A 56,836-nucleotide genomic window follows, 5' to 3' on the forward strand; every position below is an offset into this window, starting at 1 on the left:
GCCAGTTCTCTCAGACGAACATTGGTAGCGCTGAACATGTACTCTTCTGCCGCCGCGGCAACATCACCTTTACCTGAGATGAAGTTGTAGTAGGTTTCAGCAGGGATCTGTTTGCCGTTCACCATCACGCCACCAGCGTCGCGGGCATCGCCTGATCTCTTGGATATACCTTTGAAATCCAGCCACTGCTCGGTCATCGAAGCTATTTTACCTCCGAAACGTCCGTCAACCAGGAACGAAAGGGTTGCATTTTTGTATTTGAACTGGTTCGTGAAACCCATCAGAAATTTAGGGTTAGCATTGCCCAGGTACTGGTCGGTTCCGGCGGAAAGCAATGGCAGGCCAGTGGTTTCATTGTACTTAATGTTGCCGTTATCGTCTCGCTGGTAGGTTTTACCAAACATATCACCATAAGAACCATACTCGCGGCCGCCCAGATTAGGAATGCCTGGTTTGGTCAAAAACAGTTGCAGCATTCTGGTACTTCCACTCGCTTGTAAAACGAACCAGTTCGCAGTCAGTAAGTTGCTGAGTTCTCTGATCTGATTGATGTTTCTTGAAAAGTTAACTCCCGGTGTCCAGCTGAGACCTCCGCCCAAATCAGCATTGTAGCTGATCGTTGACTCAAATCCTTTGTTGCGGATCGTACCACCATTGATATAGAAGTTGGTTGCGCCTGAACCGGGAGGGGCAAGGATCTGGAAAACCTGGTCGTAAGTAGTTGCATTGTAATAAGTGAAATTCACATTCAGCCTATTTTTGAACAATTTCAACTCAGTACCGATCTCGTAGGAACGGGTCCTTTCCGGTTTCAGATTCAATGTATCATTTCCATTGAAGAAAGGCAGGTTGCTGCGTCCGTTCACATTTTCATCATTGGAAAGTGAATAGGGTGGGGTCCAGTTGGCAAAACCAAATGGTAACGCATTACCTACCTCTGCATACGAAGCCCTTATTTTGGCAAATGACAGGATGTCGCTGGGTTTCAGATTTTCAGTCAAAACGTAAGACACGCCGACGGATGGATAGAAGAACGACTGGTTCACCGTGGAAGACCATTCTTTTCTGGCAGTCACATCCAGGAACACCGTTTCTTTGTAGCCAACCGTTGCAGTTCCGAAAAATGCTTGCGATAGTCTCTTTTGAAGACTTTCAGTTGCATTGAAAAATCCCTGACCAGTCTGGCTTTGCAAAGCGTACACCGAGAAATAATTAGGATAGGACAATGTGTTGGTAGCGCCATTGTTTCCCAGATTCAGATCGTAAAAAGTGTTTTGCGTGTTGCTGAAACCGAGGGTAGCAGACAAAAACAGGTCTTTACCAAATGTTTTGGTCCCGCTCAGCAAAATGTCAGAATACAACTGATCCGTATTGGTCAGATTTTTGCGGTAACCACCATTACTACCCACCAATGTAGCATCGGAGGAAGCATACTGGCGAAGTTCAAAGCTGTCCTGAACCTTGTCGTAAGTTGCCCGTCCCTGTACATTCAGCCAATCAGTGATTGCCCATTTGGCTGACATTGCATAGATTGTCCTGCTTCTGAACTGATCTGTCTGGTTTTTGTTGGCAAGCCAGTATGGGTTTTGATTGGAACTCGCTTCGTTTTTAATGTAAGGCCAGTTCTGCACGTTCATCAATCGGGAAGGGTCCCATTTCTGGTAATTGTTACCACTGTATTTGGAGAAGTCATCGCCGGTAGGGAACAGATAAAGGCTGAAAATAGGGCTGAAATAGAATCCGGCTTGCGGACGATTGTAAACTTTTTGTTCGATATAATTCACAGAAGCGTCGAGCGAAAGTCTGTTGTTGAACAACTGAGTCGTGCCGCGCAGGTTAATGTTATGTCTTTTGTAATCATTCTCAGGCACGATACCATTGGCCTTGGTATTGGCGTAGGACACGTAAAACTGGCCGATATCATTCCCATTTGTAATCGAAAGACTGTTTACGAAGGTCTTGCCCGTTTGGAAAAAGTCTTTCAAATGTTTGTCGCTACCATTGGTGATCTTGGGCCCCCAGCTATCATTGACAGCCGTGTTAGCCACGCCGCCGTACCCTTGTCCGTAGGTAGTTTGCACCTGTGGCAGCGCAATCGGGTTCTCGAAGTTGGCGGTTGAGGAGAAATTGATCGATGAAAATCCTTTGCGGCCTTTTTTGGTAGTAACCAGGATCACACCATTCGCCGCCTGGCTTCCATACAATGCAGCAGCAGAAGCACCTTTGAGGATACTAATGTTCTCAATGTCTTCCGGATTCAGGTTCGAGATCGCGTCACCGGCATCCCGGGTGTCGAATAATGACGTTCCCTGTGCGCTGTTGGCAGCATTCATCGGGATACCGTCAATCACATATAATGGCTGGTTATTGCCGGTAATAGATTTGTTACCACGCAAAAGCACCTTGGAAGACGAACCAGGGCCGCCGGTACCTTTGGTAATCACCACACCCGCAGCCTTACCCGCCAGCGAGTTGATCATGTTAGGATCTTTCACCCGTGTAAGTTCTTCGCCGCCCACATTCTGTTGCGCGTAGGTTACACTTTTTGCATCTTTTTCGATACCAAGAGCGGTGACCACCACTTCACCCAATATTTTAACATCTTCCTGCAAAACAATGTCGATCGATGTGCGGCCCCCCACGGTAATCTCCTGGCTGATGTAGCCGATTGAAGAAAATATCAGCACCGAATTGTCATCAACAACATTGATAGAGAACTTTCCGTCGGTATTGGTGCTGGTGCCAACGGTACTACCTTTCACCAGGATATTGGTACCGGGAATGCCCGCACCTTTTGTATCCTTAACGGTACCGGCAACTTCCTTATCCAATGTCTGGGCAGTAGCAGGTGCCTCGACTTTTTCTACGGAAGCTGCCCGGGAAACGGGTTTGTTGTTGATGATGATGTTATTATTGATCTGCGTGTATCCCAATCCGGTACCCGCCAGTATGGTTTCCAGTACCTCTTTTACCGTTTTATTTTCAATGGAAACCGATACTCTTTTCTTTTTGTCAATGCGTTCAATGCTCGTTACAAATTTGAAATCACTCTTTTTTTCAATGCTAATAAATGCTTTTTGCAGGCTGGCATCTTTCAGGAAAAGTGAAATCTTTACTTCCTCAATGCTCTGTGTCGAACCAGGCCCCATGGCGAATACGGGCCTCACGATCAGCAGTAATGCGATCATTAGCGTAATAAATTGCCACTGTCGGCTGACGACATGTGGCGGTTGTGCGGGTAACATTTGTCTCATACGATTGGGTAATGATAAAAGGTTAAATTGAACTGAGGGATTTAGGAATTTTACACACAAATTCTGATCGGTAAATAGCCATTTACGCGTGCCAGCCGCCTGGCCTGTTATAGGATACTTTGATGATTTCTATACTATCTGCAAACACCGCCCAGGATGGTAACCTGGGTTCCGTCAATCTTGTAACGGAATGAGTTGGAGATACTTAACAATTCTAAAACACTTTTCAGGTTCGCACCCTCATTGAAGCTGGCCATTACCCTACAATGATTGAGATCTTTGTTTTTTACCTCAATAGTCACGTTATACTGCTTTTCCAGACTGGCGATTACTTCGGTATAGGTGTTGTTCCTGAACACCAGTTGCTCTCTCCGCCAGCTGCCAATGTCAAACGTGCTAACGATATCAATATACGTTTCGTCTTTTTCAGTGTTAATGACCAGCTCCTGCTGCGGTGTGAGTTGTGTGACCTTGATGGGTGTTCCCCTTTCAATTTCTTTACTCACCTCCACTTTCCCCGTCGCTACCGACACGGATGCCAGTTCCTGTCCTTTATAAGCTTTCACATTGAATGAGGTGCCCAGTACTCTCGTCGAAACTTTGTCGCTGTGCACGATAAATGGCTTGGAGGGGTTGGGTACTACTTCAAAAAATGCCTCTCCTTCCAAATAAACCTCTCTTTGGTCTGCTTCAAATGCTTTCGGGAATGCGATTTTACTGCTTTTGTTCAACCATACCTGGGATCCGTCTGGTAGCGTCAGGTTTACGATTTGGTCTTTTCCACTTACTTTTTCAGTGTAAACCAGTCGGGTATGGGTTTTCTTTTCATTGTTTTTACCAACAAAAAAATAACCCAGCCCTATCAGTACAGCCACGCTGGCTGCGGCCACCCAGGAGCTGATTTTGAAATAGTTAAAGCGTTTTTCAACAGGTTCGTCGATACTGCTGTCGGCCTCTGAAATCATTGAATTAAGCCGTGCCAGCCCGCTTTCTGCATTGAATTCAGGTTCGGGTGCCGGTTCTTGTTCATTTTGCCAGGCAGACTGTATCTGGTTAAACAGTTGGTGGTTATCATAATCTTCAAGCCACCATTCCATAGCCAGTTTTTCTTTCGGGCTACATTCGCCAGCTAAATATTTGGCAATCAAAGGCCATGGTGTGTGGTCAGACATCAAATTGGGTGCTTTCTAATGTTAGGACAAATAAAAAATGGGAGTACCCCCATCCTGTCAGAATATTTTTTATATCTGATAAGTTTTTTGCAGAAGTTTCAATTGCTTGATAGCCTTACCCATTTGATTTTCTATCGTTTTGGACGAAAGGGAAAGGATTTCTGCAATTTCATTGTAGGTGAAGCCTTCGAAGCGGTTCAGCTGAAAAATTGCTTTTCTTTTTTGGGGGAGATAATTGATCAGGTCAGTAATGCGGGATTCCAGCTCGTGGTACATCAGTTCGTCGTCCGGGCCGGGCGTGTTTTCTATCAAATCTTCGCTCAGTTCCACCATAATGTGCTTTTCCTGCTTCATGTAGTTGATACAGGTATGCCGCGTGGCGGTGAACAGGTAGGAGCGAACGTTTTTTTCAACGGTAATGCTTTCCCTTTTTTCCCAGATCCTGAAAAATACATCGGCTACGATTTCCTCCGCGAGGTCGGTACGATTGCTGAGGTAGGTGGCAAAACGGCAGAGTGAATGATAGTATTTTCGGAAAAGACTGTCTAGCGCACGGTTGTTTCCCTGTTTGATCAGCGAAATGAGAAGTAAGTCATCCTGGCCGTTAATCATAAACTGCAATTGCTAAAAAGGTATCGGTAATTCCTGTGATTTATTCTTTGCTTTCAGATGCCGGGAGTGAATTGGCAATATTACGATTTTGATTTGAATGCAGACTAATTTTTCGCGAAAAATTAAAATAGTAATATTTTATTTGGTGTTGTTTTAAATACGAAGAAGAATCACGTAATCGGTTACGGCGAGAAAAAAGCCGATCAGATGGAAGCGATAAGCATTGAAATGAGGTTCTCAGGCAGTCATTTCAATGCTTATCGCGGGGAATGTGTACTGGTGACACTGGACTTGGATCAGTTCAGGAAAAGCTGCTTTACGCAAACCGGGGTAGGGATGCTAATTTCTTTCCCGGTATAAGTCAATTGGCCTGTCGAACTATTTCTCTTGAAAAACACGACAGTATCATTATCACGGTTGGTAGCGATCACAAATTCACCTTTTTGATCCACCAGGAAATTACGTGGATGTTTTCCGTGCGTTTCAGCATGTCCGGCGACAGTTAGCTTGCCGGTTTTTGCGTTAACTCCGTAAATAGCAAGGCTTTCGTGACCGCGATTGGAAGCGTAAAGGAACTTACCGTCGGGTGAAAAATGAATGTCTGCCGCATAACTTTTTCCTGTAAAATCACCCGGAAGCATGGTAACGCGCTCCAAAGGAACCAATGCACCGGAACCTTTCACAATTGAAAATGAATTGACAACCGACGCAAGCTCGCAGGCGGAATAGCCGAAGTTTCCATTGGGATGGATCGCAAAATGGCGCGGGCCGTCGCCTGCTTTTACTTCCGCATAAGGTACTGCGCCAGGAGTCAGTTGTCCAGTCTTCTGGTCCACCGAATACACCATGATCTTGTCAATACCGAGGTCGGATGCATAAATGAATTTACCATCTGCCGAGGGGATAACGGAGTGCATATGAGGCTTTTGGGAAGGATTTCCTTTGTCCTGGATCGTGTCTGCCACTGCGCCGATCGTACCGTCGGGGTTCAGCAGATATACGCCCAGCTGCCCGCTGCCGTAATTGGAAACATATAAAAACCGGCCTTTCGGGTCCACGGCGACGTGGCAAGGACCTTTGCCTAATGATGGCTGTGCATTCAATGCGGTCAGTTTCGCAGTAGCCTGGTCGATGGCGTAGGATGACACGGTGTTATTGCCCTCATTAGCCGCGTATAGGTACTTTTTATTGGGATGGAATTCCAGGAATGACGGGCTGGTTTTGCTCGTAATCACCTGTAACTCCTTGAAAGAGTAGTCGCTGCGGTCGAACTCGTACACATATATGCCCTCGCCTTTTTGCGTGTAGGTACCTATGTACAGGATCTCTTTGGTTTTGGAAGTTTGTGCAAAAGTTATCATTGCGGTCAGTAAACAGACGAATGTAAGAATGGTTTGTTTCATGGTTTAGTCAGTGAAATGGTTGTTTATTGAATTGTTTGGAATGTTTATATGATATGGGTGGTTTGCAGGCATTTGATATGTTTTGTGTTCATGTAATAAACATTTCGGATAAACAGGTAGCCCCAACGGGGCATGCATCGTACCGTTATCATGGTCTTTTACAAACAGGTAGCCGCTCCGCGGCATATATTGCGCGGTCGTGATCTTTTTTATAATTAGGTAGCCCCTCGGGGGCATGCATCGTACGGTTATCATTGTCTTTTACAAACAGGTAGCCACTCTGCGGCATATATTGTGCGGTCGTGATGATCTTTTTTATAGTTAGGTAGCCCCTCGGGGGCAAGCATTGTACGGTCAGCATGATCTTTTCTACAAATAGGTGGCCGCTTCGCGGTTGCATAGCGCCTTTTCACAAATAGGTAGCACCTAGGTGCCTTATCGCAAATTAATGCCTCAGAGAGGCACCCTGTTTGTAGCCCCGGCGCATAGTATCCGGCAACATGCCCCGTAGGGGCTACCTGTTAATTGAATTGCAATGAGTTATATTTTTTTATGGCACATTGTTCATTACCCCGTAGGGGCTACCTTTTTGCTCATATCCTGTTTTATTCAAAAATCAATGTGCCGAATTTTTTGAATTCGTGGAAACTGCCGCCGGTTTTTTGCCAGGAGTAGTATGCGGTTTCGGAATCGTAATCAATGCGGTAAAAATTACCCCGCCATTTCGTGCCCGATTTGGGAATGGAGGGCACTATGGGGTTCATTAGCACATATGGAATGAAAAACTCGGCCTTCCAGCCTTCCACTGCCGCCATGCTTTTCTTTTGCCCACCTTGCGCGCTCGTCGCATGTTGGACCCGGTTACGATCGTCATAATGCCATGGTTTCCAGCCTTGTGCCTTGCCATTCATGTTCGGTACCAGTATTGGTAGCTCGTAATTAAGCGGTGAAACTTCGTATTCTAGATAAATAGGGACTGCAGTATCCGGCCAGAGGAATACTTCTACGACGTCTTCCTTGAACAATGCGCCGAAATCTTCCATAATGGTAGCAGTAAGCCGCTGGTCGGTACAGTCAAACAGAAAGTAGATGCCTTTCTCGGAATACATGATCTTTACTTTGGTCGGGAATGCTTTGCCCGGCCCGGGTTGGTTCGGGCCCTTCTGAACGGTAATGTCAAACCATTGCGCTGCTGACCAGTTGGCTGCATTGCCTTCGCCGTTTACTTTGAAATCTGTCGTTTTTTTGATCACTAGGGAAGAATCCGGGATAGTCGCTGACGCATAAAAGCTGTTCATGATTCCGGCTGTCACCAGGAACAGGAGCGCAATTTTTTGTAACATGAATGAAAGGGTTAGGATAGGAAAAAAATCAGGTCAGGTAAAGTGTGGTCATTTGTAGTCAGGTGTGGTCGCGGATGGGCAGGCAATTTCATTAGGTTTTTACATTTTACCAAATGATTATGGATGTGTTACCGATTATCGACGGAATCATTTCGAATGATGGGAAATCGGGCCATTGGAATAATTATTTAACCAATGCGCTACAAACACTTTTTTGACAAACCATTTAACTTTGAATGTCATGATACGAGAAAGAGGAGAACCAGCAATCGCTGATACCAGCAAACCCATTTTAGAAGCGCCCGTATTTCCGGATTATCCGCAAAATACACCAAATACCCGTCCCGTGGCACAGGACCCCGACCTGGTTGGCGGTGACGACGACGACGAAACGGATGAAGACCTGATCGACGATACTGATGATACCGTCGTAGACGAATTCGATGAGGATGCCCAGGACAGAGAGGTAGTAATCGAAGACGGCGATGAGATCATCGACACGGATGATGATGATGACGATTTATAGAATGTGGTTTAACAGCCGACAAAAAGCCCTCAGGAACAAAATCTGAGGGCTTTTTATTTTTTGAAATGAGTAATGAAATGCTAGTTGTGTCTTATTCAGCTAAATTGTCTATTCCTCACTTTTCTTAAACCCATGCGTTCCACCGACAAAAATGTTACCCAAAGCATTACGCAGGTTATCGCTGCTTCTTCCCTTGGTACTTTAATTGAATGGTATGATTTCTACATTTTCGGCAGCTTAGCCGTCATTATTGGCCAGCAGCTTTTCCCCAGCGATGCGGGCGCATCGGCGCTTATTAACACATTAGCGATCTTTGCGGCGGGCTTTATCGTGCGTCCTTTTGGTGCATTGGTATTCGGTCGCCTGGGTGACCTTATTGGCCGGAAATATACATTTTTGCTCACCCTGGTGCTCATGGGTGGTTCCACATTTCTGATCGGTCTGATCCCTTCTTATTCCAGTATTGGCTACGCGGCACCGATCCTCGTTTTGATCCTGCGTCTCGTTCAGGGGCTCGCGCTCGGTGGCGAATATGGAGGCGCGGCTACGTACGTGGCGGAACACGCACCCGTAGGAAAGCGCGGTTTTTTTACCAGCTGGATACAAACTACCGCTACATTGGGACTTTTTCTTTCACTCGGCGTGATCGTATTGACCAAAAATCTCCTGGGTGCCGACAAGTTTGCCGACTGGGGCTGGCGTATCCCTTTTCTGGTATCGATTTTACTGGTAGGGGTGTCCATTTACATTCGTATGAAAATGCATGAGTCGCCGGTTTTTACCAAGCTGAAAGCAGAGGGTAAGGTGTCAACCAACCCATTGAAGGAAAGTTTTCAGAAGAAAGCCAATTTCAAAATGGTGCTGCTTGCATTGTTCGGAGCGACGATGGGGCAGGGCGTCGTGTGGTATACCGGTCAGTTTTATGCGCAATCTTTTTTAGAAAATACCTGTAAACTTGATTTCAACGAGTCGCGCTATATTCTGCTTTGGGCGATCTTATTTGCGACGCCATTCTTCGTGATCTTTGGATCCTGGAGCGACAAGGTGGGCCGAAAATGGATTATGCTGACGGGAATGCTGCTCGGTGTGGTGTGCTATCGGCCTATTTATCAATATTTTATTGATGCGACCAATGTGATGGAGTTTCAAAAGACGGAATTAAAAACAGCTTCCGAACCGGTGATAGAACGAGGGCTCGTGAAGGGCAAGCTCGATTCGCTCATCACGACCACCGTTTCAAAAACGCTGAACAATGGTATCACATTCAAGGAGTCGCATGTGGTAATCATTCCGGAAGATGTGCTGGCGCCGATGCCTGAACCACAAACGGTGATCAAAGACGTGACGCTTGCGGGAAGTGGCTATATCATGATCATTTTCCTGGTATTCTTTCAGGTATTGCTCGTTACGATGGTTTACGGGCCGATCGCCGCGTTTTTGGTAGAACTTTTCCCGACTCAGATCCGGTACACTTCCATGTCGCTGCCCTATCACATTGGAAATGGGGTGTTTGGTGGGTTGGTGCCGTTTATCGCCACGCTGGTAGCTTCTTTTCCAGGCTCTACGCCGCTTTCGGGGTTATGGTATCCGATTGGAATTGCAGCACTTTCATTTATTATCGGTGCGGTTTACATTGATAACAGGGTGGATAACAATGTAATGGACTAATTGTTTCAGATCTTAAAAATTCAAAAATATGAACAGTATAAAGAAAATATTAGGCGTGCTCTGGATGGTTTTGGGGCCGGTCATCATCTTGTTTTTATTCTTGCAGGCGGCCGATAAAATCGCTGATTCGGCTGAGGGCATCGCGCGGACTAATACGACACTTCAATGGTCGATTATCATCCTGATTTTCATACCGATATGTGCCGGTTTGGTAACATTCGGTTACTATGCCATGAAAGGTGAATATGAACATCTACCTGAAAGTTCCTCGGAATTGTAAGGATAGTTTCTATTTTTGACTATCTCATTGGAATGGTCAAAATCATGAAAGACGAAGTTTTTATATTATCTGCAGCCCGGACGCCCATCGGAAGTTTTGGCGGAAGTCTTGCTTCGATACATCCTGCCCGGTTGGGCGCTACTGCCATTCAAGGTACTTTGGATAAAAGCGGGATTGACAAGGAACAGGTGCAGGAGATTTTAATGGGCAATGTTGTTTCTGCCAATGTCGGCCAGGCACCTGCGCGTCAGGCTGCGATATATGCCGGTCTGCCAGCTTCTGTGATCTGTACTACCGTTAATAAAGTTTGTGCTTCCGGCATGAAAGCCGTTGTTTTCGGCGCGCAGGCTATTCAGCTGGGCGATGCTGATGTGGTGGTAGCGGGTGGAATGGAGAGTATGTCGCAGATTCCTTATTATTTACCCAAAGCAAGAAATGGCTACGGTTACGGAAATGGCGAGATTATCGACGGACTGCTGAAAGACGGGCTAACTGACGTGTATGACCAGATCGGCATGGGCGTTTGTGGTGACAGAACGGCCGCGAAGTATTCCATTTCACGGGAGGAGCAAGATGAATTTGCGATACTGTCCTACCAGAGAAGTGCCGCATCTACTGCCAATGGATTTTTTACAAATGAGCTGGTGCATGTTGAAGTCCCGTCGCCGAAAGGTGGTGACTCAACCTGGGTGACAGAAGACGAGGAATACAAAAAAGTCAAATTCGAAAAGATCCCTTCTTTAAAACCTGCTTTTTCAAAGGATGGCACCGTTACCGCTGCCAATGCTTCGACTATTAATGATGGGGCTGCGGCGCTGTTACTGGCGAGTTCAGCGTTTGTGAACAATGCTTCACTCAAACCGGTAGCGAGAATCGTCGCCTATGCCGATGCAGAACAGGAACCGTCCTGGTTTACGACTACACCCATCATTGCAACTGAAAAAGTGCTTCAAATAGCGGGCTTAACGATTGCGGATATTGATTATTTCGAAGTGAATGAGGCATTCGCAGTGGTAGTACTGGCTTATATCAAAGCTTTTAACCTCAATGTGGAGCAGGTAAATGTGTTTGGCGGGGCGGTTTCACTTGGGCATCCACTTGGTGCATCCGGCGCGCGCATTATCACGACATTACTTTCTGTTTTGGAAAAAAACAAAGGAAAATATGGCCTGGCCGCGATTTGTAATGGGGGCGGTGGTGCTTCGGCGATTATCATTGAAAGACTTTAAGATTCTTTGATCAGTTCCTTCAACCTGTCGTAAAAACCGGTGCTTTTGAATGTGAATGATTTGTGTAGAATGTAGTTGCTCACAAAGCTGCAACCCTGGCCGAATATGTAACAAACCATTTCGGTAATGTTCACATCTTTTTTCCCAAAAGGTAATTTGGCCTCGTAAATGTCGAAACCGAGGTAATTGATGGCGACTTCATAGGCAACATCAGCGCCGATTTTGGTAACAAACATGGAAACGGTCGCTACCATAAAAAACTTGACCATTTCGCGTCTCGTCTGATTACTTTGACGCGCATTGAAAGCGAAAAGTTTGGTCAGAATAAATCCCCAAACCAAACCTACGAGATACGACGGAACGATGGAAGCACTCCACGTAATACCGAACCAATCCTGAATTAAACTGCTGGAAACTAATTGAATGACTGCGCCTGTGCCTGCAACAAGAAAATAAGCGATTAAATCTTTGGCATTAAAGAAGGTACCTGTTTTTTGTTCGGACACGTGCGTGATAATTAATTTGAAACGGCTGTTAAGTCAAATGAGGCCCAATATTAGAAAGAAAATGGTACTGAAACAAAACCGCAATGTTAATTTGATTGAATGGAAAAGCAGTTGGGAAGGCAGTTATGCGACCGCATTTCCGACGGTTATCTTGAATTACTACCTAAATTCTTTTACTTTAACCATAATCTCGGCATGGTGCTGAGACACCATTTCTAACCAGACCACACTGTGAAAAAAATATATGTAATTGGCTGCATAACCGCGATCGCACTAATGGGCATGTCATGCTCGGCGACATTGCAAAAAAGGTATGATCAAAGGCATGGTACTACTACTACCACTGATGAAAATAACGATACCCGGTATGGAGATACGCGATATGGCAATACACAGCCGTCGCAAAGCACATACAAGAAAGATTATGGCAAAATCGCAGACGATAATTCCGGTAGCACAGGCAATGTGTCAGACAATGCGGACTATAATTACAAATTACTCTCGCAGTACGCTGAAATGGACAAGCTTGGCGAAGTAGTACTATACGAACTGGACATTCTGGAAAGCCGCTGGAATGTGTTGCTGGAAGAATACAAAACGTCTAAAAATTCCGGTAAACAGGTCATTTCCAATGAACTCGACAGGGTTAGTGATGACAGGATCGTACTTTATAAGGCATATACCAACATTTACAGGAATGGAAAAACGAACTGGACGGTCGTGAAAAGGGATGTCGAAAGCACATTAAGATCGGTTCGCAGGGTTGGCGAGAAATAATGGGTTACCAACCCGCTCCTTTCGTACTGGTTTTGACCCGGCAAACGTAGCCGTCGGCAGTGATGTAAAGCGTTGTCCCATCGTCCCCCCAGGCGCAATTGGCAGTCAATTCACCCATTTCAATCCTTCCGAGCAGTTTGCCGGTCGGGCTGAGTATGATCATTCCGCCTGGCCCTGATGACCAGAGGTTTCCGTCTTTATCAACCTTTAATCCGTCGGGTAACCCATTCATTTCTTTTTTTACCATGGAAGTGGCATCATATAAAAGTGTCCCTTTTCCTGCATTTCCATTGGCGTCGATCGGGTAGGACATCCATATTGCTTTTTCAGGATCGGATTGGGCTACGTATAAAATTTTGCCATCAGGAGAAAAAGCCAGACCATTCGGCCGCGTCAGGTTATCGATCTGTAAACTCACTTTTCCGTCTTTTGCAATCCGGTACACACCGAAATATGGAAGCTCGCGGCTTGGGTCTTCGTGCTTTTTCATCATGCCATAGGGCGGATCGGTAAAGTAGTAGCTACCATTGGCATGTTCCACCACGTCATTGGGACTGTTGAAACGTTTGCCCTGGTAGTTATCGGCCAATGTGATTTTGCCTCCAACAGTTAACGGCATCGCGGAAATGCGGCGGTCGCCATGCTCACAGGAAACCAGCCGTCCTTTGCTATCTATAATGAGCCCATTGCTTCCCGGTTCGTCACTGTACACGCCCCGCCCGGTGTAGCCTGATGGTTCAAGAAAAACGGAGAGGCCCATTTTTTCTTCCCATTTATAAACTTTGTTTTTGGGAACATCAGAAAATAAAAGGTACCCGCCATCCTTCACCCAGACCGGTCCTTCCGACCATTCGAAACCGGATGCCAGTACTTCAATTTTAGAATCCTTGGGAAGCATTTTTTCAAATGCAGGATCTTCGTAAATGATCTTTCCCATCGTTGGATAGGATTTTTGCGCTATTGCCATATTTGCAAAAATAGAAATCAGGAAAAGTAAACCACACTTCATGAGGCGAAAGTTTAGTGAAAACGGAAGGAAGACTAAGCTTTAAAGAAAGATCGGCGGGGTACCTACTGTTTTGTTGAAACCAGGAAGATGTTGCGAACTAAATAGCAGAAAGGATCAAGCTGGAATAAGGCGCGAGCTCCATTTGCGAGAAGATTTCTGAATGAGAAGGGTCACTAGAAAAGAGAATTTTATGGAAGTCAGATTTGTCATCCGGCAAACGTATTTCTTTTGTGACCGAACTTAAATTGTGAATGATAATGACAGACTTATCAATGTGTGGCCGGAAGTAGGCGAGTAGCTGGTCGTCGTGCAGGCAAACCCGATGCAGGTTAGGCGCGAAAAGTTGTCCCAATGCCGGTTCGCTCTTCCGTAGGCTAATTAAGGTTTTGTAATGATTGAAAACTGAATTGCCATCGTCCTGCTGAGCCGATAATGGAATTACTTGCTTGCGAGTCGAAAACTGCGCATTGATCCAGTAAGTATGTTCTACATCTTCTTGATTTTCAGACCAGAGAAACGGTTCTCGAATGTAAGGGTCAGGCTTGGTACCTAGCATGCCGATCTCCTCGCCGTAGTAAATGTAAGGCTGGCCCGGCAATGTGAGGAGGATACTGGCTGCCAGCTTTATTTTGGTGGTATAGTTGCCCACTACGCTGCCTATCCGGTCCTGATCATGGTTGGTGAGCATGATTGCGTCGATAAAAAGCGGGTTATATTTTTCAAAAAGCGAATAGCTGGCGAGCAATTTTTCAATGATCTCTTCATCATGTTCCTGCACGAGTATCCGTTGCAGCGCGAAACTCAGGTCAAAGTGAAATGTAGCATTAAGATATTTGAAATAGGGCGCTACTTCTTCTGTTTCGGCCCACACTTCGGCTACGGTGAATGCTTCCGGTTTCGCTTTTTCGACGGCTTTTGAAAAGAAATCCCAGAACTCAATGCTCAGCTCTTTTTCCCATTCCGGATAAATATGCCTCGCCGCGTCCAGCCTGAAACCGTCTACGCCGACCTCAATGAGCCAGAAGTTGACAATTTTCTCAATTTCGCGCCGAAGCGTTTCGGAATGGTAGTTGAGGTCGGGCATGCCTTTGTAAAACAGCCCGTAATATTTTTCAGTATCCGGCAGGTTTTCATGCCAAGGGTACACCACCTGCGAATCGTCGGAGGTTTCTCGTTCGGAGATGCCAAGTTCCTCTATCTGAGGCGGGGTCATCCACCAATAAAAATCACGGTACTGATTTTCGTGATCTTTTCGCGCTTCCGAAAACCAGGGATGCAATGTGCTGGTGTGGTTGATAATAAGGTCGAGAAAAATCTGAATGCCGCGGGAATGTGCGCAGGCGAGCAGTCTTTTAAAGTCGTCCATCGTACCAAACTCCGGTTCAATGTCGCAGTAATCGGTGACGTCGTATTTGTGGTAGCTGGGTGAGGGATGAACAGGTGTAAGCCAGATCGCCTCAATGCCCAATTCCTGTAAATAACCCAGTTTGGAAATGATGCCGTTCAGGTCGCCGATCCCGTCCCCGTTTGAATCACAGAAAGAGCGCACGAAGATTTCATAGCAAACTCTTGGAACAAATTTTGACTTATCTGCAAGCATTTGATTGGGGCGGCCGGATTATTGGTCTGTCCGCTATTTGAAATGAGGCCTTAGCAACTGGTAAACAATATGTACTGGCAGACCCATGATGGTGTAAAACGATCCTTCGATTTTTTCGATTCCTACCATCCCGATCCACTCTTGTATTCCGTACGAACCTGCCTTGTCGAAAGGCTTATACTGCTCAATATAATAGGTTATTTCTGAATCTTCCAATTCCCGGAAGTAAACGGTGGCACTATCTGAAACTGTTTGAATGGAATCGTCCGACAAAAGACTCACCGCCGTCACTACCTGGTGGCTTCGGCCAGACAGCATTTGCAGCATCCTGAATGCATCAGACTCATCAGCAGGTTTTGCAAGAATGTGATGGTCAGCGATTACTACCGTGTCGGCAGTCAGAATAAGATGCTCAGGGCGGGCGCCTCGAAAGACTTCTGCTTTTTCCTTTGCGATGTAGCCTGCCACCTCTTCGGTCGGCAATTTGGAGGGGAATGTTTCGTCGGTAGGCAATGCTTCGACCGTAAATTCAAAGCCTGCGTCTGTTAAAAGTTGTTTTCTTCTTGGTGAATTGGAAGCGAGTATTAGTTTTTTTTGTAAAGAAATCATGCAAGACGAAAGATTTATATTATTGGTAATCAATATATTAAATATTTTTATCGGCGATTAAAGAAATTTTAGAAGAAGTTTTTTAGAAATATTTTTTCGACTGAGGAACTACTGCGACACTAATAGATGTTACTACATTAAATGTATAAACACTATTTTTACATTTAACTGAATCGGCTATGTCTATTGAAACTGATATTAAGCAAAAAAAATTTCGGAGCCCTTACCAGCGGTTAGCTTTAAACCTGGTTTATACCACCAACTGGCTGGAATATAAGCAGCACGAGTTTTTCAAAGAGCATGATATTTCAGCTCAACAGTACAATGTCCTGCGGATTTTGCGTGGTCAACAATCCAATCCGATCAAGGTAAGTGATATTACCGAAAGGATGCTCGATAAAAATTCAAACACATCGAGGCTGGTTGATAAGTTGCTGATTAAAAATCTGGCAAAGCGTACATCCTGTCCTAATGACAGGCGCGCGGTGGATGTGGTGATCACGGAAGAGGGATTAAAACTCCTCGAAGAACTTGATCCTCATGTAGAAGAGTGGGAAAACCGCTTTAACATTATTACCCCCGAGGAGGCGGACCACATTAGTGCGCTGCTGGATAAGCTTCGGGAATCTGAACTGGAATAACTCAATAATCTCAATAAACAATCAATTCAATTCAAAATGAAAACTACAATGAAATCCGTGAAATTATTCGTTGCCTCTTTAGCAGTTGGTTTATTTGTTTCTGCATCAGTTTCTGCAGAAGTTCCTGGTAAAAAAGCTACCAACCTGAAAGTGAATACTTCTAAAAGTGAACTTACCTGGTTAGGCAAAAAAGTAACCGGCGAGCATACTGGCAAAATCGCGTTGAAAGAAGGAACTATTACACTTGATGGAGCAAAATTGACGGGTGGTAAATTTGTTGCCGACCTGACGAGCATTACCAATACTGACCTTACTGACAAGGAATACAATGGTAAATTGATCGGCCACTTGAAATCTGATGATTTCTTTGCGGTTGAAAAACATCCTACTGCAACTTTTGTAGTGACCAAAGCTACTCCAAAGTCTGCTGGTGTTTACGAAGTAACTGGTGACCTTACTATCAAAGGAATTACCAAACCAGCTACGTTCCCTGTAACTATTAAAACCACTGCTACTGGTGCAGAAGTCGCTGGCACATTGGTTGTTGACCGTTCTAAATATGATATTAAGTATAACTCGAAGTCATTCTTCGAAAACCTTGGTGACAAAATGATCAATGACGATTTCTCAATCGACGTGAAATTGGTTGCTGCGAAATAATTGATTGCGGACGGTCGCCTGGTATCGGCCATCTGCATTGTATGACCTGAATATTTTAGAGCCTGTCCATTTGTGGCAGGCTTTATTTTTTTTATATTTTATCAAAAATCAGGAGTTCCAGTCGCGGTAGAGGGGGAAATCGTCCATAAAATGGATCTGTCCATTGACGGCTTTAAAGCAATAGTGGCTCATGCCATTGGTAACAGCCAGGTATTGAGGTTGTAATGTGAAGTTATACCGGCTGATCTGAGCGAATGTAGCATCATTTACGGAAATGAATGGCGCTTTACATTCTACCAATAAAAAAGGAAGAGAGTCACCCGACAGGATCATAATATCAGTCCGCTTGGCCAGCGTGTTGTATTGCATTCCGGTTTCTACGGCGAACAATGATTTGGGGTAACCATACTGCGTGATCAGCAAATGAATGAAGTGCTGTCGTACCCATTCTTCCGGTGTCAGCGACACGAATTTCCTGCGTATAATGTCGAAAATATGAGGTTTCCCGTTAACCTGCTTAACTTTGTAGGCAAACTCGGGAAGATTTAAAGATTCCATAAACGAAGATACACATCACAACAAACCTGACCAATTAACGTGCTGAAATCATGACGACCAAAGAACAAATCGTTGAAAATTGGCTACCGCGGTATACGGGAACGCCCGTAGAGGAATTTGGAAGCTATATATTACTGACCAATTTTGGCAACTACGTGACGATGTTTGCCGAGAAGTTCGGGGTGGAAGTGAGAGGCCAGGGCAGGGCCATGCAAACGGCTACTGCAAAGGATATTACGATCATTAATTTTGGAATGGGTAGTCCGATGGCTGCTACTGTGATGGATCTTTTGTCGGCTATTAATCCAAAAGCAGTATTGTTTTTGGGTAAATGTGGTGGTCTGAAAAAGACGCAGGTCGGGGATCTGATCTTGCCGATCGCTGCCATTCGCGGCGAAGGTACCAGCGATGACTATATGCCCTCCGAAATTCCTGCGCTGCCATCGTTCCGACTGCAAAGTACGGTTTCAGCCAGCATTGCAAAGCACAAAATGGATTACTGGACAGGAACGGTTTACACGACCAATCGGAGGATCTGGGAGCATGATGATACATTCAAAGAGTACTTGCGTGAAATCCGTGCGATGGCGATTGATATGGAAACGGCCACTATTTTTATTGTAGGTTTTGCCAATTCTATCCCACACGGTGCATTGCTGCTGGTATCCGATAATCCGCTGGTTCCGGAAGGTGTGAAAACGGAAGAGAGCGACAAAAAAGTAACAACCAATTACGTGAAAATGCATCTTGAAATCGGTATTGAATCATTGACAGAGCTGGCCAGATCCGGCGCGTCGGTGAAACATATGCGGTTTGAAAACTAGTATCATATTTAATGGAAAATCGAACACTTTACGAGCGCATAGGAGGTGATGAGGCGCTTCAATTGCTTACTGACAAATTTTACGACCTGGTTTTTGAACACGAATTGATTTCCAGGCTTTTCAAAAGCGATAAAGACATCATTAAGGAAAAACAAAGGCTTTTTCTAACGCAATTTCTGGGCGGGCCGCAGCTTTACTCCGACGTTCACGGGCACCCAATGATGCGCGCCCGCCACATGCCGCATACCATTACCGAAGATGACGCAGTCGCCTGGCTGCAATGCATGTCACAGGCGGTGGGAGTATTACCGATCAGCAAAGAGTTGAAGGATGAGTTATTTGACCGGTTTCCGCGGACGGCATTTTTTATGGTGAATAGCTAAAATTTCATTCTACACATCGTTACCTTTTTAGTATTCTTTCGTCTAAATGGTGTTCCATATTTGGGAACATTGTATTTTAACCATGTTGAAATTGATCAAGACAAAGGAAGAGTATGACATCGCATTGAAGCGACTTGGGGAAGTTTTTGATGCACCAATCGGCACGCCGGAGAGCGACGAATGCGACGTACTGGCATTACTGGTCGGGGCATATGAAGATGAACATTATCCAATAGAGCCACCGGATCCGATCGAAGCGATTAAGATCAGAATGGAGGAAATGTGATGATAGGTGTACTTATTTTATTAGTTAATGTTCATTCCATTGGTAGTAGGCTAACCTTAATGTGGGCTAACACAGCTTCAAGAGATATGTCAAAACTTTGTTCCACAGATTCATCTCCTAAGTGTTTGTGATGTGGAAAAGTTGATATTTTGGGAAAATGTGGCGCGTTGTCCCATCGGGTAATGACTTCGCCGGAGTTTTTTTGCCAGTGGAAAGAGTACTTTCTCCTTTCTGGTTCGACGAATTCTCTTACATAAAGAATGCTATGATCGATAAAATGAACTTCCAGGTTTAGATAGAAAGCGGTGGAAGACTCGCGAAAGTCATTAATAATGTATTTGCTGACAAAGCTGCTGTCATCCAGCCATTTGAAAATCTCCATTCCGGATGTCAGTAATTTTAGAATTTATTTCTGACAGGAAATGGTTGTAAGCTTTCCATTCAATCAGATCGTCCCAAGCTTCAAAATTTTCAATCAATGAATTTTCAACCTGATTTTCGAAAGTTTTGAAATCAAGATTGTATTTCTTTTCAAGAAGGTTTACTTTTTCCTGAAAGAGTTGTTTTTGGGATAAATAATCCAATAATACCCAGTTGCCGATTTGTTTTTTGGAAATTGTGAGCACGGTATTTTTCCGATTGTTTGTAAAACAAATTTAATCATTCTGAGATAGCATACAAGTATCCGAAGCCCGCTGCCTCGTTTAAAAAACACCATTTTGCGTCGGTGGAAAGTCGGAGAACAAGAATTCCCTACATTTGCGGCATGAATTTTAAAGAGCATTTAACCCAGTACCCGGTTCTTGATATCGTGGCGGCGGCTTCGAAAGAGCTGGGTGTGGAATCATATATCATTGGCGGATTTGTTAGAGACCTGATCCTCAAAAGGAACAGCAAGGATATTGACATTGTATCCATTGGCAGCGGAATTGAACTTGCAGAGTTGGTAGCCAGCCGGTTAGGGCCGGATGTTTTTGTGAGTGTATATAAAAGTTTCGGTACTGCTCAAATACGCCAGGGGGGCCTAGAAATAGAGTTTGTCGGTGCGAGAAAAGAATCTTACCGTGCCGATTCCCGCAAACCTGCCGTGGAAGACGGTACACTAAGTGACGATCAGAATAGACGTGATTTTACGATCAATGCTATGGGCATCAGCCTGAACCATGGCACATTTGGCGACCTCATCGATCCGTTTGAAGGTATGAGAGATCTGCGGAAAAAGATAATCCGCACGCCCCTGGAACCCGAGATCACATTCTCCGACGACCCGCTTCGAATGATGAGGGCGATCCGGTTTGCGAGCCAACTTAACTTTGACATTGAACCTGATACTTTCGATGCGATCGTCAAAATGAAGGAGCGAATTGAAATTGTTTCCATGGAGCGTATTTCGGATGAACTGAACAAGATCATTCTCTCGCCAGTGCCTTCCTATGGTTTCAAATTGCTTTTTCACGCTGGTATTTTGGCCATCATTTTTCCTGAAATGATAGAATTGCAGGGCGTGGAGAACATTGAAGGGAAAGGTCACAAGGATAATTTTTACCATACGTTGCAAGTACTGGACAATGTTTCCCAGAACACCGACGACCTCTGGCTGCGCTGGGCGGCTATCCTGCATGATATTGCCAAGCCGGCTACTAAGAAATTTGATAAACGAATCGGCTGGTCATTTCATAACCACGAAGAAGTAGGGGCCCGAATGGTCCCTGTTATTTTTAGAAGGATGAAACTGCCACTGAATGAAAAGATGCGGTTCGTGAAAAAGCTGGTCAGGCTGCATTTACGACCCATTGTTTTGTCCAAAGAGCAAATCACGGACTCAGCTATGCGGCGTTTGTTGGTGGAAGCAGGAGAGGATATTGAAGCATTAATGAAGCTTTGCCGCGCTGATATTACTTCTAAAAATCCCGAAAAAGTGAAACGCTTTTTAGGCAATTTCGACTTGGTAGAACAGAAATTGAAAGATCTGGAAGAGCGCGACAAGCTGCGCAATTTCCAGCCGGTGATCACGGGAGAAATGATTATGGAAACATTCGGGTTAAAGCCAGCGAAGGAAGTGGGCATCATCAAAGAAGCAATCAGAGAGGCGATTCTGGAAGGCATTATTCCAAATGAATACCAGCCTGCTTACGATTTTATGGTAAAAGAGGGAGAGAAAATGGGCCTTACTGTGCAGTAGCAGGTATAATTTTGATGTACTCACGAAAAGCGGCCTTTAATTTAATATTTTTGCGAACCTTAATTTTTGTCTCCTCATAACAATCAATGGAAAATACCCAGTTTAAACGCTTCTTCGGTGCGCTACTGACCATTTTGGGCATAGCTGTTCTTTTATTTTCATGCGTGGCTTTCTTGTCTGAAAAACCCGTTCTCGGCCTGACTGTTTCCAAATGGGAGTCGGTAGTTCCTTTTTTGGTAGGGACCGTTTTCCTGCTTACCGGCGTCAATCTGGTAAAAGGCTAAACAGCCCGCACCAGTGCGGCCCCTATCGTACATTCGAGGCATTTTCGGGGTGTGCAATATTGGTTAAACCATTCAATTAATGCCTGGGAGTCAGCGGCGGTACTTACCCGCATTCCCAGGCCGTTCCAATCTCTCGTAATCCGGTTGTTTTCAGCCGGGATCTCCGACAGCCAGTAAATGGCTTTATCCAGTAACTCCGGTAGCTGACGTTGTTTCGAGTAAGCAACCAATAACGGTACCACTGCATTAATGATCAGTAAGGCTGATGAATCGTTACCCATTGCCGGCACTTTGGTCTTTGCCTTTTTACCGAATATGTAATGCTCCGTCCAGTATTCCGACTGCCCGGTCTGAAACCTGCTTTGCAAATCCTGAAAATTAGTCGCTGTAATGATCATTGAAAACAGGCTTCCATGCGCACTCAAAAGTCGCGCAAGCTGGGCAATGCGAACGGTGGGAAAGCCAGCGGGACGGAGGCGCGAAAATTTCCATTCACGAGGCTCCATAGCCTTGTCCGCTAAATTGTATTTACCGCTGAGAAATTGAAATTCATTTCGTAATTGTCTCACATATACTTCAACCGTTTCATCAGCGTCGGGTAGCAAGCCTGCACAGCCGAATAGTAATGCTTCGATCTGCATAGGCCGGTCACGGTGTTTCTGAATCATTTTCCAATTGGCAATCTGCGCCAGTCTGAGAAATGAATGATCATTTAATTTGAAGCCGAAATGTTTGGTAAGCCATTGGTAAGCAGTTTCTTCCCAATCATTCTTATTGATTTCCAAAAGCCTGTTCACGTCGTTGGCCTTCCGATCGAGCCTTTCAAGCAGTACCCTGTCCAGCATCGCATATTTTTGAATTTCGGCCACTTCATGAAACATGGCAGCACATGGGATACCCTCTTTTTCATCCTGTAATTGGCTATATCGTTCAAGCACCGCTGTTTTGACCAGCCCTTTCAATGATAAGGTGGGAATGCTGGTGCCATCTTTGCGAACCACAGGCCGGTCATTTTCCCAGACAATGTGGAGGATCACGCCCTCGTAGGCATCATTCGTCTCATGCGTATGCAGGAACCAGTCCGAAGATTTGACATGGATCTCCACGCTGCCAATCCATTGAACACCATCAATGATCACCCGTGCCTCTGAAAAATCGGGACCTGCATTGACATTTTTGTAACCCGTCCGGATAATGGAAAGGTTTAAATTTTCATCCGTATGCAAGTCCGCAGTGTCGAAATATTGGAATCGCCATATAAAACTCAGTATATCTTCATTCATTGTTTCGGTAATAGTATGTGTTCAAATATTTGATGAATAATGCTCTTTGTTTTCTTTGTCTAAACCTGATTAGTTTCTGTTATTTGTACGCAGGTTTTGTTGTTTGGTTTCTGTTTTAGAAGTAAAAAAGTTTTATGCTCCGCCGTTTGCAATTTATTGCGTTAAGATTTCTCATTGCCTTTTTCGTTATTTCCATTGTTTGGGTGATCCTGTTGCGGTTTTTGCCGGTCTGGGTTACGCCTTATATGCTATCCAGAAAAATGGAAGCTTTCAGGGCAGATGAGGACACGGAGCTTTTTCATGACTGGGAGCCTTACGAAAATATTTCGAAGGAAGCGGCACTTGCTGTGGTAGCGTCGGAAGATCAGAATTTCCCCAATCACTGGGGTTTTGACTTTGACCAGATTTATAATGCGGTGACAGAGAAGAGGAAACGCGCTCGGGGTGCCAGCACGATTTCACAGCAGGTTGCCAAAAACGTTTTCCTATGGCACGGACGCAGCTTTATCCGCAAGGGACTGGAAGCCTATTTTACAATTTTGATCGAGTTGATCTGGGATAAAGAAAGGATACTGGAAGTATATCTCAATGTGGCCGAAATGGGCAAGATGACTTTTGGTGTCGAAGCTGCATCATTGCGTTACTACGACAAATCCGCCAAGAAACTGAGTCGCTACGAGTCGGCACGCATTGCAGCCGTGTTACCGAATCCGGTCCGCTTTTCGATTAAAAATCCATCCGCATACGTCAATAAACGCACCAACCAGATCGTGCGACAAATGCGCTACCTGGGCGGGCAGAAATACATAGCCGATCTCTAACCCAGGGTTTAAACCCTGGGTTAGAGATCGGCTATGTATTGAGTATATTTGTGTAACCACCGAGCATCGCAATGACCAGAAAAATAGCAATGGTTTCACATCTGACCGACCTTAATGCAGGTATTCAGGCGAACGAGGATCTCAGGTATTGGCTGACAAAAACGCCACAAGAAAGGCTGGCAGCTGTAACATTTCTAGTTAACCAAAACCTCCGGCCATCCCAGAGAATGGATAAAAGCGCGACATCTCAAAAGAAGGTCAAATGACTCTTGAACCCGACTTTACCGACTTTATTATACTTCTTAATAAACATGAAGTTGATTATCTGGTAGTTGGAGGATATGCGATGGCTTTTCATGGACGTATTCTCAGAGGAGGTTACTTTTGATCGAAGACTTAGAGGTCAAATTCATTGGCCTTACCCAATTAATTCAAAATAAACTCGCAAGCAACCGAGCTCAGGACATAGCCGACGTTGCAGCGCTCTCATCAACCCAGGATCCACAACCGGACGACCATTAACCCAGGGTTTAAACCCTGGGTTGGACCAAAAGCGAAGTCATGTCATATCTCACCCACGCTCCCGACTCGACGGCCTCGTTGCCGGACGTGACTCAGGTCGCGCGGCGGGCGCTTGCCGAGATGGGGCTGGCCTGGTCGATGGCCTCTGTGTTTCAGGCCTGGTTACCGGCCTTTGTGTTTCGGGTCTGGGTGCTGGCCTTTGCGTTTCTGGTCTTGGCGTGACTGGCCTGGTGACCGGTCTTTGTGTTTCGGGTTTTGTTACCTCAGGCCTGCTCGTTCCTGGCCTGGTGACATCGGGCCGAGAGGCTCCCGGACGAGCATTTTCATTACCATTTCCTGGTCTTGTTACCGATGGCCTCGAAGTTCCTGGACGGGATGTTCCTGGAACGGCGGTTCCCGGACGCGCATTTTCATCCCCGTTTCCTGGTCTTGACGTTCCCGGTCGCGTTGTTACCGGACGGCTTACAACAGGCCTGCCGGTCTTATCAAATGAAGGCAGCCTGTCTTTGGCAGAAGGTGCTTTTGGGTTTCTTCTTGCAAATAATGCGGATCCATCCCTGGCCGATGACGGCCTTGAATAAGTTTTTCGATAATCTCCACGGGTATATCTCGTCCTCACCACCACCGAACGGGAGCGGTAACCTCCGCCGTAATAATGATTGTACCAAACGGGGTTGCGATACTGATTCCAGCGACGGAAATGCCCGTTGTAGTATGAATGCCAATGGTAATGGTAACCGTAATAGTAATGCCAGTAGCGCGGCCTCCACGGGCGCCAGTAGTTAGGGTAGTAGTGCCAACGCCATGGAGAATGCCAAATCACATAATTGGGCACATATATGTACCTGACCAGTGGCCAGGATGCAATGACATAGGTCGTATTGTTGCGGACCTCGACAGGTTCATCGCGACGCTCCCGGTTGCCATTGTAGCCCGGGTTGGGCGTTTCGCCATTGTCAGACAGCTCATTGGGTTCAATGATGTAGTCTTTTCCGTAAAGGTCTTCATCCCCGATGAGCTGGATCAGTACCTGTCCGTCGTCTTTTTTCTCCACAAAAAATACAGCCACATCCTGGTCTTCGCGATCGCTTACCGCCACGCGCAGGGTAATGGTGTGCAGATTTCCATCCACATCGTCCGAAACCCGGATATAGTCAATGTTATTGTCGCCATCCAGGTCCAGATTATTGATCTCGGTTTCCTCGTCGTTCAATTTTCTTTCAAAACCTTCCAATGTTTCCGACTCCTGAAACAATTTCAATACAGCGTAAAGGTTCAGGTTATCGCCGGGCAGGTCCAGTTTTTCCTCTTCTGCCTGCGCTTTCACGGTCAGGCCGCTGAGCATGCATGCGATAATGATGACGAATGAAGCGAGATTTTTCATAACAGGAAGTTTGAGGCAATGTAAGGAAATACTTTCAACGAGGGAAACGGCCGACGTTATTTCACCCATACACCATTTAGCATCACTTTTGTCACATTTCTGGTAGCACTGATATCTTGCAACGGATTGCCGCGTACCAATACAAGATCCGCGATTTTTCCTTTTTCAATGCTGCCTAGCCTGTCTTCAATTCTGAAAAAACGGGCGTTCTCCATGGTAGCGGCCATAATTACTTCTTTCGGACTGATACCGCTCTCTACAAACAATTCCATCTCACGCTGATACGCCCAGCCCATTTCGGCATAAGTGATCATGGAATGAGAGCCTACTACTAGGTGTACCCCTGCTTTTTTTAGCTTTCCGGTTAATGCCTTCATATTTCCAAATGCGGTGAGCCTGGTGGTGTCAACCGGTAGGCCCGGTAACGCCTGGTATTCAAAAGCACCCAATGTAGGGCTGACAAATGTGCCTTTTTTGACCAAAAAATGACTTAATGTATCAGCCAGCGCGCTATTGATATTTATTTTTTTCCAAAAGTCATACCGTCCCTGTTTCCGGGCATTATTATCGGCCAGTACCATTTGGCGGTATTTCTCTCCCTCAATCTGTGGTTGCAGCGATAATCCAAAAGAGGTAATGTGTTCAATTCCGTCCAGGCCTGCATTAATCGCTTCCATGGCTTCCGTAGTTTCTAAATGGCCCGTTACCGGAAGCCCGCGGCTGTGCGCTGCCTTGCATACTTCACGGATAATGCCCGCAGGAAGCCGGAAATACACCTTGATCACGGACGCGCCCCGGTCAGCCATTTTATTAACCTGATTCACGGCCTCTTCCGCATCCCTCACCACATACGCGTCTTTTGGGTAGGCGGGAGGGAACATATCAATGTGTGGGTCGGCGAGAAATAATCTGGGGATGGGCTTGCCGGATTTCCGTTCACCATCGTAAGCCTCGATCCACGCGCCGGGGTCGCGGACGGAGGTGACGCCGTTTTGAAGAAACATCGCGGGAAGATCTTTCACCCCGTCCAGATGAAAATGCGAATCGATAAAGCCTGGTAGCAACGTCATTCCTTTGGCGCCCACGATTTCTGCTCCATCCGGGATAGTTATTTCGCCTTGTTTTCCAACTTCTTTGATGATCCCGTCCTGCACAATCACGCAACCATTCAGAACAGGTTCCGCGCCGGTTCCGTCGAAAATAGTCGCTCCGGTAATGGCAATTAGGCCTTTTCCTGCCGGAATTTCTTTGTAATTAATCTCTTTGACGATATGCGGCTTACTAGCATCAGTGGTTTTGGGACTACCACAACTTAGTACCATTGCTATGCCGCTAAAAGCAACGAAAGTGTTAATCTTTTGAAGAAAATTCATGAAGCGATGGGCTAGGTAGGCTATATCAATAAAGCGATGTTTTGGCAACCCGCTTTTTCTCTTTTAATAACTTGTAGTTTTTATGATGGGCCAATGCAGGATCCAGCCGTTCGAATAATCCCTGGTTCTTGAAGGCATACCAGTTGTTTTTCAGCAAATACAGACTTACATAAGAATGGGGATGGTCAAAGATGAATTTACCGGTTTTGGATAGCACCTCTTGTCTTTCGAAGTCCTGCTGTGCAACCCAGTAGTTCAAACTATCCGTCTGGTTTTTCCTGCGGGCGCGGACTTCCTTCACTGCATAAGCATTCAACCGCGCGTCGGAAGGTTGCTGGATACTATCCCAGTACATGCGCCATTCGGGGTTACTTTTCGAATGCGTCACCACGGATTTAGAAACATCGGTCGTGTCCAGCCTTACCTGAGTTCCCGAGTCGAAAAAGAATGTCAATGAACCCTTCATTTGCGATACCTGCAATTGGTACAGGTCGGGAACCAGATTGCGGTCCATTTGAAGGTGGGTGGTGTCGAAGCCTAGCTTAATGGAATGGACCACAGCTGCAAATCCTTTCTCACGAGTCAATAAAATAGCCTTGCGGCCACTCAGTACGGCAGGAGCGGCAATGCTGATCTTTACATTTTGGGAAAATGCGTTGGTAACGAATGCGAGAAGAAAGAGGAGTTTATACATGTGCTGTCGGCTGTCGGCAATCGGCTTTCGAAAAATAAGCAAAAAAACCGACGGCCGAAAGCCGACCGTCGAAGGCTACTTAATCTCAATCTTTGTCACAACAGGCTGATGATCCGATGGATAGCGCTGTTCTTTGGCATCCGTTAAAACACCATATTTTAGTACATCAATATTCTTGCTTACAAAGATATAATCGATCCGTTTGTCCATCGGCGCATCGAATTTGAAACTGTTAAATGTTCCCTCCGGACCGTATGGTGATTGTTTGGTAACATTATGTGCGTCATTCAGCAGGTTACTGATCGTTTTGATCTGCTCGGTGTCAGGAGTAGAATTGAAATCACCGGTTAACAAGATCGTTGCCTTGCCCGCTATTTCATTGATCTTTTTCACCATCAAATGCCCCGACTGGCGACGCGCTTCCACGCCCTGGTGATCGAAATGTACATTAAAGAAGAAAAATTCTTTTTTACTTTTCAAATCCTGAAACTTGCCCCATGAAGCTATCCGGTTGCAGCATACGGCATCCCATCCTTTGCCCGGCTTGTCGGGTGTTTCGCTTAACCAGAAATCACCCGAACTGAGCAATTTAAAACGGTCTTTTCTATAAAAGATCGCGGAATGCTCACCACCTTCCTGGCCATCGTCACGCCCTTTTCCAATAAATGCAAAGTCTTTCAGCTCAGCCACATCTCTCAGCTGGCCGATCAGTGCTTCTTGCACACCAAAGAGGTCAAACTCGTGAAACTGAATGAGGCCCTTCACGTTTTCCTTACGATTGGGCCACGCATTCACGCCATCATTTGCCGTGTTGTAGCGGAGGTTATAGGTAGCAAGATTGATGGTATTCTTTTGTGCAAATGATGTTTCAGCCAATGCGAGAAGCACTGCCAGAAAAAAGGTAATTTTTTTCATTGTTAATTAAAATGGTTGCGGACTATTTAAAATAAAAGAAAGACCCCACCGGGGTCTCCTGTAATCTGGTAAAACTATTTTCCTTTCTTCGGGATCAAAAATTTCCCTACTACCTCGCCGTCGTCGCGGATCATTTTCAAATCCAGCTGCTTTTTAGTGACGTGAAGTTTAATCAATGTCCGTTTGCCTTCCAGCGGCCCGCCTCCGATCACGATCGGATAGTTGTGTGTGGCGTCCGGCTCGTGCGTCATGTACCGGTGTGTGTGACCGGAAATTTGCAGGTCAATTTTAGATTTGTTCAAAATCGGCCCGAACATTTCCCGGCAATGCAATGTGCCGTGCCAGTCACCGGAATGGTAGGGCGAAATGTGGATCAAGACAATGCGAAAGTCTGCTTTTTTGAAATCTGTGGATTCCACCTCTTTTTCAAGCCACTTTTTCTGAACCTCGCGGTACCGGTCAAATGCTGATAAACCGCCGTATTCGACACTGTCATCCGTTTTGTCCTCACCCGAATCCAGTACTACAAACCTGACCGGACCGCGGGTGAATGCGAAATAGTATTTCTGATCGGGATAAGCATAGTATTCAGGAATATGCCTTGAAAAGCTTCCCCGGCATTCGTGGTTACCCTGGGTGAGCAGGAATGGGAACTCGCTCGCAAAAATGTCCACCGAAGGTTTGATCAGGTGGTCCACCATCTGCTGCTCTTCGGTAACCCAGTCAAAACAGTCACCATTGAAAACTACAAAATCATAATCGCGCGTATTGCCCGTGTACCCGTGCCGGTAAAGCAGCTGCGGGATGATCTGCGGCCGGTCGTGAATGTCATTGAAGATCACCATTTTGAATTCTTCCTCATTATCAGGCCAGGTTTTGAAACCATACAACGGACTGGCAATGGTTTCTCCGAACTCTACCTTGGAGCCTTTATAGCCGGTAATTTCTGTGGAAACAATTTTGTATTTATGATCTGTTCCTGCATTCAGTCCGGTCAATGTGACCTTGTTAATGCGGTTATTGGCTTCGATCAAACCATTATTATAGCCGAATTCCCGCTTGCTGGTGTAAGTACCAGCGCCGTATTCCACCCAGCTGAAAGCGTTTTTGTGCGTGATCCACATAATGGTCACCTCATTGGTACCCATATTTTGCAGATAAGGCCCGGCAACAAAATGATTTTTTTCTTCAAGCGGCAACGCTTCTCCGGCCTGGGATGCGGATAGGGGCAGCAAACTCAAAGCCCCTATCTGCGACATTTTTTCAAGAAACGACCTTCTGTCTGAAAGCATATTAATTAAGGGTTAGGAATAGCAAGGTAATATTTTTACTCCCAGTTCGGGTTTTGGGAGAGATTGGTGTTCAGCAGTCTTTCTTGTTTAGGAATAGGGTAGAGGTAATCTTTGTTTTCATCAAACTTCTTGGTAATGTGTCCGTTAATGACAATGTTACCACCTTTGGCGCCATTTTCGAGCAGAATCTCGCTACCTAATTTTAGTAACTGCGCGCCCGGAACGGTCGGTTTGGTACCTTCGTAAATCACGAGGTCAACTTTGCCATTTTTGTCCAGATCGTAGCTGCCTGGGCCCGGGAAGTACATGCCTTTGAATTGTTTGGTCAGTAACTGTCCTTCTTTCCACCGGATAATGTCGTCCCAGCGGAAGAAGTTTTCCATGACAAGTTCAACGCGACGTTCTCTGCGGATTTCAAGGATCACACCCGCATTTTTGCCGGATAATTTGGTGTACATCTGTGCCTGGTAAGGATCCGGTTTCGCATTCGCATCGGCGAGGCTAATGTTAGGCATTTTCACGCGGTCGCGAATGAGTTTGGTTGAAATGTCAAGATCTTCCTGTGTTAATGTACCTTTTTCAGCTTTTGCTTCGGCATAGTTCAGCAAAACCTCTGCATAACGGAAGATCGGCATATCGGTAATGTCCTTTCCGAAAGTATCCCATTTGGGTTCGGAAACGAATTTGATCAGCTGATAACCCGTCACCGTTGCGCCAAACTCTGGTACCAATGGTGTAGATTCCCCGATGCGCGTGTAGCCCGGTGTGCGGATCGACTGCGACAGACGCGGATCACGTTTTTGAACCTCATCATAAAACTGCATGGTTTCGTATCCCTTAATGTCGGTAAAACGCGTTCCGTCGGCCATCAGATAGCTATTAACCAGTTTCTTTTCAAGCCCCGGTTTACCATAGGACGCTGTCATCGTGTAATAATTGAGGTTATGGTAAACCTGTAACTGATCGCTAAAATCACGGCCCAGAATGATTTCGTCAACGATGGAATTGTCCGCAGAAAATAACTTAAGGTAAGCAGTTGCCGGCGTGTCTTTGTAAATGCCGTAGCCGCTATTTTTCATAAGGTCTTGCGAAGCTTCGATACATTCATCGAGGAATTTGTCGGCATCGGGAAGGTTAAACTCCGGATGGTATTTACGGTACGTTCCTTCATTCAATGCCATGCGTGATTTCAATGCGAGGGCAGTCCATTTGGTGATCGTATTTACCTGGCGTGCGCCTTCGAGATTAGCAATCGCAAAGTCAATGTCGGCCATTACTGAATCCATCACGAGCGTTCTCGGGTCTCTTGCTTTGGTCAGCAGATCTTCGTCTTCCACTTCGATGGTGGAAGAATACCAGGGAACGTCGCCAAAGCGTTTCACCATTCCGAAGTAAAAGTAGGCGCGGAAAAAACGCGCTACCCCGTTGTATTTGGCAACCGCTTTTTTGTCGGTGCATTTACCTGAATTGGCAAGAAAATAATTGATATTCCGGAGGTTGGTCCAGGTCCAGCCGCCTCCGCTGGTAGGAACGATCCTGGTTCCCTGTAACTCGTCCCGCAAACTGTTTTTGACAACATTGTCCACATCTTCATTATAAACATCCTCGGCACTTGGCAGGGCATTGTAAAATGAATTGGTATAAAGCAAAAGGTCATTTTCGGTATTAAAAAATGTCTCCGGAGAAATGGCTTCTTTGGGTAGCTGGTCCAGATCGCAGGCGGTGAGCCCGGCTGTCAGCAGCATGATATATATGAGCTTTTTCATCATTCAAAAATTTGAGTTCGTCAGATTAGAAATTGAGGTTTAAACCGACTGAATATGTTTTGGCCAAAGGATATGAGCGTCCATTTACGACGTCACCATCAAATTGTTCAGGATCAATGTATTTGCTGCGCAAAGGCGTGTAGGTAAGCAGGTTTTCGCCACTCACATAAATACGCGCCCTCGGAATGCGTACCAATTTGCTGATCCGCTCGGGAATCGTGTATCCTAGCACCACGTTTTTAAGTCGCAGGTAACCAATGTTTTGAATGTAGCGGTCGTTGCGCGCATTCAGGTCTCCACCACCGTTTAATGCCGTATAACCTCTCAGGATCGGAAAGTAAGCGTCGGTGTTTTCAGGAGTCCAGACATCTTCTTCAAATTTTTCAGGAATGAAAGAGTAGTAAGGTCGTGAGTAAGGTCCCCAGAATTTATCTGCATTAGCACCAGGATACCAGTTTCTGCGAATGATACCCTGCGCCAGTGCAGACATATCGAAACCTCCCCACGATGCGCCGATGTTCATACCATACCTGAATCTCGGATTGGCATTACCGATGATTTTGAGATCGCCATGATCGGCCAATGTGTTGGCGCCTTCCGAAATTTTGCCATCGCCATTGAGGTCAAGGAATTTCAGATCACCGGCCTGTAACTTGCTCCACTCACCCGGGGCGCTCAGCCGCTGCTTGTTCACCAGTGTCTGATCCACTTTGTAGGCTTGTGCTTCTTCATTGGTTTTAAAGTAGCCATCAAGGGAGTAACCCCACATTTCTCCAATTTTTTGTCCCACGTAACGGCTCGACAGAATCTTGTTCGGGTTATCGTATTTCGTAATGGTTGAAACATAATCCGAAAGCATAAATGATGCATTGTAAGAGAATGACTTACCTGCCAGCTTAAACTGGTCTTTCCATGCGATAGAGATTTCATATCCTTTGGTTTTAAGGTCTCCCGCATTTTCCGTGGGAACGGCCGCTCCGTAAACCAGCGGCAAAACTTTGCCCGGAATCAGCATATCCCTAGTCTCTCTGATGTAAGCGTCAATGGCGATAGTCAGTCTGTTTTTCAACAAATCGGCGTCCAGACCAATGTTGGAAGTAGTAGCCGATTCCCAGGTCAGTCCGGCGGAAATAGGGTTTGGACTGTCTACATAAGATAGTTTTTGACCATTAGTGATCCAGCTTGATAATGCCACCGGCATCGTCGAAATGTAAGGATAGAAGCTGGCCGAACTTGGGTTGTCGTTGAATTTAGGAGGCAGCTGATTACCGAGCGTTCCATAAGATGCCCTGATTTTCAGGTTGTTCACCACGCCGCGCAATGGTTCAAAGAAGTTTTCTTCACTGATCCGGTAACCTGCGGATATCGAGGGGAAGAAACCATATCTCCTGCCTGCACCAAATCGGGAGGTACCATCGTAGCGACCATTCACTTCCAGCAGATATTTGCCGCTGAAATCATAATTCACACGAAAGAATGCTCCGAAAAGAGAGTATTGGTAAGACCCGCCATACACCAGTTGCTCACCTGTTCCCAGATTGAGGTCATTCAGGCTTTCCGACAAAAGGTTTTTACGGGCACCGGTCAGCGCCTGATGTTTGCGCGTTTCGTAGTTCATTCCCACGGTGGCGCCCAGAAAATGCTTTCCGAAATTTTGGTTAAAAGAAGAAAACACATTGGTAACATGGGCGGGATCAAACCATAATGTCTTTTTTAACTGATCGGTATTGTAGTTTGGTACAGCCGCCATGATACCAGGCTGAATGGAATACTGCGCAACAGCTGAGCGGTACCAGTCGTCGGCAATGTAGAATGAATAGGAGTGGTTGGCAACCAGGTTCCAGGTCTTGGTAAAATCAATGGTGACCGAGTTAATGGTGGTAAGCTCATGGATCTTCTTTTCTCCACCTGCCGCACCTTTCAAAAGGTTGGCAAATAATCCGTCCCCGATCGAATAGTTGTTTTTTAATGTATTATAAGTTGCAGTCCCGTCCGGGTTTTGGGGCGCGTAGGCCGGTAGCGCGTGCACGGTAATGGCTACGAAATTGGAATTGGCCCCACCTTCGAGACCAGGATATTTGTATTTGGAATCAAAATACTGGGTGTTATTGCTCACTTTCAGCCAGGGGGTTAGCTGCGCATTCACCTTGCTTCTGAATGTGTACGAATTGAACCGGTCCGTATTGATCCTCATAATACCATCCTTCTGAAAAGCCGATCCTGAAATGAAGTAGTTGATTTTTTCAGTACCGCCAGACAGGTTCAGGTTATGCTGCATCGATGGCTCGGTCATCTTAAAGATGGTATTCCACCAGTCGTAATTGCCGTAGTAATTGTAAATGTCCTTTCCGTTTACATTCTTGACCACTGTCCAGGGCCGCGCCGGATTTTCTGTTTTGTCAAATCTGCGAGCTTCCAGTTCGGCATAGTCTTCATCCGAATATCGGGTGTAGGTATTTCCTGTTGCCCGCTTAAATGCCTCATCATTCAATTTGGCGTGGTCATAACCGTTGGTAAGAAAGTCGGTGCTGACAGTAGGTGTCGACCAGCCGAAGTTGTTGCTGTAAGTAACACTCGTTTTGCCGCTTTTCGCCGTTTTGGTCGTGACCAAAATAACTCCAAAAGCACCACGTGCCCCATAAATAGCCGATGCGGCTGCGTCTTTCAGTACGGAAACGGTTTCAACGTCATTGGGATTGATCCGGTTGATATCTCCGGGAATTCCGTCGACAAGTACCAATGGGCCACCACCGTTAATGGACGTTTCGCCGCGTACATTCAGGCTTCCGCCGGATCCCGGAGCACCAGTACCGAAGGCGATGTTCAGGTTGGGCACCATACCTTGCAGAATTTGTGACATATTGTTCAAAGGTCTGTTTTCCAGATCTTTGGCTTGTACCTGCGTCACCGCTCCCGTGAGGTTTACCCTTTTCTGGGTACCATATCCTACCACGACTACTTCAGATAATGCCTTGTTGTCTGTTTCCAGTGTAACATTGATCGACGTACGGTTTCCTACCACAATTTCCTGTGAGATATAGCCGACAAAACTGAAAACAAGCACTGATTCCACATTAGGTACCACCATTTCAAATTTCCCCTGACTGTCGGTGGTCGTTCCTTGTGAACTTCCTTTCAAAACCACGCTCACACCCGGTAACGTACCCAGGCCGTCCGATGAAGTAATGGTACCGGTCACGTTGATTTGCAGCGGCAGGACATAGTTTTGCAGCCTTTCTTCCAGCTCAGGAATCATGGATTCTTCTTTACTGACCTTACTTTTTGCCAATACGATCTGATCATTGATCACCTGGTACGTGATCCCCCTGGATACCAGAAGCTGATCCAGGACTTTGGACAATTTTTGATTTTTTACATCAATACTTACATTTTCCCTCACCGAAACCCGGCTGCTGTAAACAAACTGAGTATTTACTTTCTGCTGAATCTGGTTCAATGCCTCTTTAAGCGAAACATTTTTCAGGCTCAGCGTCATGTCTTTACTCAATACCGATTGAGCGGAAGTGTCTTTTGCGTAGCTGGCACCTGCCAGTGTGGCGACTAGAATCCATTGAAGCAGTCCAATGCGCATAATTTTTCGCCAGTCGACCGGCTTGTTACGTACTGATTTTTGCATAATTTTGATTGTCTGATGGTTAAGCACTGTTGGGTAAAAGCATCCCTTTTTTTCGGTGGTACGATCTGAAAGGGGTGAAATCTTGGACCGGGGGTGGTGGTACACTCCCGGTTTTTTTCATGGCGGAATAGATAGGTAAGTCATAATGAGGTTATAGAGGTTATTCACATGGTGTTCCGCTGATGATGATGTTCTTGCCGGATATGGTATAGGATGCTTCCAGGGTGGTACAAAGCATTTCCAGGATACCGGCCAAAGGTTGCGATTCAAAATTGGCGGTTACGCTGCACCGGGAAATTTCCGGATCGGAGAGGCTGATACTGACATTAAACCGCTTTTCCAGCTGCTGAATGGCGTTGTTAAGCGGCGTTTCTTCAAATACAACGCTAACGGGTTCATATATTTCCTTGCGCACCTGTTCGGGTATGTGCTGAGATATGAGCTTTCTGGAAGCTATTTCGAATAAAGCCTGCTGTTTGGGTTTGAGTATCACCTGCTGTGGTTTTTTCTCGGTACCTGGCGTGGTAACCTCCACAGTACCAGTGACTACATCCACCTGAAAAACCTTTTGCGCGACTGGTGCTTTGACATTGAAACTGGTACCTAACACCCTGATCACCATTTCGCCGCTCTGGATCATGAATGGGCGGGTTTTGTCTTTGGTAATATCAAAAAAACCTTCTCCTGTAAATGCAACCAGCCTTTTGTCGTCATCAAAGTTTTTCGGATAGGTAATGACCGCGTCCGGGTGCATTGAAACTGAGCTGCCGTCGGGCAGGCGGTGAATGACGATTCGATGTCCTTCATTGGCAAAGCGAGTAAGGTCAGTATCTGCTTTTTCTTCCAGTTGTTCGGTAACCGTGAGCTGCGATATCTTCTTAAAAGGGTTGATAAAATAAAGTCCCAAAACCAGCAGTACCGACGCCGCCAGTCCCGTGATCCATCGCCAATGCAGCATTCTCACCGGCTGTTCACCCACCGGTTTCAGTTCGGCATGGATATTCCGGAAAGTATCATCGCGGATTTCGTGGGACTCGGCATCGGGCAGGTGGTCCAGGTAGCGGGTTTCTCCCTTCAATGAGGCGTACCACGCTTCTACCAATGCTTTTTCCTCTTGGGTGCATTGATCCAGTAAATATTTTTCGAGTAAAAGGGGCGATATATCGGGGGCCTTCATTGCTTAAAGTCTGTTACAAACTTCAAGTCGCTTGCCGGGAGCCTAACCCTTAGTCCGGGTCAGATTTTTTTTAACAAAGAGGAAAAAGGAGCAAAGCGCAGATCATATGTTCTTTCAAATGCTCCCTCAGGATCCGTAATGCCTTGGTAATGTGCTGTTCAACGGTTTTTTCGGAGATGGTCAGCTGCTCGCCGATGTGCTTGTTGGATATGCCTTGCCGACTTAGGATAAATACTTCCTGGCATTTCGGTGAAAGCAGGTGAAGGCCTTCCTCATACCTGTTTTGCAGGTCGGAGGCCAGGGTATGCTGATCAGGTAGCTCCGTTGAATCATTTCGCATCAGTTCCCATTGGTCGTAATGATGCTGACGGGTGAATTCTTTCCGGTAAAATGAAATGATTTTTTTCTTGGCAACGGCAAACAGGAATGACTTGCAGCATTGGATGTCGTGGTGACGGTCCCGTTGCTGCCAGAGGCTCACAAAAAGCTCCTGAATGATCTCCTGGGCCACAAACCGGTCATTGACCTTGCTGTAACTGTAATTGAATAAGGTTTTGAAATAGCGGTTATAAAGCTCTTCAAAAGCGAGTTCGTCACTTTGTCCGCTGATCAGGGTCAGGATATTTTCATCGGAACAGGTTGAGTACATGGAGTTCATAATGAAGATGGCCTTAAAATCAGATTTATTTTCTTCGAAAAGATTTACAAAATTCGCACTTAAATTTATGTTAAGCTCTTTAAACAGATTAAGTAATCTCGTTCTTTTTTTTACTTTCTTAACAAAAATTTAACCTGATCATACCTCCACAATCACTTGATGAATGAACAATTATCCCCAGGCTTCACGCATACTAGTAGCTATTGACTGTATCATTTTCGGATTTGACGGCAAGGATATTAAACTTTTGCTCGTCAAAAGGAATTTTGAACCCGAAAAGGGGAAATGGTCATTAATGGGAGGATTCTTAAATCAAGATGAAGATCTTTCAGACGGCGCCGCGAGGATATTATACAATTTAACAGGACTGAAAGACATTTATGTAGAGCAGCTTGAAACATTTGGGAAGGTCAATCGTGATCCGGGTGAAAGGACGGTTTCAGTAGTATTTTTTGCATTGATCGAAATCGATGATCATGATGCCGAGGCAGTTAGAAGTCACAATGCTTCCTGGATCACGCTGGAAGCCCGTCCTGAGCTGATATTTGACCACGAGCAAATGGTAAACCGTGCGATTGAACATCTGAAATACAAAGCCGCATTGCACCCGATCGGTTTTGAACTGCTACCCGAACGATTTACTATTCCGCAATTACAAAAGCTTTACGAGGCTATCTACAATATTCCTATCGACAGACGGAATTTCAGCCGAAAGCTGCTTTCCACAGGCCTGCTGATCGATACTGGTTACAAAAACAGCAACAGTACCACCAAAAAGGCCGCATTATACAAGCTGGATGCAGTGAAGTACAAGGAGAAATTTCACTCGTTCTGGAATTTTATGCCCGACTCCATGAAGCAATCATAAGGGTGATGAGAAGGTTTGTAGTCTTTCCTCTTCGAATGATCAACCGGTAGGATTTTACAGCTAGAAAATTCATAATTTAATTGTGTCAAATATACACTATAATCAAATTTAATTATATTTGTTAGTTGATTAGTTAAATTCAAGGAAAAAGCAGGAATCTTACCTTATCCTAAGCCGCAATATGAAAGAAAATTATGTTATCGGAATTGATTTTGGTACCGATTCGGTACGTGCATTGGTTGTTAACGCGAACACTGGCTACCAGGCAGGTACTGCGGTGGCAGAGTACTCGCGCTGGAAAGAGGGGAAGTTTTGTGACGCATCGGTTTCGCAATTCCGCCAGCATCCATTGGATTATCTGGAAGGGCTGGAAAGCGCTGTGTTGGGAGCATTAAACCAATCACCGGCACATGTCCGTGAAAATATAAAGGGGATTTCAGTCGATACCACAGGTTCTACCCCGGTTGCGGTTGATAAAAATGGCACTCCATTATCGCTGTTACCTGAATTTGCTGAAAATCCGAATGGAATGTTCATTCTCTGGAAAGATCATACTGCCAATGCGGAGGCTGACGAAATCAACCAACTCGCGCACAGCTGGCCGACGGATTACACCAAGTATGTGGGAGGAATTTATTCATCCGAATGGTTTTGGGCCAAGATCCTGCGCACATTACGGGTGGACGAGTCGGTGCGCGACCATGCTTACTCCTGGGTAGAGCATTGCGACTGGATTTCTGCTGAGCTGACGGGAGTCACTGATCCGTTAACATTGAAAAGGTCACGCTGCGCAGCCGGGCATAAGGCATTGTGGCACCAGGAATTCGAAGGATTGCCGTCCAATGCGTTTTTTACAGAGCTGGACCCACTACTGGATGGGCTGCGCGACCGACTTTTTACGGACACAGCTACATCCGACCAGGTAATGGGCACCATTTCACAGGCCTGGGCTACAAAGCTCGGCATACCGGCTGATGTGGTGATTGGGGTAGGGGCGTTTGATGCGCACATGGGTGCCGTGGGTGCATTGATTGAACCGTACTCATTGTGTAAGGTGATCGGTACCTCAACTTGCGACATGCTGGTGGCCCCCAATGACGAAGTGGGGCACTTGCTAATCAAAGGAATTTGCGGGCAGGTGGATGGCTCTATCGTTCCCGGTATGCTGGGGATGGAGGCCGGACAATCGGCATTTGGCGACATTTATGCATGGTTTGCCAAGCTCGTAGTGGAGCCCGTAAGGACCTTGCTGGGAGAAGAGGCTGCTCAGGAACTATCGAAAAAGCTAATTCCGCATTTGGCTGCTCAGGCAGCGCAATTGCCTGTTACTGAAAAAGATATTATCGCCGTAGACTGGCTGAATGGTCGCCGTACGCCGGATGCGAAACATACATTAAAAGGAGCGATCCTCGGGTTGAACCTGGCTAGTGATCCTGCTCGGATATTCAAGGCGCTGGTGGAGGCGACTGCTTACGGTTCCAAAAGCATTGTGGAGCGTTTTCGCAATGAAGGTGTGCCTATCCACCAGGTGATTGCGATTGGCGGCGTTGCCAAAAAGTCGTCATTCGTGATGCAAACGCTGGCTGATGTACTGAACATGCCGATCAAGGTGGCTGCTTCCGAACAGGCTTGCGCGTTGGGTGCGGCTATGTTTGCGGCGGTGGCTGCGGGCGTGTACGAGACATTGCCGGAAGCGCAGGAAGCTATGAATTCGGGATTTGACGCCGTATATCAGCCCAGACTTGCTCAGTCAGCTGTGTACCAAACGCTTTACCAGAAATATTTACAATCCGGTGCTTTCCTGGAAAACGAATTTTTCCAAAAAACAACAATAGTTCCGGCCAATTCCTACTCTGATACTTTTTAACAACTGTCTTTTCACAATATAATGCTTGATTTAAAACAATTTGAAGTTTGGTTTGTAACAGGTAGTCAGCATTTGTACGGAGAAGAAACCCTCCGCCAGGTAGACGAGCATTCTCAGATTATCACTCAGTACTTCGATCAGTCGTCGAAAATTCCGGTCAGGGTCGTATTTAAGCCGGTGGTTAAAACGCCGGACGAGATCTTCAACATTATCCAGGAAGCTAATTGTGCGCCTCATTGCATTGGTATTGTGGCCTGGATGCATACTTTTTCTCCTGCCAAAATGTGGATCAGGGGATTGCAGATCCTGCAAAAACCATTGCTGCATTTGCATACCCAGTACAACCGAGACATTCCCTGGGCGGACATCGATATGGATTTTATGAACTTGAACCAGTCCGCGCATGGCGACCGGGAGTTTGGGTTTATTATGACCAGAATGCGGCTGAACAGAAAAGTGATCGTGGGGCATTGGCAACAGGAACACGTGGTAGACGGACTAAGCCAGTGGATGCGCGTGGCAGCAGGCAGGTATGATCTGAAAGGCGCGAAACTCGTGCGGTTTGGAGATAATATGCGGCAGGTAGCGGTTACTGACGGAGACAAAGTTGCGGCAGAAATGACCTTTGGCTTTTCGGTCAATACCCACGCTGTGGGCGATCTGGTAGCGGTGATCAACCAGGTATCAGACGAAGACGTAAGTCGCCTGACGGACGAATATGAGTCAATGTACAAGCTGGCGGCCGGACTCGGCAAAGGCGGAGACAGGTACAATGCATTGCGGGATGCGGCGCGTATTGAGCTGGGGATGAAGTACTTTCTGGAAGACGGTAATTTTAAGGGTTATACCAATACATTTGAAGACCTGCACGGCATGAAACAATTGCCCGGTATCGGCTCGCAGCGTATGATGGCTGCTGGCTATGGATACGCGGGAGAAGGAGACTGGAAAACGTCGGCAATGGTGCGTGCACTGAAAGTAATGGCCAGCGGGCTGGATGGCGGAAATTCATTTATGGAAGACTACACCTACCATTTCAACCCGGCTAACAACCTTGTACTGGGTTCGCACATGCTGGAAATCTGCCCGTCGATCGCGGCAGGACAACCATCTTGTGAAATCCATCCGCTTGGGATAGGAGGGAAGGAAGATCCTGTCCGTCTGGTTTTCAATGCACCTGCCGGACCTGCTATTAATGTTTCTCTGGTGGATATGGGTAATCGTTTCCGGTTACTGGTAAATGAAGTGGAGGCGGTAGCGGCACAGGAAGCACTTCCTAACTTACCGGTTGCCAGGGTTTTATGGAAACCCGCACCCGACATGCATACGGGCTGCGCTGCGTGGCTATATGCAGGAGGCGCGCATCACACGGTTTTTAGCCAAAACCTGACTACGGACCACATTGAGACATTTGCCGAAATGACCGGTGTGGAACTGGTTGTGATCGATAAAAATACTTCGTTGAGGCAGCTGAAAAACGAGCTGCGGTGGAGTGAGGCTTATTACAGATAACGACGATACAAATGTCGAAATATACCTATTTGAAAGAGTTGGTCTACGAAGCCAACATGGAAATCCCGAAGGAGGAGCTCGCTATCGTCACATTTGGTAATGTGAGCGGAGTCGACAGGGCTGCGGGCGTGGTGGCGATCAAGCCTAGCGGTGTTCCTTATCATCGCCTGAAAGTGGAAGATATAGTGATCGTGGATCTGGATAATGTACTGGTGGAGGGCAATATGCGGCCCTCTTCTGATACCAGAACACATACATTGTTGTACAAAAATTTTCCATCAATTGGCGGCGTTTGCCACACACATTCCACGTACGCGGTAGCCTGGGCGCAGGCCATTACACCTATCCCTAACCTCGGTACTACGCACGCCGACCATCTTACGGTATCGATACCGGTTACGGAGGTAATGTCCGATGATATGATTCAACGCGATTATGAACTGGAAACCGGCAATCAGATCATGGATATTTTTCGGAAAGAGAATTTGAGCCCGGAAGAGGTCGAAATGGTGTTGGTAGCCTGTCATGGCCCATTTACCTGGGGGAAAGATCCCGCAAAGGCAGTTTATAATTCAATTGTACTGGAAGAGATCGCTAAAATGGCTTACCTGACATTGCAGATCAATCCAGCTGCTGTCGCGATTAAGCAAAGCCTTTGCGACAAGCATTTTTTTAGGAAGCACGGGAAGGATGCTTACTACGGACAAGGCTGCTAAGCCTATTTTTTCTCCGAACGCTTGCTGGCAATGTTACGCATTTGCTGCAAAGCTTCCTGGCGGGACATACGCTTCTCACTTGATTTGGCTTCTTCGATAGCCTCTTTCGAAAAGCGCCCTTTGAACATATTTAATAAGGAAAAAAGCATAAGTAGGTTTTCTTAACTAACGAAGGAATATTAGTAACGCATATCCAAACATAGGAAAGATATGGCTATAAAAAAACTACCGGCTGATGATATCGGCCGGTAGTTAGTATTTTATCAAACGTTGAGTATTAATGACGGTGTGTAGATGAATCAGCTCATTGCCTCTTTGCGAAGCTTACTTCCAGGATTGAATTCATCTTTGATCCATCGAACAAAATTGTTGGAGTTAGTTTTGTAAATCTCCATCGATAATGGTTTAATGCCACTGAACTCTACTTCTTTAACGTACTGCGCATGCAACTTTAAAATCTCAGACAGGGTCTTGCTATCAGTTTTCATTCAATGTGGTATGTTAAGGTTTACAAGCTATTGATACTTTGTTGTATAAAGACATACCTACATTTTAATTTTGCTTTGTATTATTTGAAAAATTATGAAAATATTTTAAATAGTTATATTTGACTATGCCAAACTACCATGAAATAGGATTGGATTGATGTGGGGCATCATTAAACTGTTACATTATAGGGCAAATTGTAGACCTGTGAAACTGACACATTAGCTATGCAGTCGGTTACAAAATGGATGTAATCAGCAGTATCAAATATAATTTTTCAAAGAGACAGTTTCTTTTTGAGGAAGGCTATTTCTAACGGTTTGGGCAACAGATCGATAATGTGTGGACTTGCTTTTGCTTTTTCAATGTCCCGGGTATCGATCGTTGAGGAAAGCATAAAGATCCTGATCCTTGATTTCAGAAAATCGGGGAGGTGATCGAATTCGTCAATAAACTCAAAACCGTTCATATCCGGCATTTGCAGATCAAGCAGTATAACTGTTTCAGGAAGTGCGGGGCCTTCTCCTAATAAAAATTTCAGAGCATCGCGTGCCGAATTGAAAGTCTTCACCGAATCAGTAATCCCGCTTTTTTTTAGGAGTTTTTCATAAATGAATAAATCAAATGCGCTGTCATCTATCAAGAAAAAGTTAAGCAGTGACGTCATGACACGGGTCAGTTAAGTATAGAAGGAATGTTGATTTCAAAAATGCTGCCTTGACCTATTTTTGAATTGACACTAATGTCTCCCCCTAATTTCGATATGGCTTCGTGTACAATGTAAAGTCCAATTCCGGAACCGCTGTTGGTTGCGCCTGCGCGATAAAACATTTTGAAGATTTTATCCTGATCTGATTCTTTGATTCCCGAGCCATTATCTTCAACAATAATGGTAGCATCTGTCTCGGTTGATTTTACAGTCAGATGAACGAAAGGGTTTGACTTGTTCTTATCCTGAAATTTGATCGCGTTATTGATCAGGTTATTAAAAATAATCCGGAGCTTCATCACGTCGGAGCGGAATATGCCTGACTGATCAATATCCGTAGTCATTTTTAGGTTACCATATTCAGGAAGGTATTGGATGGTGGCCTGTACTTCGGTTACCAGTTCTTCGAAACTAATATCAGTAACCACCGGCACACCACGTGCATTTTTGTAATAATCAATAATGTTGATAATGAATGTATCCAGCTTCTTCACCGACTGCCGGATCAGTTCCAGATATTCATTTTGTGATTTGAGGTCCTCTTCCAGCAGTGCCAGGTTCACAATGCCCAGTACCGACATGAGCGGCGCCCTGAGATCGTGAGACGCACTGTAAACAAACTTGTCGAGTTCTTCGTTGGCTTTTTGCAGCTCAATATTCCGCTGTTTGAGATCTTCGCGTGTTTTGTAAATTTCGTAGGCGTTCGTGATGGCATTTTCCACGTATTTGTAGTCCCACGGTTTGTCAATGAACCGGAAAACCTCGCCTTTATTGATCGCATCAATGGCGGCAGTGATGTCTGTATGCCCAGTAATCAGTATACGGATCGGTTTGGGATAATCCAGCCTGATCTTTTCAAAGAATTGAACACCAGTCATGATCGGCATCCGTTGATCGGCAAGGATGATACAGAAGTCCTTGGTCGTCAGAATATGCTCGGCCTCCACTACCGATGAAGTAATGGTAATGTCGTATTGTTTACGAAATGAAGCCTTGAACGAATGCAGATTATGCTCCTCGTCGTCGATGTACAGAATGGTTATTGCCTTGTCAATCATTGAAAATCAGGGATAGGACGTGTTGCTCTCTTAACCGGAAGTGTAATTATAAATTCTGTTCCTTGTCCGACTTCCGTATTCACTTGAATGTTTCCGTTATGTACTTCAATAATCTTAAAAACAATTGAAAGACCCAGGCCTGTGCCATCTCCCACTTGTTTTGTTGTGAAAAACGGTTCAAATATTTTAGCACGTACTTCCGGAGTCATTCCCGGCCCGTTGTCTTTCATGGAAATCGCAATATTTTCAGGGTCTTTCAACCAGGATTTTACCCATATCGTAGGTGTCTTATTTGCTTGATTATCTTTCAGTAATGCATAAATAGAATTGGTCAGAATGTTCATGAAAACCTGATTTAGCTTTCCTGCGTAGCATTCTATGCTAGGGATATTCCCCAATTCTTTCACCAAATGTATAGAATTCCCCATTTGATAGTTCAAAATAATTAGCGTCGATTCTACGCCTTCGTTAATATTGACCAGATTCAGGTCGGATTCGTCCACGCGGGAGAATATTTTTAGCCCTTTAACGATCTCGACGGTACGGTGCGCACCATCCTCCATTCCTTTGAGCAGCGTATTCAGCTCGGTTTTTACATAGTCCAGATCCAGGTCTTCTTTGAGCTGTTCGATGTCTCTGATTTTGATTTTAAGACTCTCCATGCTGTCCACATGCTGTACTTCATCGTAGGTGTCCAGAATTTCCAGTATATCGTCAATGTCGCGTCGCAGGGGCCGTATATTGGAGCTGACGAAATTGATAGGATTATTGATCTCGTGTGCAATACCCGCCGTCAGCTGACCCAATGAAGCCATTTTTTCAGAATCGATCAGCTGGGTCTGCGTGTCTTTCAATTTTGTCAGCGTAATGTTGAGTTCTTTGTTTGCAAACTGCAGTTCAGAAGTCCTTTCGTTGACACTTTTTTCCAGGAATGCATTTTGTTCCAGAATGATTTTTTCATTCTCCATAGAAATGCGCAGCGCCTGCGCTTGTGAAATCTCTTTTTCTCTCTTTAAAATGTTGATTTTATCGGCCAATGCAAAGGAAAGCAAAATCACTTCTATTGCGGTACCCGCCTGCATGGTATAGTTGGTAAAACTATTGTATGGTAATATATTAAGATTTCTTAGCGTATATAGTACAATTCCAATTAAAAAGATCAACCATGCCACCAGATAGAATTTGGCTGGGCGATATCCCTCAATTGACAGCTGGAACGCAACCACTAGTGCCAACAGCGCCGCTGCGGGTCCCGTGACGTCAATGATCCGGTAGCTTACACTGTCCATACCCAACAGATTGAAAATCATCGATAACGAAAAGGCTACGATCAATGCGGACAGGATGCGGTGGATCGACGGAGATTTCTCTTTGGAATGCAAGAAATTCTGGAAAAACAGGATTGCGAAGATTCCGCCTAATGCTGGAAAAATGCTGAAATACTTGTTCAGTTCCGGCGTGTTGGGCCATAGAAATTTAAAGGTATAACCGGTAATGGTCACCTGGTTCAGGCCGATGAAAAGTATGTAAAAGACGTAATAAAGGTAGCTCCTCTCGCGAATGGAGAAGAAAACGAAAAAGTTGTAGAGCATCATGACCATCAAAACACCCATATGGATGCCCGAAATGATCTCATTGGTAAAAGTAAACTGGAAGAAACCCATTTCGCTCCGTACGATCAGCGGAACCACAATCTGCTCGTTACCTTTGATCTTGAGGTAATATTCGCGGAACTGATTTTGGGGGATATTGAGTTTAAATACAATGTTCTGGTGCTTCACGGACCGTTTTTTAAACGGATCGTTCCACGAAATGGATTCTTCAAGGACCTTGTTCTTTTCCTTCGTATAAAGGTAGCACGACTCTATTCTGGGATACGCCAGTTCGAGAAACACATTGTTGTCATTCGTTTTGTTGCGGATTTTAAATTTGATCCAGAATGTAGATTTACTAAGTCCAAAATTAGGGGTGTCCTCATAGCTCTTCACGAATTTTGCACTGGCCATCACTTCGGAAATCGTACTCGTTCCCAGAGTATCCTCATATACTTCCACGTTTTTGCCAATGGTCACATCGGTTCCGGTGAATGTCACCTCACTGGCATGAGCTGTGAACGTAACAAGCAAGAGCAGAAATGTCAAAAAATTCTTTTTGTAGAGGTTCAATTCCATTTCTTGATGTCGTAAATTATTTCCAGATCTCCTCTTCGTCCACTTTCGACTACGGTTTGCTTTGGGTTTTCTCTCAGGCTGAAAATTTTCTCTCTTTCGTCGTCGGCTGCAAAAGGCAGGTTTATTAAATCCCTTGCGATCAATGAAGTTGCGATCAGTCCTTCTTTGGGATAGTAAAATGTACCATTGTTTCCAAGATCGGTCAGTACTTCAAAGCCAATACGCTGACTGATGACCAATGTAATAGGAGAGCACAGGCCCATCAAATATTTGATCCCTACCATGGAAGAAATAGCCATCGCGGTGCGTCCCAGATACACGCTTCCAATCCCGTAACCCGCCACTTCCTTTGAATTGAACAATCCGCAGAATTCGGCTACATGATAATCACCGATGTTATCCACATACTTATAGATACTCTTGTCAATTTTAGCAATAGCATCTTCCATCGGCATTTTCAGGTTCGGAGATCTCACCTGTACCCTGGTACCACCGTAAATTTGGCTACCGTCTTCCGATTCCACGATAATGACGTAGGTATTGGGATCGTGGAGCCAGTCATGATTTGCTGAGGTGACTTGTTTAACTCCGTATGCTTCCAAAACTTTTCTATGTCCGTCTGCGTATCTCAGGCTGGTCTCCACATCGTCGGGCGCACGGTATGCTTTAATCTGTGCTACCATTAAAATTGACGGTTAACAATAAATAATGTTTCATCCAGCGATAACCGGTAGCTTGGGATCTTTGGTTTTTCGGCTTTTGCTATCTTGAATAAAAACACCTCGGCCATGTCTTCGGTGAGCGGTACCAATGAAAGGAATTTTTTGCGCAAATCTCCCAATCTGTCCGCTTCTTCGCTATCCAGGCCCGCTCCATTCCCTTTTGTTATCCTTGGAAAGAGATAAAAAGGGGAAATTAGCGGATGTATGGCAAATTCCAATTCTTCGGCTTTCAGCCATAACCGCTGCATGGCCATGCCTCCCAGAAAGAAGTTCTTGTAATTGTAGCGGGGCAATGTGATCACTCCGAGGCCTGATGCGGTACTTACCGTTTTCAGCGCCGCATCGATCAGCGCATTTCCGCCGTTAATGTTTTTTAATGATTTTGTGATCTCTTCATCCCGGATAATGGCCAATGCTGCCATTTGGGCTGTATTCATTCCCAGTGTGCGAATGTCAATACCATCTCTGGTGCGCTCAGCCTCCTGGGGTGACCATTTCATTTCTCGCTGTACAAAATCCCTGTGCCCGTTCACATTTAATAGCCTGACGCGGTCGCATTCGCCGATGATCTGACCGATGGCCTTGACTTGTGTTTTTTCGGAAAAATAGTGAAATACTGCTCCTTCAACGCTTTCAGCTGCTTTTTTAAGAGCTTCCAGCTGGTTTTCACTGATTTCAACGGGGGTGGAAGGATTGCGGTTGGTGGTGCGGTCGTAAATGACCCGTACGGACTGAGGCGAATAAACAGGCTCTACCACTTCATTGCCCGGTTCTTTATAAAAATCAATGGCTGCGATCAGCGTAGATCTTTTACCAAGCGGGAATATGTCGCCCTTTATTCGCAGGCCAGCTTCATTACTTTTCAGAAGCAGATTCTCATAGGACGCGCCAAATGAAATATTGGAAGCGATATGATCGAAATCGCCGAATGAGTAGGACCGGTGCCGGTCGTGAAAAAGATGCAGCCGTCCGTTACGGTACAGCCATTTCCAGGGTTGGTCGTTGCCGGTAGAAGGTGCCTGGCAGGCCGCTTTTACAAGCTCCTGCAAAGTATTTTCATCGATACCCTGGGCTGGGTTTTGGTAAGGTAACGAATCAGCTATACGAACGGCTTCTTCCAGGTTGAATGGTTGATGTGGATTTTCCGGGGCGGGGACCTGCTCGCGGGGAGTTTTGTTGCCAACGAGCTCTTCCAGATCTATATAGTATCTTCCCGACTCATGATATTGATTGAGTAGCAGGCGCCTGCATACATCCGTCACCACACCCGCACCCAGCGTTACTGCGCTGGCAAGCTGCGGCCACGTACTGATCGTCTGCCCGATCTCCACCAGTGAGACTTTGCCGCGCTTGGACCCATTCATCGCATTGACGATTTTGAGTACCATCGGAAGCCGGTCTTCTTCTGAGATATGGTTTAGTCTTTCGGCCGGAATGTCTTTTAACAGTCCATGGAAAATGGGCCTATCAGGTTCAAGATCATATCTTTCTACGTCCAGCATACCCCTGTCGCTTGTTTCCATGATCACCGGGATCCGGTATTTGCCGGCCGCAATACGACAAGCAATTTTGATCCCAATGTCATCGCATTCATCGATTAAAATATCAAGCTTTCCCCCTTCCAGCAGAAAGGGATCCATGTTTTCCTTGTTTACTCCTTCGGTAAAGCACTGGATTTCGAGGTATGGGTCTATCTCAGCAATTTCTCTTGCTGTAACAATGCACTTATTAACGCCAATATTATGGAGCCCGGTTTTGATCCGGTTCAGGTTGCTTAGCTCAATGGTATCGAAATCGGCCAGTTTAAGTATGCCGCACGTCCTTTCTGTGGCAATACTTACAGCCACAGCGTGCCCTACTGACAAGCCAATGATGCCAATTTTGCGATGTGATAATGTTTCCTGTTCTTGTGGGGTAATTTTGTACTGATTGCGGCTGGTCCTGAGCTCAACAAACTCGTTCTCATCCAAAATGTGAAGCAGGCGTCCCGACCAGGGGTAATATACCCATCTACCTTGTGTTTCCGGGTCCTTTCCGGCCAGCCATTCTTGGTAGATATGGTCTGTTTCAACTGCTGTCAGGCGTTTCCTGGGGTGCCGTATTTTGATCAGCTCGTTCTTTTGAGATGCGAATAAATCTATTACGACCTTTTCAGTGTAATCATCAATAAATGAGATGAATTTTTGCTTGTCAGCGTAAAGCTCTTTGGGTATAAAAACTGGTTTGTAAACAGTATTGTTACTTGCGTCCTGATACATTTTTAAGTTATTGTGGTGCGGTTCCGTAAAGAACTCAGGCTGAAATTTGACAAATCACAAAATTGTTATTGATCTTCGTAAAAAAATGGCCTGACGGTACCTGCTATTTGAATTTAGTTATGTCGCCTGTTATACTTGCGATAATAATTACCCAAATTGCTGAATTTATTTTTGTAAAACTAACCACTGATAAAATGGTGGACAAAATTTTTGATTGAATAGAATCAAAAATGGGAGCACATGCGGAATTAAACAATGTTTTCTACGAAAAAAAAGGAAAAAGTGGATGCGGCATTGATGTGAATATAGAATTAATATTATAATATTATCAGCTCGTTTGACCGAACGAATCCAGTGTATTTAAACCGCCTCTAAGCACAAGAAACATATTAGGAATGGAAAGCAAAGGCAAGATAAGCGTCCTCTACGTGGATGATGAGATCAACAATCTCAATTCATTTAAAGCTGCTTTTAGAAGGGATTTTAACATATTAATCGCTACTTCGGGGCGCGAAGGACTGGAATTGCTGAAGCATAATGTGGTACACGTGATCATCACGGACCAGAGAATGCCTGAAATGACCGGCGTCGATTTTTTAATCGAGGTGTTGAAGGGTTACTCCGACCCTGTCAGGATATTACTGACTGGTTATACAGATATTACTGCCGTCATTGATGCTGTGAATAAGGGACATATCTATTATTATCTCAATAAACCCTGGGATGAGCAGCAACTCCGAATTATCATCAAAAATGCATACGAAATCTTCCATTTACGAGAGGAAAATAAGGAGTTGATCGAGAAGTTGATTGATGTGAATGGACAACTGGAATTCCTGCTGAGGCAGAATCTCTTATCTTAGTGTGATGAATAGACTACTGCTTTAAAAAGTTTATTTTCTTCTGAAAAGCAGCGCTTTACGGTAATGTAAAGCGGGCCTTATTCCCTTCAAAAGATAAACCAGCGCGGAAAACGCGGAGGTGATCAGTACTGCCAGAAAAAGTATCGCTGCGAACAGCAAATTGCCAATGGCTTTGAAAAAGATGATGATGTCCATTTTTAAGTCGTGTATGTCTGTTGTCTGATCTTTAAAAATCGTACCAGCTCCGGTACAATTCCGTAATCAGATACCGACAATCGAGTGCAGCTGCTTTCTGGTATCGTTTTTGTGATGTGTCTCCTGGCTTTTGGCCAGTAACGAAAGAAAAGATCATCAACAGAAACCAGCTAATCATGAAAAAGATCATCGCAGTCGGCGTTTTAACAGGTGTAGTAGTTTTCGTTTTCTTCACATCTTGTGTCAAACAAATGGGCGGAAAGAAAAATATGTCAAAAAAAGAAGGGGAAATTGCAGATAAGAATAAAACTGAAGGGTATTTTTATCACCAGAGTGAACAGGACCGCACCACAGACTCAACTAAAATCAAGAAGAACATAAACAACTAGGAAGCATTACCACCGCGTGAGCATGTTGAGGAATTTTTGGCTGAAGTTTGGTTTATTTGTGCTCATTGGGTTTTGTACTCACTGCAAAACACCCTCGCTCCCGCCGAAACCGATCGATAAAGAGGACACGACTGGCACCGACACCTCTCACATTGACACTGCCATTATCAACAGACCTGATACTACCCACATCAGTGACACCGTTCGCGCCCGGACCTCGGACTCGACGCTCGCGTCTTCACGACGATTTGGTACCGAGCTTATTTTCAGTGAAAATGACCTTGAAGGTAAGACCGGGATCTATTATAAGGCCAATGATTTTATCGGAAGGCCTGTCAACCTGAATTATTCATTTGCCGCGCCTGCCAAGGACACGCTGAAATACCGGCCTTTCGTGCTCATGGTGCATGAGGGAGCTTTTTTGTTTGGCGATCTGGGCAATGAGCTGGGTAAGGCGCGATTGCTCGCCCGGAGAGGTTACGCAGCCGCGTCTATCAATTACCGGTTAGGGTTCAATGGCGGAAGCCAGGCCAACGCTTGTGGCGGGAACAATCTGGAAGTAGTTCAGGCCGTGTACCGTGCTGTGCAGGATACCTACGTTGCCCTGCATTACTTTGCTGGCAAGGCCGATGAATTTGGCATCGATCCGGGGCAGATGGTGCTCGCTGGTAGCAGCGCAGGTGCGATCACGATATCCGCGACCGTATACATGACCGAGCAGGACTTTGAGGCTTTACAGCCCGGTATCGTCAAAACACTTGGCAGGCTCGACCCAAACCCGAAAGGGGCGCCATTTAAAGTTACAGCGCTGCTTTCTTCGCTGGGTTATGGTGTGTTCAAGAGCAGCTATCTGACGACTGCCAATGCAAAACCCACGGTGTTTTTTCAAAGGACCGGGGACAATGTGCTGCCATTCCTGAAAGGTACCTTCCTATCTTGTCCATTTTACCTGAGTTCGGAGGGGGCCAAGCCCGTTTCGGATCAATTGAGAAAATTGAAAGTTCCGTATGAGCTTAACTTCGAAACCGCAAGCGGACATCAGCTTAGCTACCCGCAAGAATACATTACTGATCGTTACGCACAGTTTATGAAGCGACTCTGGTCGGGGAATAGGCACCAGATCACGAATGAGAAATATAAAGTGATCGAAGACATTCAGCTCAAATAACCTTCGCGCGATCCTTTACCTTCATTTTAGAACGTCCATTCAAAGAGAAATAGCCCTTTAAATGATTAGATAGTCGTATCTCGAGATACTCGTAAGAGATATGTGAGAAGATGAGTGTCAGCGACAGGGAGAAACAAAACATCGCCGTTCCGGTGCTATATACCGGATACCCGATCCTGCTGAATACGTAGGATACCGCTACCACGACTGGTAGATGAATCAGGTAAATGGAGAACGAGATATCACCGAGCCGCACGAGCCAAGCCGGAAATATAATGGTCCTGCCTTTGGTATAAAAAATAAAAGCGGCGAACAAGAGTGTCGAGCCAACTCCCCATTGCAACGGTCCGAGCCCTCCGAAAAAGCCCGATACGTACTGCCAGCCAGCCAGCGCGATGCAAGTCGCAGCCAGCCATTTTTTAGAAAAGAATGCTGAAAATCCACGGGATAATGCGGGATTGTTATAGATCAGGCCGAGCAGGACACCGTATACGAAATTCCAGACGATCGGATTGGTGATCATGTTGAGATAGGCCGAACCGTAATCTCTGGCCTCGTTTGGCTTTAATGTAAAATTCCCAAAAATGGATGGTACCACTACCATTGCAACAATGATGAGTAGGAAGAATACATACCATCGGTATTTTGCAAAACAGAGCGATATGGCGATCAGCAGGTAGAAATAAATCTCATAATTCAGGCTCCACCCCACAGGAAGGGTAGCATAACCGTAAAACGGCGGTTCTGTGGCTGAGGCTGGGATAAAGAATATGCTTAGTGCCAGCTCTGTCAGGGATGCTTGGTCCGGTTCGATGCGGTGCTGTAACAAATAGTAAAAGACAGTGATCACGACATATGCCGGCCAGATCCGGATGAATCTCTTGACGATGAATTGGTAGACACCCGTCAAGGATCCCCGCGTATTACGGGTGATGTACACCATGATGAAACCACTGATTACGAAGAAAAGAGCAACTCCTGCAGGCCCGGAATTGAACAAAAAGTCGAGTTCCTGCGCAAACGGATCACTTTTTTTGACTACGTCCTTTAAGTGGTATATAGTTACAATTAAAGCTGCAATGCCTCTCAGTACCTGAATACTGTTGATTTTTGAGTCATGAGGATTATAGCCCAGGTTTTTCTCCTGTTCCATATGATGTGTGGGGTGTTTGGTGTTGTTAGCAGTTGCCTATTGATGGGACACAGCAAAGCAGTAGAAGTGTTGCGTGCCGTAAGGACAAAATTTGCTACAAGAGAATGTTCAATTTTTTCGTTGGCCGGAAGAGGCAGAAATTTAACTTAGTGTGGTTCATTTGCTAGGTTGAGTGGATGGTAATGGTTGTAAAAGTAGTCAAAATTTGAAAATAGTGGTATTTTACCCAGAACTCTGGTGCAGTTTGATGTCTAAAATTTAAGGCGGCATAGTTTTTAAAGTCACGGATTATACACCTATTCTTTTAAGTCCCGCAGTTATGAATCGACAGCTTGTAGTAAGATCTGAAATAGTTATTGAAGCCCCGGTTTCCAAAGTATGGGAAGTTTTAATTGCACCAAAATACATCAGGCAATGGGACGACCTTCCCTCCGATTTTGAAGATTACTACCTCGAATACGGGCGGACGATCGAATGGTCCGGAAGGTCTAAAATCACCTTCACGATCTGCCAGCCTAATGAAATATTGAAAATGTCGCTGTATGTTTCGAAATGGGAACAGCCACCTGCCGCATACGACATTGCTTACACTTACAGGCTGGGCAATGGGGGTACGGACACGGTGCTTTCCATTGAAATAGGAGATTTTTCGGAGCTACCAGACGGGGAAGATTATTACAATGCATCAGTTGACTTTGCTGCAAAGGCCGCGGAAAAAATCAAAAATTTGTCGGAAAACAGGGTTTGATTCAGTCGCTGATTATATTTGTAATATCGCTTCTGATCACTATGGAATCCAACACAAAACTTTACTACGACACCAACGAAGTAGCCGAAATGGTAGGCTGCGAGCCATCCGCATTGCGTTTCTGGGAAAAGAAATTTCCGCAGCTCAATCCCAAACGCGATGGCCGTAACCGTCGGCGTTATACCGAAAGAGACATTGAAATTATCCGTAAGATCATGCACCAGCGCGACAAGCAGGGGCGGACGATTAAAGGAACCCGGGAGCAGCTACGCAGGAAGGAAGAAGCACAACTGCTGATCCAGCGACTGGTGCGTGTTCGTAAATTTTTGGTCGAAATCCAGGAGAAGTTATGAAACAGATCATGGTCGCGCTGTTCGTGCTCTCATTCCATTTTAAGGGTTTTTCGCAAACATTCCTCACGGCGCCCATTCGTTCCCACATTGAATTTCTTGCCTCCGACGAGCTTGAAGGCCGTGGTACTGCCAGTTTGGGAGAGATCAGGGCGGCGAATTACATTGCCAGTGTGTTCAAAAATGCGTCATTAAGACCTGCCGGGACTGATGGTAGTTATTTTCAACCGTTTGAAGTATCCATTGGGATTGAGGGTAATGCGCACAAATTGACCGCCAGGAATGTGGTCGGATTTTTGGATAATGGCGCCAATAAAACCATCGTGATCGGCGCACATTACGATCATTTGGGTAAGGGATTTCAGGGAAGCTCTTTGTCTCCGAACAGTAAAAATCAGATTCATAATGGTGCCGACGACAATGCCTCAGGAACTGCCGGACTGCTCGAACTGGCGAGATACTTTGCCGGAAACAGCGTGACTGAGAAGCATAACTTTCTATTCATCGCATTTTCGGGAGAAGAGCTGGGATTGATCGGTTCTAAATATTTTACAGAAAAGCCTTCCATTCCATTGACTTCCGTGGCGTGTATGATCAACATGGACATGATCGGGCGACTGAATCCGGACAAAGGAGTGATTGTATCCGGCTGGGGTACGAGTTCGATGTGGGGAAAGATGATACCGGATCTGGCCAAAAAGGCGAAGCTTAAATACACAGTGGATTCCGCAGGAGTGGGAGCGTCCGACCATACCTCATTTTATTTGAAGAATATTCCGGTACTGCAGTTTTTCACAGGAACGCATATGGACTATCATAAGGTGAGCGATGATATTGACAAAATCAATTTTGAAGGAGAATCTCAAATCCTCTCGCTGATTGCCGGGTTACTTCGTGAAGTTGATAAACAGAGCAATGACCCCGATTTTCTGACGGCGGGCAATCCGCATACCGGTGCTACTACGACTGATTTCAAGGTAACCTTGGGTGTGATGCCGGATTACAGTTACAGCGGGAAAGGCCTGAAAATAGATGGTGTTTCCAAAGCGCGACCAGGTGATAAGGCTGGAATACTGGCCGGTGATATCATTAAGAAGCTGGCAGGGAAGGAGATCGGGACGATTTATGATTACATGGAAATCCTGGGACAGCACGAAAAAGGGGAGCAGGTGGAAGCCGAGCTGCTCCGTGGCAGTGAAACCAAGATCGTCAAGGTCACCTTCTAATTCTTAAATAATAGCACCTCGTTTCCCCAGTTCAATGACCTCCATCTGACTGATCAGTCCTTCGTGCAGGTTGAAGCGAAGTAACGTCCTGAATTTATGAAATCCCTCGCGTCCGGCAGCGCCCGGGTTGATGTACAACATGTTGTTTAGTGACTTGTCGCGTATCACCCGCAGTATATGTGAGTGCCCGCATATAAAAATGTCCGGCGTTTGCGATTTTAATTCAGGATATACCTGCGGATTATAACGCGGAGGTGCTCCGCCAATATGCGTGATCCAGACTCGGAACCCTTCCAGTTCAAAATGGAGATTTTCCGCCGTTCTTACCCTGATCGGATTGTTATCAATGTTCCCAAAAACAATCCGGGAAGGCTTAAATGCCTCTAATTGATCAATAATGGTTGTGGAGCCAATGTCGCCTGCGTGCCACACTTCGTCGCAATTGGCAAAATGATCGAATACCCGCTCGTCCAAATACCCGTGTGTGTCCGATAATAATCCTATACTCTTCATTTTAAAGTCAAAACAGTCCGCCTCAGCCTACAAATATCTGCAATGATTTTTACCGCAAAATAAATAATTGAAAAATTTATGAGATAAAAGTAACTTATATATACTAAAAGTTGCACTTTAACGGTTACAAAACTTAATAAAAGTTAAATTATTCTTTAAACGATATAAAAGCCTCTTTAAACTAAATTTATAGTTGTAAAGTTTAAACGGTTTGCATATTATTGCAAAAATGTAGTTTAACAGTTACAAACTCTACTCACTTAACCACCAGACCAGCCTTGAAAAAAATCTTACTTCTGTTCTTTTTATGTCTTCCCATCCTGGCCGCCCAGGCGCAAACCGGAGGACGCTTCACGTTAAAAGGGGTTGTTACGGACACGGCTGGCGTTGTGTTGCCGGAAGCAACGATTATGCTTCTTTTACCGAAAGATTCTACTTTGGTAAACTTTGGACGGGCAAATAAGGATGGGGTCTTCGAAATGAAAAACCTGAAACGGGCGCAGTACATTTTTAAGATTTCATACGTAGGCTTCATT

General features: G+C 45.5%; 58 protein-coding genes (2 of these 58 only partly in view). 25 read left to right on the plus strand and 33 right to left on the minus strand.

All coding sequences use genetic code 11. The features are described from left to right. The 6 genes from ABIO93_RS12270 to ABIO93_RS12295 all read right to left on the minus strand — a co-directional run. Window positions 1–3,188 carry the 5' portion of a SusC/RagA family TonB-linked outer membrane protein gene (locus tag ABIO93_RS12270; protein ID WP_348067957.1) on the minus strand. 205 nt of this gene lie to the left of the window's left edge, so only the first 3,188 of its 3,393 coding nucleotides appear in the window; its start codon is at window positions 3,186–3,188; its stop codon lies off the left edge, out of view. Window positions 3,189–3,388: 200 nt separating this feature from the next. Beyond that, on the minus strand, window positions 3,389–4,426 hold the full coding sequence (locus ABIO93_RS12275) for a FecR domain-containing protein (protein ID WP_348067959.1): 1,038 nt from the start codon (window positions 4,424–4,426) through the stop codon (window positions 3,389–3,391). 69 nt (window positions 4,427–4,495) lie between these two features. Then, window positions 4,496–5,038: an RNA polymerase sigma-70 factor gene (locus ABIO93_RS12280; RefSeq protein ID WP_348067961.1), complete on the minus strand. Its 543-nt coding sequence runs from the start codon at window positions 5,036–5,038 to the stop codon at window positions 4,496–4,498. A gap of 296 nt (window positions 5,039–5,334) precedes the next feature. Beyond that, on the minus strand, window positions 5,335–6,441 hold the full coding sequence (locus ABIO93_RS12285; RefSeq protein WP_348067963.1) for a lactonase family protein: 1,107 nt from the start codon (window positions 6,439–6,441) through the stop codon (window positions 5,335–5,337). Window positions 6,442–6,589: 148 nt separating this feature from the next. Then, window positions 6,590–6,841, minus strand: coding sequence for a hypothetical protein (locus ABIO93_RS12290; RefSeq protein ID WP_348067965.1), 252 nt, complete (start codon window positions 6,839–6,841; stop codon window positions 6,590–6,592). Window positions 6,842–7,046: 205 nt separating this feature from the next. Continuing rightward, window positions 7,047–7,784: a carbohydrate-binding family 9-like protein gene (locus ABIO93_RS12295; RefSeq protein WP_348067967.1), complete on the minus strand. Its 738-nt coding sequence runs from the start codon at window positions 7,782–7,784 to the stop codon at window positions 7,047–7,049. A 241-nt stretch (window positions 7,785–8,025) separates the two neighbouring features. Here ABIO93_RS12295 and ABIO93_RS12300 point away from each other — a divergent pair, with 241 nt between their 5' ends. The 4 genes from ABIO93_RS12300 (at window position 8,026) to ABIO93_RS12315 (ending at window position 11,487) form a co-directional block, all read left to right on the plus strand. After that, the gene (locus tag ABIO93_RS12300; RefSeq protein WP_348067969.1) at window positions 8,026–8,310 is read left to right on the plus strand and encodes a hypothetical protein; all 285 of its coding nucleotides are present in this window, start codon (window positions 8,026–8,028) and stop codon (window positions 8,308–8,310) included. A 132-nt stretch (window positions 8,311–8,442) separates the two neighbouring features. Beyond that, window positions 8,443–9,978, plus strand: a complete 1,536-nt coding sequence (locus ABIO93_RS12305; RefSeq protein WP_348067971.1) for an MFS transporter — start codon at window positions 8,443–8,445, stop codon at window positions 9,976–9,978. A gap of 28 nt (window positions 9,979–10,006) precedes the next feature. After that, window positions 10,007–10,258, plus strand: coding sequence for a DUF6814 family protein (locus tag ABIO93_RS12310; RefSeq protein WP_348067973.1), 252 nt, complete (start codon window positions 10,007–10,009; stop codon window positions 10,256–10,258). A 44-nt stretch (window positions 10,259–10,302) separates the two neighbouring features. After that, a complete protein-coding gene (locus ABIO93_RS12315) occupies window positions 10,303–11,487 on the plus strand; it encodes an acetyl-CoA C-acyltransferase (protein ID WP_348067975.1) in 1,185 nt (394 codons plus the stop codon). Here ABIO93_RS12315 and ABIO93_RS12320 read toward each other — a convergent pair. Beyond that, window positions 11,484–11,993, minus strand: a complete 510-nt coding sequence (locus ABIO93_RS12320) for a GtrA family protein (protein WP_348067977.1) — start codon at window positions 11,991–11,993, stop codon at window positions 11,484–11,486. The genes ABIO93_RS12315 and ABIO93_RS12320 overlap by 4 nt on opposite strands. A 231-nt stretch (window positions 11,994–12,224) precedes the next feature. Between ABIO93_RS12320 and ABIO93_RS12325 the strand changes: the two genes are divergently transcribed. After that, window positions 12,225–12,770 carry a hypothetical protein gene (locus ABIO93_RS12325; RefSeq protein ID WP_348067979.1) on the plus strand — a complete coding sequence of 182 codons (546 nt, stop codon included), beginning with the start codon at window positions 12,225–12,227 and terminating at the stop codon, window positions 12,768–12,770. Window positions 12,771–12,774: 4 nt separating this feature from the next. Here the strand turns inward: ABIO93_RS12325 and ABIO93_RS12330 are convergent, their stop codons facing one another. From ABIO93_RS12330 to ABIO93_RS12340, 3 genes are all read right to left on the minus strand, one after another. After that, complete coding sequence (locus tag ABIO93_RS12330) at window positions 12,775–13,779, minus strand: SMP-30/gluconolactonase/LRE family protein (protein WP_348067981.1); 1,005 nt, start codon at window positions 13,777–13,779, stop codon at window positions 12,775–12,777. A 97-nt stretch (window positions 13,780–13,876) separates the two neighbouring features. Continuing rightward, the gene (locus tag ABIO93_RS12335; RefSeq protein WP_348067983.1) at window positions 13,877–15,379 is read right to left on the minus strand and encodes an alpha-amylase family glycosyl hydrolase; all 1,503 of its coding nucleotides are present in this window, start codon (window positions 15,377–15,379) and stop codon (window positions 13,877–13,879) included. Between the two features lie 33 nt (window positions 15,380–15,412). Continuing rightward, complete coding sequence (locus tag ABIO93_RS12340; RefSeq protein WP_348067985.1) at window positions 15,413–15,988, minus strand: Maf family protein; 576 nt, start codon at window positions 15,986–15,988, stop codon at window positions 15,413–15,415. A gap of 179 nt (window positions 15,989–16,167) precedes the next feature. Here ABIO93_RS12340 and ABIO93_RS12345 point away from each other — a divergent pair, with 179 nt between their 5' ends. Next, window positions 16,168–16,629, plus strand: a complete 462-nt coding sequence (locus tag ABIO93_RS12345) for a MarR family transcriptional regulator (protein WP_348067987.1) — start codon at window positions 16,168–16,170, stop codon at window positions 16,627–16,629. Window positions 16,630–16,677: 48 nt separating this feature from the next. After that, a complete protein-coding gene (locus tag ABIO93_RS12350; RefSeq protein ID WP_348068082.1) occupies window positions 16,678–17,289 on the plus strand; it encodes a YceI family protein in 612 nt (203 codons plus the stop codon). A gap of 108 nt (window positions 17,290–17,397) precedes the next feature. Here the strand turns inward: ABIO93_RS12350 and ABIO93_RS12355 are convergent, their stop codons facing one another. Beyond that, entirely contained in the window at window positions 17,398–17,847 is a 450-nt protein-coding gene (locus ABIO93_RS12355; RefSeq protein WP_348067989.1) for a type I restriction enzyme HsdR N-terminal domain-containing protein, read from the minus strand. Window positions 17,848–17,897: 50 nt separating this feature from the next. Here ABIO93_RS12355 and ABIO93_RS12360 point away from each other — a divergent pair, with 50 nt between their 5' ends. The 3 genes from ABIO93_RS12360 to ABIO93_RS12370 all read left to right on the plus strand — a co-directional run bounded on the left by ABIO93_RS12360 (window position 17,898) and on the right by ABIO93_RS12370 (window position 19,340). Further along, a complete protein-coding gene (locus ABIO93_RS12360; protein ID WP_348067991.1) occupies window positions 17,898–18,671 on the plus strand; it encodes an AMP nucleosidase in 774 nt (257 codons plus the stop codon). Between the two features lie 11 nt (window positions 18,672–18,682). Beyond that, window positions 18,683–19,054, plus strand: a complete 372-nt coding sequence (locus tag ABIO93_RS12365; RefSeq protein ID WP_348067993.1) for a globin — start codon at window positions 18,683–18,685, stop codon at window positions 19,052–19,054. A gap of 82 nt (window positions 19,055–19,136) precedes the next feature. Then, window positions 19,137–19,340: a hypothetical protein gene (locus tag ABIO93_RS12370; protein ID WP_348067995.1), complete on the plus strand. Its 204-nt coding sequence runs from the start codon at window positions 19,137–19,139 to the stop codon at window positions 19,338–19,340. Between the two features lie 31 nt (window positions 19,341–19,371). On the opposite strand, the gene ABIO93_RS12375 is transcribed toward ABIO93_RS12370, so the two are convergent. Next, entirely contained in the window at window positions 19,372–19,722 is a 351-nt protein-coding gene (locus tag ABIO93_RS12375) for a DUF6516 family protein (RefSeq protein ID WP_348067997.1), read from the minus strand. Beyond that, the gene (locus tag ABIO93_RS12380) at window positions 19,697–19,966 is read right to left on the minus strand and encodes a hypothetical protein (protein ID WP_348067999.1); all 270 of its coding nucleotides are present in this window, start codon (window positions 19,964–19,966) and stop codon (window positions 19,697–19,699) included. Before ABIO93_RS12380 ends, ABIO93_RS12375 begins: the two co-directional genes overlap by 26 nt. A gap of 140 nt (window positions 19,967–20,106) precedes the next feature. Between ABIO93_RS12380 and ABIO93_RS12385 the strand changes: the two genes are divergently transcribed. After that, window positions 20,107–21,522, plus strand: coding sequence for an HD domain-containing protein (locus tag ABIO93_RS12385; RefSeq protein WP_348068000.1), 1,416 nt, complete (start codon window positions 20,107–20,109; stop codon window positions 21,520–21,522). A gap of 86 nt (window positions 21,523–21,608) precedes the next feature. Then, window positions 21,609–21,806 (plus strand): hypothetical protein, encoded by a 198-nt coding sequence (locus ABIO93_RS12390; protein WP_348068002.1) that lies wholly within the window; start codon window positions 21,609–21,611, stop codon window positions 21,804–21,806. Here the strand turns inward: ABIO93_RS12390 and ABIO93_RS12395 are convergent. Beyond that, window positions 21,803–23,089 (minus strand): DUF2851 family protein, encoded by a 1,287-nt coding sequence (locus tag ABIO93_RS12395; RefSeq protein WP_348068004.1) that lies wholly within the window; start codon window positions 23,087–23,089, stop codon window positions 21,803–21,805. The two genes, ABIO93_RS12390 and ABIO93_RS12395, sit on opposite strands and share 4 nt — an antisense overlap. Window positions 23,090–23,223: 134 nt before the next feature. Here ABIO93_RS12395 and mtgA point away from each other — a divergent pair, with 134 nt between their 5' ends. After that, window positions 23,224–23,910: a monofunctional biosynthetic peptidoglycan transglycosylase gene (mtgA, locus tag ABIO93_RS12400; RefSeq protein WP_348068006.1), complete on the plus strand. Its 687-nt coding sequence runs from the start codon at window positions 23,224–23,226 to the stop codon at window positions 23,908–23,910. Between the two features lie 71 nt (window positions 23,911–23,981). Continuing rightward, window positions 23,982–24,176, plus strand: a complete 195-nt coding sequence (locus ABIO93_RS12405; RefSeq protein WP_348068008.1) for a hypothetical protein — start codon at window positions 23,982–23,984, stop codon at window positions 24,174–24,176. 305 nt (window positions 24,177–24,481) lie between these two features. On the opposite strand, the gene ABIO93_RS12410 is transcribed toward ABIO93_RS12405, so the two are convergent. The 9 genes from ABIO93_RS12410 to ABIO93_RS12450 all read right to left on the minus strand — a co-directional run bounded on the left by ABIO93_RS12410 (window position 24,482) and on the right by ABIO93_RS12450 (window position 37,328). Beyond that, on the minus strand, window positions 24,482–25,816 hold the full coding sequence (locus ABIO93_RS12410; RefSeq protein ID WP_348068010.1) for a hypothetical protein: 1,335 nt from the start codon (window positions 25,814–25,816) through the stop codon (window positions 24,482–24,484). A 56-nt stretch (window positions 25,817–25,872) separates the two neighbouring features. Beyond that, window positions 25,873–27,189 carry an amidohydrolase family protein gene (locus ABIO93_RS12415; protein ID WP_348068012.1) on the minus strand — a complete coding sequence of 439 codons (1,317 nt, stop codon included), beginning with the start codon at window positions 27,187–27,189 and terminating at the stop codon, window positions 25,873–25,875. Between the two features lie 25 nt (window positions 27,190–27,214). After that, window positions 27,215–27,883 (minus strand): hypothetical protein, encoded by a 669-nt coding sequence (locus ABIO93_RS12420; protein WP_348068014.1) that lies wholly within the window; start codon window positions 27,881–27,883, stop codon window positions 27,215–27,217. Window positions 27,884–27,958: 75 nt separating this feature from the next. Beyond that, a complete protein-coding gene (locus ABIO93_RS12425; protein ID WP_348068016.1) occupies window positions 27,959–28,798 on the minus strand; it encodes an endonuclease/exonuclease/phosphatase family protein in 840 nt (279 codons plus the stop codon). Window positions 28,799–28,872: 74 nt separating this feature from the next. Beyond that, window positions 28,873–30,090, minus strand: coding sequence for a metallophosphoesterase family protein (locus ABIO93_RS12430; RefSeq protein WP_348068018.1), 1,218 nt, complete (start codon window positions 30,088–30,090; stop codon window positions 28,873–28,875). 35 nt (window positions 30,091–30,125) lie between these two features. Next, window positions 30,126–31,859, minus strand: coding sequence for a RagB/SusD family nutrient uptake outer membrane protein (locus ABIO93_RS12435; RefSeq protein ID WP_348068020.1), 1,734 nt, complete (start codon window positions 31,857–31,859; stop codon window positions 30,126–30,128). A gap of 22 nt (window positions 31,860–31,881) precedes the next feature. Then, entirely contained in the window at window positions 31,882–35,493 is a 3,612-nt protein-coding gene (locus tag ABIO93_RS12440) for a TonB-dependent receptor (protein WP_348068022.1), read from the minus strand. Window positions 35,494–35,653: 160 nt separating this feature from the next. After that, a complete protein-coding gene (locus tag ABIO93_RS12445) occupies window positions 35,654–36,670 on the minus strand; it encodes a FecR domain-containing protein (RefSeq protein ID WP_348068024.1) in 1,017 nt (338 codons plus the stop codon). A 70-nt stretch (window positions 36,671–36,740) separates the two neighbouring features. Then, the gene (locus ABIO93_RS12450; RefSeq protein WP_348068026.1) at window positions 36,741–37,328 is read right to left on the minus strand and encodes an RNA polymerase sigma-70 factor; all 588 of its coding nucleotides are present in this window, start codon (window positions 37,326–37,328) and stop codon (window positions 36,741–36,743) included. 163 nt (window positions 37,329–37,491) lie between these two features. On the opposite strand from ABIO93_RS12450, the gene ABIO93_RS12455 reads away from it, so the two are divergent. From ABIO93_RS12455 to ABIO93_RS12470, 4 genes are all read left to right on the plus strand, one after another. Next, entirely contained in the window at window positions 37,492–38,196 is a 705-nt protein-coding gene (locus tag ABIO93_RS12455) for an NUDIX domain-containing protein (RefSeq protein WP_348068028.1), read from the plus strand. A gap of 181 nt (window positions 38,197–38,377) precedes the next feature. Next, window positions 38,378–40,063: a ribulokinase gene (locus ABIO93_RS12460; protein ID WP_348068030.1), complete on the plus strand. Its 1,686-nt coding sequence runs from the start codon at window positions 38,378–38,380 to the stop codon at window positions 40,061–40,063. Between the two features lie 21 nt (window positions 40,064–40,084). Beyond that, the gene (gene araA, locus ABIO93_RS12465; protein WP_348068032.1) at window positions 40,085–41,575 is read left to right on the plus strand and encodes an L-arabinose isomerase; all 1,491 of its coding nucleotides are present in this window, start codon (window positions 40,085–40,087) and stop codon (window positions 41,573–41,575) included. Between the two features lie 11 nt (window positions 41,576–41,586). After that, entirely contained in the window at window positions 41,587–42,291 is a 705-nt protein-coding gene (locus ABIO93_RS12470; RefSeq protein ID WP_348068034.1) for an L-ribulose-5-phosphate 4-epimerase, read from the plus strand. Window positions 42,292–42,293: 2 nt separating this feature from the next. Here the strand turns inward: ABIO93_RS12470 and ABIO93_RS12475 are convergent, their stop codons facing one another. From ABIO93_RS12475 to ABIO93_RS12505, 7 genes are all read right to left on the minus strand, one after another. Continuing rightward, entirely contained in the window at window positions 42,294–42,440 is a 147-nt protein-coding gene (locus tag ABIO93_RS12475; protein WP_348068036.1) for a hypothetical protein, read from the minus strand. Window positions 42,441–42,590: 150 nt separating this feature from the next. Continuing rightward, a complete protein-coding gene (locus ABIO93_RS12480) occupies window positions 42,591–42,779 on the minus strand; it encodes a hypothetical protein (protein WP_348068038.1) in 189 nt (62 codons plus the stop codon). A gap of 275 nt (window positions 42,780–43,054) precedes the next feature. Then, window positions 43,055–43,444: a response regulator gene (locus ABIO93_RS12485; protein ID WP_348068040.1), complete on the minus strand. Its 390-nt coding sequence runs from the start codon at window positions 43,442–43,444 to the stop codon at window positions 43,055–43,057. An 8-nt stretch (window positions 43,445–43,452) separates the two neighbouring features. Continuing rightward, on the minus strand, window positions 43,453–44,544 hold the full coding sequence (locus ABIO93_RS12490) for a hybrid sensor histidine kinase/response regulator (protein WP_348068042.1): 1,092 nt from the start codon (window positions 44,542–44,544) through the stop codon (window positions 43,453–43,455). After that, window positions 44,541–46,715, minus strand: coding sequence for a 7TM diverse intracellular signaling domain-containing protein (locus ABIO93_RS12495; protein ID WP_348068044.1), 2,175 nt, complete (start codon window positions 46,713–46,715; stop codon window positions 44,541–44,543). Before ABIO93_RS12495 ends, ABIO93_RS12490 begins: the two co-directional genes overlap by 4 nt. Then, window positions 46,706–47,398, minus strand: a complete 693-nt coding sequence (locus tag ABIO93_RS12500; protein ID WP_348068046.1) for a hypothetical protein — start codon at window positions 47,396–47,398, stop codon at window positions 46,706–46,708. Before ABIO93_RS12500 ends, ABIO93_RS12495 begins: the two co-directional genes overlap by 10 nt. Continuing rightward, window positions 47,398–49,695, minus strand: a complete 2,298-nt coding sequence (locus ABIO93_RS12505; protein WP_348068048.1) for an Rv1355c family protein — start codon at window positions 49,693–49,695, stop codon at window positions 47,398–47,400. Before ABIO93_RS12505 ends, ABIO93_RS12500 begins: the two co-directional genes overlap by 1 nt. A 395-nt stretch (window positions 49,696–50,090) precedes the next feature. Here ABIO93_RS12505 and ABIO93_RS12510 point away from each other — a divergent pair, with 395 nt between their 5' ends. Beyond that, complete coding sequence (locus ABIO93_RS12510; RefSeq protein WP_348068050.1) at window positions 50,091–50,558, plus strand: response regulator; 468 nt, start codon at window positions 50,091–50,093, stop codon at window positions 50,556–50,558. 30 nt (window positions 50,559–50,588) lie between these two features. Here the strand turns inward: ABIO93_RS12510 and ABIO93_RS12515 are convergent, their stop codons facing one another. Then, window positions 50,589–50,753, minus strand: a complete 165-nt coding sequence (locus ABIO93_RS12515) for a hypothetical protein (RefSeq protein WP_348068052.1) — start codon at window positions 50,751–50,753, stop codon at window positions 50,589–50,591. A 176-nt stretch (window positions 50,754–50,929) separates the two neighbouring features. Between ABIO93_RS12515 and ABIO93_RS12520 the strand changes: the two genes are divergently transcribed. Together ABIO93_RS12520 and ABIO93_RS12525 are read left to right on the plus strand one after the other, a co-directional pair. Beyond that, a complete protein-coding gene (locus ABIO93_RS12520) occupies window positions 50,930–51,142 on the plus strand; it encodes a hypothetical protein (RefSeq protein WP_348068054.1) in 213 nt (70 codons plus the stop codon). Window positions 51,143–51,164: 22 nt separating this feature from the next. Further along, complete coding sequence (locus ABIO93_RS12525) at window positions 51,165–52,310, plus strand: alpha/beta hydrolase (protein ID WP_348068056.1); 1,146 nt, start codon at window positions 51,165–51,167, stop codon at window positions 52,308–52,310. Here ABIO93_RS12525 and ABIO93_RS12530 read toward each other — a convergent pair. After that, entirely contained in the window at window positions 52,303–53,463 is a 1,161-nt protein-coding gene (locus ABIO93_RS12530; RefSeq protein WP_348068058.1) for an acyltransferase, read from the minus strand. The genes ABIO93_RS12525 and ABIO93_RS12530 overlap by 8 nt on opposite strands. Window positions 53,464–53,782: 319 nt before the next feature. Between ABIO93_RS12530 and ABIO93_RS12535 the strand changes: the two genes are divergently transcribed. The 3 genes from ABIO93_RS12535 to ABIO93_RS12545 are packed head-to-tail and all read left to right on the plus strand — an operon-like array spanning window position 53,783 to window position 55,787. Then, a complete protein-coding gene (locus ABIO93_RS12535) occupies window positions 53,783–54,211 on the plus strand; it encodes an SRPBCC domain-containing protein (protein WP_348068060.1) in 429 nt (142 codons plus the stop codon). Window positions 54,212–54,252: 41 nt separating this feature from the next. After that, window positions 54,253–54,564 carry a MerR family transcriptional regulator gene (locus ABIO93_RS12540; protein WP_348068062.1) on the plus strand — a complete coding sequence of 104 codons (312 nt, stop codon included), beginning with the start codon at window positions 54,253–54,255 and terminating at the stop codon, window positions 54,562–54,564. Continuing rightward, window positions 54,561–55,787 (plus strand): M20/M25/M40 family metallo-hydrolase, encoded by a 1,227-nt coding sequence (locus ABIO93_RS12545; RefSeq protein WP_348068064.1) that lies wholly within the window; start codon window positions 54,561–54,563, stop codon window positions 55,785–55,787. Before ABIO93_RS12540 ends, ABIO93_RS12545 begins: the two co-directional genes overlap by 4 nt. A gap of 3 nt (window positions 55,788–55,790) precedes the next feature. Here ABIO93_RS12545 and ABIO93_RS12550 read toward each other — a convergent pair whose 3' ends face one another. Further along, window positions 55,791–56,300, minus strand: coding sequence for a metallophosphoesterase family protein (locus ABIO93_RS12550; protein ID WP_348068066.1), 510 nt, complete (start codon window positions 56,298–56,300; stop codon window positions 55,791–55,793). A gap of 278 nt (window positions 56,301–56,578) precedes the next feature. On the opposite strand from ABIO93_RS12550, the gene ABIO93_RS12555 reads away from it, so the two are divergent. Continuing rightward, window positions 56,579–56,836, plus strand: the beginning of a protein-coding gene (locus tag ABIO93_RS12555; RefSeq protein ID WP_348068068.1) for a TonB-dependent receptor. 2,547 nt of this gene lie beyond the right edge of the window; 258 of the gene's 2,805 nt are visible here — the first part of the coding sequence; its start codon is at window positions 56,579–56,581; its stop codon lies beyond the right edge, outside the window.

This window comes from Dyadobacter sp. (genome assembly GCF_039919315.1).
Lineage (GTDB): Bacteria > Bacteroidota > Bacteroidia > Cytophagales > Spirosomataceae > Dyadobacter.

Excerpts from the sequence above, each read along its gene's own strand:
- ABIO93_RS12275 (WP_348067959.1), bottom strand. The coding sequence starts at position 4,426 with ATGTCTGACCACACACCATGGCCTTTGATTGCCAAATATTTAGCTGGC.
- ABIO93_RS12280 (WP_348067961.1), bottom strand. The coding sequence starts at position 5,038 with ATGATTAACGGCCAGGATGACTTACTTCTCATTTCGCTGATCAAACAG.
- ABIO93_RS12285 (WP_348067963.1), bottom strand. The coding sequence starts at position 6,441 with ATGAAACAAACCATTCTTACATTCGTCTGTTTACTGACCGCAATGATA.
- ABIO93_RS12290 (WP_348067965.1), bottom strand. The coding sequence starts at position 6,841 with ATGCAACCGCGAAGCGGCCACCTATTTGTAGAAAAGATCATGCTGACC.
- ABIO93_RS12295 (WP_348067967.1), bottom strand. The coding sequence starts at position 7,784 with ATGTTACAAAAAATTGCGCTCCTGTTCCTGGTGACAGCCGGAATCATG.
- ABIO93_RS12300 (WP_348067969.1), top strand. The coding sequence starts at position 8,026 with ATGATACGAGAAAGAGGAGAACCAGCAATCGCTGATACCAGCAAACCC.
- ABIO93_RS12305 (WP_348067971.1), top strand. The coding sequence starts at position 8,443 with ATGCGTTCCACCGACAAAAATGTTACCCAAAGCATTACGCAGGTTATC.
- ABIO93_RS12310 (WP_348067973.1), top strand. The coding sequence starts at position 10,007 with ATGAACAGTATAAAGAAAATATTAGGCGTGCTCTGGATGGTTTTGGGG.
- ABIO93_RS12315 (WP_348067975.1), top strand. The coding sequence starts at position 10,303 with ATGAAAGACGAAGTTTTTATATTATCTGCAGCCCGGACGCCCATCGGA.
- ABIO93_RS12330 (WP_348067981.1), bottom strand. The coding sequence starts at position 13,779 with ATGAAGTGTGGTTTACTTTTCCTGATTTCTATTTTTGCAAATATGGCA.
- ABIO93_RS12335 (WP_348067983.1), bottom strand. The coding sequence starts at position 15,379 with ATGCTTGCAGATAAGTCAAAATTTGTTCCAAGAGTTTGCTATGAAATC.
- ABIO93_RS12340 (WP_348067985.1), bottom strand. The coding sequence starts at position 15,988 with ATGATTTCTTTACAAAAAAAACTAATACTCGCTTCCAATTCACCAAGA.
- ABIO93_RS12345 (WP_348067987.1), top strand. The coding sequence starts at position 16,168 with ATGTCTATTGAAACTGATATTAAGCAAAAAAAATTTCGGAGCCCTTAC.
- ABIO93_RS12350 (WP_348068082.1), top strand. The coding sequence starts at position 16,678 with ATGAAATCCGTGAAATTATTCGTTGCCTCTTTAGCAGTTGGTTTATTT.
- ABIO93_RS12355 (WP_348067989.1), bottom strand. The coding sequence starts at position 17,847 with ATGGAATCTTTAAATCTTCCCGAGTTTGCCTACAAAGTTAAGCAGGTT.
- ABIO93_RS12360 (WP_348067991.1), top strand. The coding sequence starts at position 17,898 with ATGACGACCAAAGAACAAATCGTTGAAAATTGGCTACCGCGGTATACG.
- ABIO93_RS12365 (WP_348067993.1), top strand. The coding sequence starts at position 18,683 with ATGGAAAATCGAACACTTTACGAGCGCATAGGAGGTGATGAGGCGCTT.
- ABIO93_RS12370 (WP_348067995.1), top strand. The coding sequence starts at position 19,137 with ATGTTGAAATTGATCAAGACAAAGGAAGAGTATGACATCGCATTGAAG.
- ABIO93_RS12375 (WP_348067997.1), bottom strand. The coding sequence starts at position 19,722 with ATGGAGATTTTCAAATGGCTGGATGACAGCAGCTTTGTCAGCAAATAC.
- ABIO93_RS12385 (WP_348068000.1), top strand. The coding sequence starts at position 20,107 with ATGAATTTTAAAGAGCATTTAACCCAGTACCCGGTTCTTGATATCGTG.
- ABIO93_RS12390 (WP_348068002.1), top strand. The coding sequence starts at position 21,609 with ATGGAAAATACCCAGTTTAAACGCTTCTTCGGTGCGCTACTGACCATT.
- ABIO93_RS12395 (WP_348068004.1), bottom strand. The coding sequence starts at position 23,089 with ATGAATGAAGATATACTGAGTTTTATATGGCGATTCCAATATTTCGAC.
- mtgA (WP_348068006.1), top strand. The coding sequence starts at position 23,224 with ATGCTCCGCCGTTTGCAATTTATTGCGTTAAGATTTCTCATTGCCTTT.
- ABIO93_RS12405 (WP_348068008.1), top strand. The coding sequence starts at position 23,982 with ATGACCAGAAAAATAGCAATGGTTTCACATCTGACCGACCTTAATGCA.
- ABIO93_RS12410 (WP_348068010.1), bottom strand. The coding sequence starts at position 25,816 with ATGAAAAATCTCGCTTCATTCGTCATCATTATCGCATGCATGCTCAGC.
- ABIO93_RS12415 (WP_348068012.1), bottom strand. The coding sequence starts at position 27,189 with ATGAATTTTCTTCAAAAGATTAACACTTTCGTTGCTTTTAGCGGCATA.
- ABIO93_RS12420 (WP_348068014.1), bottom strand. The coding sequence starts at position 27,883 with ATGTATAAACTCCTCTTTCTTCTCGCATTCGTTACCAACGCATTTTCC.
- ABIO93_RS12425 (WP_348068016.1), bottom strand. The coding sequence starts at position 28,798 with ATGAAAAAAATTACCTTTTTTCTGGCAGTGCTTCTCGCATTGGCTGAA.
- ABIO93_RS12430 (WP_348068018.1), bottom strand. The coding sequence starts at position 30,090 with ATGCTTTCAGACAGAAGGTCGTTTCTTGAAAAAATGTCGCAGATAGGG.
- ABIO93_RS12435 (WP_348068020.1), bottom strand. The coding sequence starts at position 31,859 with ATGATGAAAAAGCTCATATATATCATGCTGCTGACAGCCGGGCTCACC.
- ABIO93_RS12440 (WP_348068022.1), bottom strand. The coding sequence starts at position 35,493 with ATGCAAAAATCAGTACGTAACAAGCCGGTCGACTGGCGAAAAATTATG.
- ABIO93_RS12445 (WP_348068024.1), bottom strand. The coding sequence starts at position 36,670 with ATGAAGGCCCCCGATATATCGCCCCTTTTACTCGAAAAATATTTACTG.
- ABIO93_RS12450 (WP_348068026.1), bottom strand. The coding sequence starts at position 37,328 with ATGAACTCCATGTACTCAACCTGTTCCGATGAAAATATCCTGACCCTG.
- ABIO93_RS12455 (WP_348068028.1), top strand. The coding sequence starts at position 37,492 with ATGAACAATTATCCCCAGGCTTCACGCATACTAGTAGCTATTGACTGT.
- ABIO93_RS12460 (WP_348068030.1), top strand. The coding sequence starts at position 38,378 with ATGAAAGAAAATTATGTTATCGGAATTGATTTTGGTACCGATTCGGTA.
- araA (WP_348068032.1), top strand. The coding sequence starts at position 40,085 with ATGCTTGATTTAAAACAATTTGAAGTTTGGTTTGTAACAGGTAGTCAG.
- ABIO93_RS12470 (WP_348068034.1), top strand. The coding sequence starts at position 41,587 with ATGTCGAAATATACCTATTTGAAAGAGTTGGTCTACGAAGCCAACATG.
- ABIO93_RS12475 (WP_348068036.1), bottom strand. The coding sequence starts at position 42,440 with ATGCTTTTTTCCTTATTAAATATGTTCAAAGGGCGCTTTTCGAAAGAG.
- ABIO93_RS12480 (WP_348068038.1), bottom strand. The coding sequence starts at position 42,779 with ATGAAAACTGATAGCAAGACCCTGTCTGAGATTTTAAAGTTGCATGCG.
- ABIO93_RS12485 (WP_348068040.1), bottom strand. The coding sequence starts at position 43,444 with ATGACGTCACTGCTTAACTTTTTCTTGATAGATGACAGCGCATTTGAT.
- ABIO93_RS12490 (WP_348068042.1), bottom strand. The coding sequence starts at position 44,544 with ATGATTGACAAGGCAATAACCATTCTGTACATCGACGACGAGGAGCAT.
- ABIO93_RS12495 (WP_348068044.1), bottom strand. The coding sequence starts at position 46,715 with ATGGAATTGAACCTCTACAAAAAGAATTTTTTGACATTTCTGCTCTTG.
- ABIO93_RS12500 (WP_348068046.1), bottom strand. The coding sequence starts at position 47,398 with ATGGTAGCACAGATTAAAGCATACCGTGCGCCCGACGATGTGGAGACC.
- ABIO93_RS12505 (WP_348068048.1), bottom strand. The coding sequence starts at position 49,695 with ATGTATCAGGACGCAAGTAACAATACTGTTTACAAACCAGTTTTTATA.
- ABIO93_RS12510 (WP_348068050.1), top strand. The coding sequence starts at position 50,091 with ATGGAAAGCAAAGGCAAGATAAGCGTCCTCTACGTGGATGATGAGATC.
- ABIO93_RS12515 (WP_348068052.1), bottom strand. The coding sequence starts at position 50,753 with ATGGACATCATCATCTTTTTCAAAGCCATTGGCAATTTGCTGTTCGCA.
- ABIO93_RS12520 (WP_348068054.1), top strand. The coding sequence starts at position 50,930 with ATGAAAAAGATCATCGCAGTCGGCGTTTTAACAGGTGTAGTAGTTTTC.
- ABIO93_RS12525 (WP_348068056.1), top strand. The coding sequence starts at position 51,165 with ATGTTGAGGAATTTTTGGCTGAAGTTTGGTTTATTTGTGCTCATTGGG.
- ABIO93_RS12530 (WP_348068058.1), bottom strand. The coding sequence starts at position 53,463 with ATGGAACAGGAGAAAAACCTGGGCTATAATCCTCATGACTCAAAAATC.
- ABIO93_RS12535 (WP_348068060.1), top strand. The coding sequence starts at position 53,783 with ATGAATCGACAGCTTGTAGTAAGATCTGAAATAGTTATTGAAGCCCCG.
- ABIO93_RS12540 (WP_348068062.1), top strand. The coding sequence starts at position 54,253 with ATGGAATCCAACACAAAACTTTACTACGACACCAACGAAGTAGCCGAA.
- ABIO93_RS12545 (WP_348068064.1), top strand. The coding sequence starts at position 54,561 with ATGAAACAGATCATGGTCGCGCTGTTCGTGCTCTCATTCCATTTTAAG.
- ABIO93_RS12550 (WP_348068066.1), bottom strand. The coding sequence starts at position 56,300 with ATGAAGAGTATAGGATTATTATCGGACACACACGGGTATTTGGACGAG.